Annotated in this window: 42 protein-coding genes; 19 read left to right on the forward strand and 23 right to left on the reverse strand. The window is 71.7% G+C overall.

Features of this window, described 5'->3' with window-relative positions:
• Positions 1 to 123: 123 nt before the first annotated feature.
• Positions 124 to 1269 (reverse strand): acetyl-CoA C-acetyltransferase, encoded by a 1146-nt coding sequence (locus QWU11_RS45480; protein ID WP_290120834.1) that lies wholly within the window; start codon positions 1267 to 1269, stop codon positions 124 to 126.
• A 168-nt stretch (positions 1270 to 1437) separates the two neighbouring features.
• Here QWU11_RS45480 and soxR point away from each other — a divergent pair, with 168 nt between their 5' ends.
• Positions 1438 to 1908, forward strand: a complete 471-nt coding sequence (gene soxR, locus QWU11_RS45485) for a redox-sensitive transcriptional activator SoxR (RefSeq protein WP_290120835.1) — start codon at positions 1438 to 1440, stop codon at positions 1906 to 1908.
• A gap of 1 nt (position 1909) precedes the next feature.
• Here the strand turns inward: soxR and QWU11_RS45490 are convergent, their stop codons facing one another.
• Together QWU11_RS45490 and QWU11_RS45495 are read right to left on the reverse strand one after the other, a co-directional pair.
• Positions 1910 to 2305: a DUF1707 domain-containing protein gene (locus QWU11_RS45490; RefSeq protein ID WP_290120836.1), complete on the reverse strand. Its 396-nt coding sequence runs from the start codon at positions 2303 to 2305 to the stop codon at positions 1910 to 1912.
• A gap of 79 nt (positions 2306 to 2384) precedes the next feature.
• Positions 2385 to 2921: a DUF4142 domain-containing protein gene (locus QWU11_RS45495; RefSeq protein ID WP_290120837.1), complete on the reverse strand. Its 537-nt coding sequence runs from the start codon at positions 2919 to 2921 to the stop codon at positions 2385 to 2387.
• Positions 2922 to 3119: 198 nt separating this feature from the next.
• On the opposite strand from QWU11_RS45495, the gene QWU11_RS45500 reads away from it, so the two are divergent.
• Both QWU11_RS45500 and QWU11_RS45505 read left to right on the forward strand, forming a co-directional pair.
• On the forward strand, positions 3120 to 3284 hold the full coding sequence (locus QWU11_RS45500) for a hypothetical protein (RefSeq protein ID WP_290120838.1): 165 nt from the start codon (positions 3120 to 3122) through the stop codon (positions 3282 to 3284).
• Between the two features lie 140 nt (positions 3285 to 3424).
• Positions 3425 to 4015 (forward strand): class I SAM-dependent methyltransferase, encoded by a 591-nt coding sequence (locus tag QWU11_RS45505; RefSeq protein WP_290120839.1) that lies wholly within the window; start codon positions 3425 to 3427, stop codon positions 4013 to 4015.
• Here QWU11_RS45505 and QWU11_RS45510 read toward each other — a convergent pair.
• The 3 genes from QWU11_RS45510 to QWU11_RS45520 form a co-directional block, all read right to left on the reverse strand.
• Complete coding sequence (locus QWU11_RS45510) at positions 3975 to 4976, reverse strand: zinc-dependent alcohol dehydrogenase family protein (protein WP_290120840.1); 1002 nt, start codon at positions 4974 to 4976, stop codon at positions 3975 to 3977. The two genes, QWU11_RS45505 and QWU11_RS45510, sit on opposite strands and share 41 nt — an antisense overlap.
• Positions 4977 to 4991: 15 nt before the next feature.
• Positions 4992 to 7244: a SpoIIE family protein phosphatase gene (locus QWU11_RS45515; protein WP_290120841.1), complete on the reverse strand. Its 2253-nt coding sequence runs from the start codon at positions 7242 to 7244 to the stop codon at positions 4992 to 4994.
• 123 nt (positions 7245 to 7367) lie between these two features.
• Positions 7368 to 8072, reverse strand: coding sequence for a metal-dependent transcriptional regulator (locus tag QWU11_RS45520; protein ID WP_290120842.1), 705 nt, complete (start codon positions 8070 to 8072; stop codon positions 7368 to 7370).
• 163 nt (positions 8073 to 8235) lie between these two features.
• Between QWU11_RS45520 and QWU11_RS45525 the strand changes: the two genes are divergently transcribed.
• Entirely contained in the window at positions 8236 to 8883 is a 648-nt protein-coding gene (locus tag QWU11_RS45525) for a UdgX family uracil-DNA binding protein (protein ID WP_290120843.1), read from the forward strand.
• 42 nt (positions 8884 to 8925) lie between these two features.
• Here the strand turns inward: QWU11_RS45525 and QWU11_RS45530 are convergent, their stop codons facing one another.
• A complete protein-coding gene (locus tag QWU11_RS45530; RefSeq protein ID WP_290120844.1) occupies positions 8926 to 10293 on the reverse strand; it encodes an MFS transporter in 1368 nt (455 codons plus the stop codon).
• Entirely contained in the window at positions 10290 to 10943 is a 654-nt protein-coding gene (gene pdxH, locus QWU11_RS45535; protein WP_290120845.1) for a pyridoxamine 5'-phosphate oxidase, read from the reverse strand. The genes QWU11_RS45530 and pdxH overlap by 4 nt, the downstream gene beginning before the upstream one ends.
• Positions 10944 to 11119: 176 nt before the next feature.
• Between pdxH and QWU11_RS45540 the strand changes: the two genes are divergently transcribed.
• The 3 genes from QWU11_RS45540 (at position 11120) to serC (ending at position 13739) form a co-directional block, all read left to right on the forward strand.
• Positions 11120 to 12226: a citrate synthase 2 gene (locus tag QWU11_RS45540; protein ID WP_290120846.1), complete on the forward strand. Its 1107-nt coding sequence runs from the start codon at positions 11120 to 11122 to the stop codon at positions 12224 to 12226.
• A gap of 70 nt (positions 12227 to 12296) precedes the next feature.
• On the forward strand, positions 12297 to 12599 hold the full coding sequence (locus QWU11_RS45545; protein ID WP_290120847.1) for a hypothetical protein: 303 nt from the start codon (positions 12297 to 12299) through the stop codon (positions 12597 to 12599).
• Between the two features lie 33 nt (positions 12600 to 12632).
• Positions 12633 to 13739: a phosphoserine transaminase gene (gene serC / locus QWU11_RS45550; RefSeq protein ID WP_290120848.1), complete on the forward strand. Its 1107-nt coding sequence runs from the start codon at positions 12633 to 12635 to the stop codon at positions 13737 to 13739.
• A gap of 219 nt (positions 13740 to 13958) precedes the next feature.
• Here the strand turns inward: serC and QWU11_RS45555 are convergent, their stop codons facing one another.
• Both QWU11_RS45555 and QWU11_RS45560 read right to left on the reverse strand, forming a co-directional pair.
• A complete protein-coding gene (locus tag QWU11_RS45555; RefSeq protein WP_290120849.1) occupies positions 13959 to 15884 on the reverse strand; it encodes a hypothetical protein in 1926 nt (641 codons plus the stop codon).
• A gap of 34 nt (positions 15885 to 15918) precedes the next feature.
• Entirely contained in the window at positions 15919 to 16893 is a 975-nt protein-coding gene (locus QWU11_RS45560; protein ID WP_290120850.1) for a hypothetical protein, read from the reverse strand.
• Between the two features lie 241 nt (positions 16894 to 17134).
• Here QWU11_RS45560 and QWU11_RS45565 point away from each other — a divergent pair, with 241 nt between their 5' ends.
• Positions 17135 to 18001 (forward strand): hypothetical protein, encoded by an 867-nt coding sequence (locus QWU11_RS45565; RefSeq protein ID WP_290120851.1) that lies wholly within the window; start codon positions 17135 to 17137, stop codon positions 17999 to 18001.
• Between the two features lie 178 nt (positions 18002 to 18179).
• Here QWU11_RS45565 and QWU11_RS45570 read toward each other — a convergent pair whose 3' ends face one another.
• Together QWU11_RS45570 and QWU11_RS45575 are read right to left on the reverse strand one after the other, a co-directional pair.
• Complete coding sequence (locus QWU11_RS45570) at positions 18180 to 19367, reverse strand: alpha/beta hydrolase (protein ID WP_290120852.1); 1188 nt, start codon at positions 19365 to 19367, stop codon at positions 18180 to 18182.
• The gene (locus QWU11_RS45575; protein ID WP_290120853.1) at positions 19364 to 19645 is read right to left on the reverse strand and encodes a hypothetical protein; all 282 of its coding nucleotides are present in this window, start codon (positions 19643 to 19645) and stop codon (positions 19364 to 19366) included. The genes QWU11_RS45570 and QWU11_RS45575 overlap by 4 nt, the downstream gene beginning before the upstream one ends.
• A 131-nt stretch (positions 19646 to 19776) precedes the next feature.
• On the opposite strand from QWU11_RS45575, the gene QWU11_RS45580 reads away from it, so the two are divergent.
• A complete protein-coding gene (locus tag QWU11_RS45580; RefSeq protein ID WP_290120854.1) occupies positions 19777 to 20529 on the forward strand; it encodes a 3-oxoacyl-ACP reductase family protein in 753 nt (250 codons plus the stop codon).
• A gap of 95 nt (positions 20530 to 20624) precedes the next feature.
• Positions 20625 to 21458 (forward strand): phosphoribosylaminoimidazolesuccinocarboxamide synthase, encoded by an 834-nt coding sequence (locus QWU11_RS45585; protein ID WP_290120855.1) that lies wholly within the window; start codon positions 20625 to 20627, stop codon positions 21456 to 21458.
• On the opposite strand, the gene thpR is transcribed toward QWU11_RS45585, so the two are convergent.
• The 4 genes from thpR to QWU11_RS45605 form a co-directional block, all read right to left on the reverse strand.
• The gene (thpR, locus tag QWU11_RS45590; RefSeq protein ID WP_290120856.1) at positions 21433 to 21987 is read right to left on the reverse strand and encodes an RNA 2',3'-cyclic phosphodiesterase; all 555 of its coding nucleotides are present in this window, start codon (positions 21985 to 21987) and stop codon (positions 21433 to 21435) included. The genes QWU11_RS45585 and thpR overlap by 26 nt on opposite strands.
• Before the next feature lie 20 nt (positions 21988 to 22007).
• Positions 22008 to 23240, reverse strand: coding sequence for an MFS transporter (locus QWU11_RS45595; RefSeq protein ID WP_290120875.1), 1233 nt, complete (start codon positions 23238 to 23240; stop codon positions 22008 to 22010).
• Positions 23237 to 23677 carry a MarR family transcriptional regulator gene (locus QWU11_RS45600; protein ID WP_290120857.1) on the reverse strand — a complete coding sequence of 147 codons (441 nt, stop codon included), beginning with the start codon at positions 23675 to 23677 and terminating at the stop codon, positions 23237 to 23239. Before QWU11_RS45600 ends, QWU11_RS45595 begins: the two co-directional genes overlap by 4 nt.
• 264 nt (positions 23678 to 23941) lie before the next feature.
• Positions 23942 to 25414 carry an NCS2 family permease gene (locus tag QWU11_RS45605; protein WP_290120858.1) on the reverse strand — a complete coding sequence of 491 codons (1473 nt, stop codon included), beginning with the start codon at positions 25412 to 25414 and terminating at the stop codon, positions 23942 to 23944.
• Positions 25415 to 25554: 140 nt separating this feature from the next.
• Here QWU11_RS45605 and QWU11_RS45610 point away from each other — a divergent pair, with 140 nt between their 5' ends.
• Positions 25555 to 25818 (forward strand): DUF2530 domain-containing protein, encoded by a 264-nt coding sequence (locus QWU11_RS45610; RefSeq protein ID WP_290120859.1) that lies wholly within the window; start codon positions 25555 to 25557, stop codon positions 25816 to 25818.
• Between the two features lie 4 nt (positions 25819 to 25822).
• Here the strand turns inward: QWU11_RS45610 and QWU11_RS45615 are convergent, their stop codons facing one another.
• Both QWU11_RS45615 and QWU11_RS45620 read right to left on the reverse strand, forming a co-directional pair.
• Positions 25823 to 28717, reverse strand: a complete 2895-nt coding sequence (locus tag QWU11_RS45615) for a hypothetical protein (protein WP_290120860.1) — start codon at positions 28715 to 28717, stop codon at positions 25823 to 25825.
• Positions 28718 to 28814: 97 nt separating this feature from the next.
• Complete coding sequence (locus QWU11_RS45620; protein ID WP_290120861.1) at positions 28815 to 29576, reverse strand: DUF3027 domain-containing protein; 762 nt, start codon at positions 29574 to 29576, stop codon at positions 28815 to 28817.
• 161 nt (positions 29577 to 29737) lie between these two features.
• On the opposite strand from QWU11_RS45620, the gene QWU11_RS45625 reads away from it, so the two are divergent.
• Positions 29738 to 31063 carry an MFS transporter gene (locus QWU11_RS45625; protein WP_290120862.1) on the forward strand — a complete coding sequence of 442 codons (1326 nt, stop codon included), beginning with the start codon at positions 29738 to 29740 and terminating at the stop codon, positions 31061 to 31063.
• A 40-nt stretch (positions 31064 to 31103) separates the two neighbouring features.
• On the opposite strand, the gene QWU11_RS45630 is transcribed toward QWU11_RS45625, so the two are convergent.
• Positions 31104 to 31490: a cold-shock protein gene (locus QWU11_RS45630; RefSeq protein WP_290120863.1), complete on the reverse strand. Its 387-nt coding sequence runs from the start codon at positions 31488 to 31490 to the stop codon at positions 31104 to 31106.
• A 45-nt stretch (positions 31491 to 31535) separates the two neighbouring features.
• Positions 31536 to 32159: an HAD hydrolase-like protein gene (locus QWU11_RS45635; RefSeq protein WP_290120864.1), complete on the reverse strand. Its 624-nt coding sequence runs from the start codon at positions 32157 to 32159 to the stop codon at positions 31536 to 31538.
• A gap of 241 nt (positions 32160 to 32400) precedes the next feature.
• Between QWU11_RS45635 and QWU11_RS45640 the strand changes: the two genes are divergently transcribed.
• Positions 32401 to 32826, forward strand: coding sequence for a hypothetical protein (locus QWU11_RS45640; RefSeq protein ID WP_290120865.1), 426 nt, complete (start codon positions 32401 to 32403; stop codon positions 32824 to 32826).
• 10 nt (positions 32827 to 32836) lie between these two features.
• On the opposite strand, the gene QWU11_RS45645 is transcribed toward QWU11_RS45640, so the two are convergent.
• On the reverse strand, positions 32837 to 34480 hold the full coding sequence (locus QWU11_RS45645; protein ID WP_290120866.1) for an AMP-binding protein: 1644 nt from the start codon (positions 34478 to 34480) through the stop codon (positions 32837 to 32839).
• A 125-nt stretch (positions 34481 to 34605) separates the two neighbouring features.
• On the opposite strand from QWU11_RS45645, the gene QWU11_RS45650 reads away from it, so the two are divergent.
• The 3 genes from QWU11_RS45650 to QWU11_RS45660 all read left to right on the forward strand — a co-directional run bounded on the left by QWU11_RS45650 (position 34606) and on the right by QWU11_RS45660 (position 38213).
• On the forward strand, positions 34606 to 35220 hold the full coding sequence (locus tag QWU11_RS45650) for a TetR/AcrR family transcriptional regulator (RefSeq protein WP_290120867.1): 615 nt from the start codon (positions 34606 to 34608) through the stop codon (positions 35218 to 35220).
• 61 nt (positions 35221 to 35281) lie between these two features.
• Positions 35282 to 37618, forward strand: a complete 2337-nt coding sequence (locus tag QWU11_RS45655) for a helicase-associated domain-containing protein (RefSeq protein ID WP_290120868.1) — start codon at positions 35282 to 35284, stop codon at positions 37616 to 37618.
• A 118-nt stretch (positions 37619 to 37736) separates the two neighbouring features.
• On the forward strand, positions 37737 to 38213 hold the full coding sequence (locus tag QWU11_RS45660; protein ID WP_290120869.1) for a hypothetical protein: 477 nt from the start codon (positions 37737 to 37739) through the stop codon (positions 38211 to 38213).
• 6 nt (positions 38214 to 38219) lie between these two features.
• Here QWU11_RS45660 and QWU11_RS45665 read toward each other — a convergent pair whose 3' ends face one another.
• Positions 38220 to 39641, reverse strand: a complete 1422-nt coding sequence (locus tag QWU11_RS45665) for an MFS transporter (RefSeq protein WP_290120870.1) — start codon at positions 39639 to 39641, stop codon at positions 38220 to 38222.
• A 129-nt stretch (positions 39642 to 39770) separates the two neighbouring features.
• Here QWU11_RS45665 and QWU11_RS45670 point away from each other — a divergent pair, with 129 nt between their 5' ends.
• From QWU11_RS45670 to QWU11_RS45680, 3 genes are all read left to right on the forward strand, one after another.
• Positions 39771 to 40454, forward strand: a complete 684-nt coding sequence (locus tag QWU11_RS45670; protein ID WP_290120871.1) for a TetR/AcrR family transcriptional regulator — start codon at positions 39771 to 39773, stop codon at positions 40452 to 40454.
• Between the two features lie 72 nt (positions 40455 to 40526).
• Positions 40527 to 42179, forward strand: coding sequence for a DNA repair helicase XPB (locus QWU11_RS45675; protein WP_290120872.1), 1653 nt, complete (start codon positions 40527 to 40529; stop codon positions 42177 to 42179).
• Positions 42180 to 42259: 80 nt separating this feature from the next.
• Positions 42260 to 43039, forward strand: coding sequence for an SRPBCC domain-containing protein (locus tag QWU11_RS45680; RefSeq protein WP_290120873.1), 780 nt, complete (start codon positions 42260 to 42262; stop codon positions 43037 to 43039).
• A 4-nt stretch (positions 43040 to 43043) separates the two neighbouring features.
• On the opposite strand, the gene QWU11_RS45685 is transcribed toward QWU11_RS45680, so the two are convergent.
• Positions 43044 to 43646, reverse strand: a complete 603-nt coding sequence (locus tag QWU11_RS45685) for a hypothetical protein (protein ID WP_290120874.1) — start codon at positions 43644 to 43646, stop codon at positions 43044 to 43046.
• Between the last annotated feature and the right edge of the window lie 245 nt (positions 43647 to 43891).

Genomic DNA, 43891 nt, shown 5'->3' on the forward strand with positions numbered 1-43891 from the left:
ACATCCTCGCCGCCCAACGACGCGAACGCGCCCGCATCCGCAGCGAACGACAACAACGCTGGGGAGACCCACGGCGCCCCAAAGCCGCGTGATCAGACCCGGCCAACGTTCATGGACAGAGCACTAGACGCGCTCGATGATCGTGGCGTTGGCCTGGCCGCCGCCCTCGCACATCGTCTGCAGGCCGTACCGCCCGCCCGTGCGCTCCAGCTCGTGCAGCAGCTTGGTCATCAGGATCGAGCCGGTGGCGCCCAGCGGGTGCCCCAGCGCGATCGCGCCGCCGTTCGGGTTGGTCTTCTCCAGCGACGCGCCGGTCTCCTTGGACCAGGCCAGCGGCACCGGGGCGAACGCCTCGTTGACCTCGAACACGTCGATGTCGTCGATGGACAGGCCGCCGCGCTTCAGCGCCTTCTCCGTCGCCGGGATCGGGCCGGTCAGCATGTAGACCGGGTCTGAGCCCTCCACGACGAGGGTGCGGATGCGCGCCCGCGGCGTCAGGTCGTGCTGTTTGACGGCCTCCTCGGAGGCGATCAGCAGGGCGCCGGCGCCGACGGAGATCTGCGACGCGACCGCCGCGGTCAGCTCCCAGCCGTCGCGCAGGGGCTTCAGGCCCGCCATCTTCTCCAGCGTGGTGTCCTTGCGGGCGCCCTCGTCCTTGGTCACGCCCGCGATCGGGGCGATCTCCCGGTCGAAGTGGCCGCTCTCGATCGCGTTCACCGCGCGCCGGTGGCTCTCCAGCGCGAACTGCTCCAGGTCACCGCGCTTGTAGCCCCACTTCTCGCACATGAGCTGCGCGCCGCGGAACTGGGAGATCTCCTGGTCGCCGTACCTCTGGGTCCAGCCCTCGCCGTACGGGAAGGGCATGCCCTTCTCCAGGGCCATGGCCACGCTGGAGCCCATCGGCACCATGCCCATGTTCTCCACGCCGGAGGCCACGACGAGGTCCTGGGTGCCCGACAGCACGCCCTGGGCGGCGAAGTGGACGGCCTGCTGGGACGAGCCGCACTGCCGGTCGATCGTCACGCCGGGGACGCGGTCGGGCAGCCCGGCCGACAGCCACGCGGTGCGCGCGATGTCGAGGGACTGCGGGCCGACCTGCATGACACAGCCCATGATGACGTCGTCGACGGCCTCGGGGTCGACTCCCGTGCGCTCGACCAGCTCCTTCAGCACATGCGCGCCCAGATCGGCCGGATGCACCGCCGCCAGCGCACCCTTCTTCGTGCCCACCGGGGTACGGACCGCCCCGACGATGTACGCCTCGGCCACGACGCCTCCAAAGTCTCTTGTTGAGGGTTCCGTCCCTAAGAACCGAACACTATTCGGTCAGTACGACATTACCTCGCCTGGCCGTCACGTCCATGTGACCCTGCTCTCCCGCCGAGGGCAACCCCGGGGACGAACCTCGACCAATGGTGAGCTTTAGGCTCTCGTGGCATGGAGCAACCTCCCCCGGACGCCCACGAGCTGACCGTCGGCCAGGTGGCGGCGCGCAGCGGCGTCGCCGTCTCGGCCCTGCACTTCTACGAGAAGAAGGGCCTGATCCGCAGCCGGCGTACGACGGGCAACCAGCGCCGGTACACCCGCGACGTCCTCCGCCGCGTGGCGTTCATCCGGGTGTCGCAGCGCGTCGGCATCCCGCTGACCGACATCCGCGCGGCGCTCGCCGAACTCCCCGAGGAGCGCACCCCCACGCCCCGCGACTGGGCCCGCCTGTCATCGGCCTGGCGCGGCGAGCTCGACGCGCGGATCGACCAGCTCCGCAAGCTGCGCGACGACCTGACCGGCTGCATCGGCTGCGGCTGCCTGTCGCTGTACCACTGCCGGCTCTCCAACCCCGGTGACCGGCTCGGCGCCCAGGGCCCGGGCCCGCGCCGTCTCCTCGCCGGCGAACCGCCCCGCGACTGAGTCAGCCCCGGCCCGTACGAGGGCCTCTCGCCTGTGGGAAGCGCCGGCCGCCGTGGGCGTGACGGACGATGATCAAGACGACCAGCCAGGTCGGGAAGGCCAGCAGGAAGTGGCCGGCGAACGCCGCGCCGACCAGCAGGGCCACGGTCGCGAGCACGCCGGCCACCGCGATCCACCGCATCCGGCCGCGCGACCACGCGGGCGCGCCGGAGGGCTCGGGGGTCGCGGGCAGGTCGGCGGTCAGCACGCGCAGGTCGCCCATCGTCTTGGCCGAGGCCGCGGCGGTGCTGCGCTCGTCGTACTCCTCCATGGTCAGCCGCCCCTGGGCGTACTGCTCCCGAAGGATCGCCGCGACGTCGTCGCGGTCCCGGTCGGCGGCACGAAGCGCATCGTCCATGCCCTCGATTAGACCTCGGTTCGCGCCCCAAGTCATCGGCGCGCGGGATGGCCTCGCTCCACCTCCGGGTGGAGGCGGGTCAGCCCACGGGGTTCGCCCGGCGGAGCATGGTCAGGTGTTCTCGCAGGTCGGGAAGGGCGATACGGGCCAGCGCGGTCACCTCCGGCGAGGATCCGCTCCGTACCTCCTTCGCGGTGCCGTCGACCGTCTTCTCGTGCTCCTGCGCCATCGCGGCCACGAAGACGCGGTCGAACCGGCTCCCCGACTCCTTCTGCAGGCGCTGCGCCAGGACGAGCTGGGAGATCCGCTCGTTGGCGGGCAGGCCGACGCCCAGGGTGTCGGCCACGTGGATCACCTTCTCGTCGAGCGCGGCATGGCCGGCGGCGAGCGTGCTTCCCGCGTGGCGTACGGCCGTGGTCGCGCCCTTGCGCTCGGCCAGCCTGCCGTACTGGACGCCGGCCAGGTCGGCCTGGTGGATCGTCGTCAGCCAGGCCTCGTCGGCGGCGGACACTGAGGCGCCGGAGGAGACCGTCGTGACGCCCGCCTGCCGGCCGCCGCCCGTGCCGCAGGCGCCGGACGCGAGCAGAAACGGCACCACGACGAGAAGGCGTCTCATGGAATCCCCCGATTCCCCCGGGCTCCCCAACGGGTGAGGTCCTTGTCACGGCGGCACGCTCCCCGGCGGCTGCCGCGCTGGTACCGCCCTACCCGCTCCGCCGGGCGCCCACGCCGACGCCGCGATTCGGCGTGGAGCGCCCAGAACGCGGGGCTTTTGGAAGTACTCTGGTGCGGGTCGGACCGGAGGAGAAAGTCGTTGAGTGGTCTCGTCGTCCTCGCGCTGCTGGCCATCCTGGCGGCGTTCATCGTCACCCGGGTCATGCGACGCATCGGCATGAGCATGTCCCGCAACAGCACCTTCGGCCTGATGTTCGTCTTCGTCGTCGTCGTGCTGATGCTCTGGGGCCAGTCCTTCAAATAGTCCGAACTCCCGGCGCTCCGGGCGCGTCTTACCAGATGCGAAGCCCCGGTTCGATGCCCTTGGGAGGCGACCCCGTGCCACAAGCAAGCCCGCAGGCCAAAGGTCAGGCGGCCGGTACAGCCTGTGACCTGCGTCGACTTGTGGACTTCGCCGAGCCCCGCCGCGACGACACCTGCCTCGACATCGCCTCCGGCGCGTCCGGCCTGGCCGCGGCGATCCGCCCCCGCGTGCGCGAGCTGACCAGCGCCCCCTCCGGTGCGCTGCCCTCCGGGGCGTTCACGCTGGTCACCGCCTGGCTCGAGCTCGGCCGCTCCAAGGACCAGGTCGGGTTCGTACGCGACCTGCTGAAGGTCTGCGGCGGACGCCTCGTGCTCGCCGACCTGGTCCGTACGCGCGCCGGCGACGGCGGCCACATCGAGCGGCTCCGCGACCCCGCGCACACCAAGATGCGGACCATGGCCGAGCTCGTCGAGATCCTCCGGCGTGCCGGCGGCTGGGCTCGGCGCCTCGACGTCTTCACGATCGAGCGGCCCGTCGAGCCCTGGCTCGCCGAGGCGCACGATCCGGACCGCATCCGCCAGGAGCTCACCGACGAGCTGGACGGCGGCCCGCTGACCGGCGCCCGCCCGCGCCTGATCGGCAACGAGCTGTGGTTCACCCAGTCGTGGGCCTACTTCGCGGTCGAGCCGGTCAGCCGCCCGCGCCGGGGACCAGCACCGCGGCGCCGTTGACGCGATCGCCGGCCAGGTCGGCGAGCGCGCGGTCGGCCTCCTCCAGCGCGTACGGCGTGACCGTGACCTTGAGCCGCAGCCGGTCGGCCAGCCGCAGGAACTCCTCGCCGTCGGCGCGCGTGTTGGAGGTCACGCTGAGGAGCCGCCGTTCCTGGAACAGGTCGTCCTGGTAGTTCAGCGCGGGAACGTCGGTGAGGTGGATGCCGGCGACGGCGAGCGTGCCGCCGCGGTCGAGACGGCGCAGCGCGGCCGGCACCAGCTCGCCGGCGGGCGCGAACACGATCGCCGAGTCGAGCGGCTCGGGGCTGGGGTCGAAGGAGTCCTGGGCCGACGCGGCGCCGAGGTCGAGGGCGAGCTCACGTGCCGCCTTCGCGCGGGTGAAGACGTGAACCGCGGCGCCCTCGGCCAGGGCGATCTGCGCGGCCAGGTGGGCCGACCCGCCGAAGCCCCAGATGCCGAGCCGCCCGCCGGGTGGCAGCGCGGCGCGGCGCAGCGCGCGGTAGCCGATGATGCCCGCGCACAGCAGCGGCGCGACCTCGGCGCCGGAGCGGTCGCCGGGCAGCGGATAGAGGTACGCCTCCGGCGCGACGGCGTACTCGGCGTACCCGCCGTCGGCGTCCCAGCCGGTGTAGGTCGAGGAGGGGCAGAGGTTCTCCGCGCCCCGGCGGCAGTAGGCGCAGAGGCCGCACGTGCTCCGCAGCCACGCCACGCCGACCCGGTCGCCCGCGGCGAACCGGTGACCCTGGCGTACGACCTCGCCGACGATCTCGTGGCCGGGCGTGACGTGCGGCCGTCGCGGCGGCAGGTCGCCCTCGGTCACGTGCAGGTCGGTACGGCAGACACCGCAGGCGCGTACACGGATCAGGATCTCACCGGGGCCGGGCTCGGGGATCTCACGCGTGACCGCCTCGAGCGGTTCGGTCTCGATGGGCCCGGGCCTGCGGACCTCCCACGCCAGCACGCTTCCAGCGTAACGTCAGGACTTGAGCGGGATCTCGAACCACACGGCCTTGCCGTCGTTGGTGGGCCGGGACCCCCAGCGGGCCGCGAGCTGATCGACCAGGTAGAGGCCACGGCCGCCCTCGTCGGTCTCGCCCGCGCGCCGGATGCGCGGCAGCCGAAGATCCTGGTCGACCACCTCGACCCACACCGAACGCTCGCCCCGGCGGAGCCGTAGCGTGAACTCCTTGGTCGGCGGCTCCCGCCGCGTCAGCTCGGGCAGCTCCTCCCACGGGTCGTCGAAGCCGATCGGGCCGTCGAGGCCGAGCGCGCCCTCCAGGACGAGCTCGCGGCGCGGCGCGGGCGCGCTGGCCGCGTGCAGGACGACGTTGGTGACGACCTCGGAGACCAGCAGGCACGCGAGCTCGGCCTGCTCGTCGAGCATGCCCCAGCTCGCGAACGTCTCGGCGGCCATGCGGCGCGCCTCGGAGACCATGATCGGCTCGGCCTGGAACGTGCGCTGCTCGACCTGCAGGCGGACCGGGCTGGTGCGGACCACGACGATCGCTACGTCGTCGTCGATGTCGCCGGGGACGGCGTCGAAGGCGGCGCCCGCGATCGCCTCGACGTCCTTGCGGTCGGCCCGGCGTACGGACTCGCGAAGCATCTCGCGAGCCTGTTCGCGGGTGTAGTGCTCGCCGTCGTCCTTCGGCCGGCGTTCGATCAGCCCGTCGGTGTAGAGCACGAGCGTGGTGCCGGGCGGGAGCTCGCGGGTCTCCTCCTCGTAGAGGATCTCGCCGCCGACGCCGGGCTCGCGTACGCCGAGCATGGCGCCCTTGCCGACCGACTCCATGTCGATCACCTCGCCGTCGAGCAGCAGCAGCGGCGGCTCGTGCCCGGCGTTGGCGAAGGACAGGGTGCGTGACCAGGCGTCGTACACGAAGTAGGTGCAGGAGACCAGCGGCGGGCGCATCTCCAGCGTCTCGCCCGCCGGGCCGCCGCCCAGCTCGCGGTAGCGGCCGGGGCTGACCATCGTGCGGACCCACTCGTCGAGCTTGAGCAGGATGTCGGCGGGCGGCTTGTCGTCCTGGGCGAAGGCGCGCAGGGCGGCGCGGAGCTGCCCCATCACGGCCGCCGCGCGGGCGCCGCGGCCCTCGACGTCGCCGATGACGAGGCCGACGCGGCCCGCCGAGAGCGGGATCACGTCGTACCAGTCGCCGCCGACCTGCGTCTGGATGCCCTGGCCGTGGGACTCCAGCGGCCGGGCGGGCTCGTAGCGCCAGGCGATCTCCAGCCCGTCGAGGTGCGGCGGGCGGTCGCCGGGCAGGAGGTTCTTCTGGAAGGCCAGCGCCGTCTCGCGCTCCTCCTCGAAGAGCATGGCGTTGTCGATGGCGAGCGCGACCCGGCTGGCGATCGCGCCGATCAGGTCGCGGTCGAAGCCGTCGTAGTGCGGGTCCGGCCGGCGGCTGATGCCCGACAGGGCCACGCTCATCACGCCCAGGACCTCGCCGCGGGCGAGCAGCGGGGCGGAGATCAGCGACGTGATGCCGAGGTCGTCGCCGAGCTGCTTGCTGGCGGCGTTGGGCGCCGTCATGCGGTCCGCCACGACGTCCTCGATCACGACGGCGTCGCGGCGGGCCAGAGCTTTGGAGCAGGGGTGGCCGGGCGGGTAGGAGACCGTCTCGCCGACCTCGGCCCACGTGCCGGGCGGCGGCACCCAGTCGTTGCCGTGCCGGGAGGCGCGGCGCACGAGCTTTTCACCGCTGAACAGGTCGATGAAGCAGTGGTCGGCGAACTGCGGCACGATCGTGTCGGCCACCCGGCGCAGCGTCTGCTTGAGCTCCAGCGACGCGGCCAGCCGCTCGCCGATGCGCTCCAGGAGGCCGTAGCGGTCCTGGTCGCGCTGGTTGCTGCGGAGCGCCTCGCGAGCGAAGATCACGGTGCCGTTGACCGCGCCGGACGGGTGGCGCAGCGGCACCGCGTACGCGCGGGTGTAGACCGTGCTGCCGTCGGCGCGCAGGTTGCAGAAGGTGCCCTCCCAGACCGCGCCCTTCAGGACGTGCCTGGCCAGCTCCTTGGCCTGGTCGTGGTCCTCCTCGGCGATGCCGAGCGAGAGGATGGACCGGCCGATGTACTCCGAGCCGCCGAACCCCAGGAGCGTCTCGGTGAACGCGTTGCAGTAGATGACGTTGCTGTAGCGGTCACAGACGATGACCGCCATCTCCGCGTGGTCGAGCACGGTCTCCGGCGGCAGCTGCGCGTCCGCGGGTTTTTCACCCCAGCGCTTCATTGGCCTGCCACCTTGCCGTCCTTCGCGCCGTCGGACTCACCCCGTGCCTGCCGGCCCCGGATCGCCGTGCCGTCCTCACCATTGAACGACGAACGGCGGCCCCGGATACGTGAAATGGGCAACTCAGCGCTTGGATACGAACACGTGGGAGGCGATACGGCTGGGGATCTCGGTCGAGGGGCTGTCGGCTTCATCGTCACGCGTCACCCTGACACCGTCGTCGCCTGCGGCAAGCGTCACCTCACGTCCCGGTTGTATCCCAACCTGCTTGAGTCTAAGCATGAGCGCCGTATCGCTCTGTACCTGCTCGCTGATGCGCCGGACCGTGACGGGCGTGCCGGTCGCCGTCGCGACGTCGGTCATCAGCGCCAAGGGCTCGCCCTGCAGGGCCGGCGGCACGTCCGCGCCGAGTTCGGCCAGGCCGGGGATGGGGTTGCCGTGCGGGCACGTCGAAGGGTCTCCGAGCAGGGAGACCAGCCTGCGCTCGACCTCCTCGGACATCACGTGTTCCCAGCGGCATGCCTCGACGTGGACGTCCTCCCAGGGGAGACCGATGACGTTGACGAGAAGGCACTCGGCCAGCCTGTGCTTACGCATGACCCGTACCGCAAGAGATCGGCCGGTATCGGTCAGGTCGAGATGCCGATCGCCCTCGACCGTCACCAGACCGTCGCGCTCCATGCGCGCCACCGTCTGGCTCACCGTCGGGCCGCTCTGCGACAACCGCTCGGCGATTCGGGCGCGAAGCGGCACGATGCCCTCTTCTTCGAGCTCGAAGATCGTACGGAGATACATCTCCGTGGTGTCGATCAAGCCGTGTGCGGTCAAAGTTTTCCTCCAGTTCGCTCCTGATGCTACGACCGAACGAGACTCTGCGGGGAGTCCGCACCGGCAAGAGCGATCCTTGTCTGTTCATATACCCGAACGTGAGCGAGCGATGTGGTCTTCCCGCCAGGCGGAAGACCTTTCTTGACGGTAGGTTGAGCCGGCCATGTCACGTTTCGAGGGAGCGGGCCGACACGTCCCGCGGGGAGCCGGACTTGACGGCCTGCGCCGCGCCGCCGCGAGCTGCGAGGGCTGCGACCTGTACGCCGGCGCGACCCAGACCGTCTTCAGCACCGGTTCGGCGACGGCACGCGTCGTGTTCATCGGTGAGCAGCCCGGCGACCAGGAGGACCGGCAGGGCGCGCCGTTCGTCGGCCCGGCCGGAAAACTGCTCGACAAGGCCCTGGCCGAGGCCGGCATCGACCGCTCCGACGCGTACGTCACCAACGCCGTCAAGCACTTCCGGTTCACCCAGGACGGCCCGGGCAAGCGCCGCATCCACCAGACGCCGGACGCGGCCCACATGACAGCCTGCCGGCCGTGGCTCGCCGCCGAGCTGCACATCATCGACCCCGAGGTGATCGTCCTGCTCGGCGCCACGGCGGCCAAGGCCCTGCTCGGGCCCTCGTTCCGCGTCACAAGGCAGCGCGGCAAGCTCATCCCGCGCCCGCCCATCGACGACGAGACCGCCCGGCAGAACGCCTGCTATGTCGCGACCGTGCACCCGTCGGCGGTGCTGCGGGCCGACGACCGCGACGCCGCGTACGCCGGACTGGTCGCCGACCTCCAGGTCGCCGCGGGCGTGCTTTCCTAGGGCCTGTAGGACAGCGGGACTTCGAGACAGGCCCTCGGCTGATCACGGGTCCGGCCGCTCCTCCACGGGCCCGCGTGCCGCCGTGGTGTAGCGGCGGAACGACGGCACCGCGAGCCCGATGACCACGACCAGGCCCGCGCAGACGATGCCGCCGCCGGTCCAGGAGGCCGTGGCGCCGACGGCCGAGGCGGTGACGCCGGCGCGCAGGTCGCCCAGGCGCGGGCCGCCCGCCACGACGACGGTGAACACCCCCTGGAGCCGCCCGCGCATCTCGTCCGGGGCGTACGTCTGCAGGATCGTCTGCCGGAACACCGCGGAGACCAGGTCGGCGGCGCCTCCCACGGCCAGCAGCAGCACCGCCAGCCACAGTGAGCCCGCGAGCCCCGAGGCGGCCACGGCCAGGCCCCACACCACGATGACGGCGATCAGGGCGATGCCCTGCCGCTGGATCCGGCCGATCCAGCCGGAGACCAGGCCGCCGGCCACCGCGCCGATGGCGATCGCCGCCACGAGCCAGCCGACCGCCTCCTCTCCCCCGAAGCGCGTGTCGGCGACCTCGGGGAACAGCGCGCGCGGCATCGCGACGCCCATCGCGATGATGTCCACGACGAACGACATCATCAGCACCGGGCGGGTGAGCAGGAAACGCAGCCCCTCGACGACCGAGCGCACCCCGGGCTTGCGGATCTCACCGCCCACCGGCGGCAGCGCGGGCAGGCGCAGCGCGGCGTACAGGCCGACCGTGAACAGCACCGCGTCGATGCCGTACGCGACCGCGTACCCGCCGTGCCCGATCACCACGCCCGCCAGTACGGGGCCGACGAACGTGGCGACCTGGGAGGCGGTGAAGTTCAGCGTGTTGGCCGCGGGCACAAGGACCCGCGGCAGCAGTCGTGGGATCACCGCGCCGCGCGTGGGCGAGCTGACCGCGAAGCCGACCGCCTGCACCACCACGAGACAGATGATCAGCAGCACGCTGCCGACGTGCAGGAGCGCCTGGACGAGCAGGCCGAGCGTGGCCGTCCAGGTGACGAACGAGGCCATGATCAGGAGCCGGCGGCGATCCATGGTGTCGGCCACCGCGCCGCCCCACAGCCCGAAGACGATCAGCGGGATGAGGTTGGCCGGGCCGAGCAGCCCGACCCACAGTGAGGACTTGGTCAGGTCATAGACCTGGACCGAGATCGCGACCGAGGTGAGCTGGAAGCCGGTGAACGAGACGGCCTGGCCGATCCAGAGCCGGCGGAACGGGGGCTCTCGCAGGGGGGTCGTGTCGATGGCCGCCCTGCGCGCCAGCCGTCCGGCACGCTCGGACCAGGAGCCGCGTGCCTCTCCTGAGGCGCCCGCGTCGTTGGGAGAATCGCCGGGGGAAACGTCGTCCGTCGCGGATGACTGGGGGTCAGCACTCACGGACTCAGTCTCTCCACCACCCATTTGTCCAGTTCTGCCGGGTCCGGACGACGGTATCGCAGGCGGTCGTGCAGCCGGTTGGGCCGCCCCTGCCAGAACTCCACGCTCACCGGCAGCACGCGGTAGCCGCCCCAGAAGTCCGGCAGCGGAACCTCGTCCAGCCAGCGGCGCGCCAGCTCGGCGTACCGGCTCTCCAGCTCCTCGCGGCGGACCACCGCCGACTGGTGCTCGCTCGCCCACGCCCCGAGCTGTGAACCGTGGGGCCGGGTGCGGAAGTAGGCCGCGGACTCCTCACGGGACAACCGCTCGGCGATCCCCTCGACGATCACCTGCCGGCGGATCGGGTGCCAGGGGAACAGGAGGGACACGCGGGGGTCGCCGGAGATGGCGCGCGCCTTCCGGGATCCGTGGTTCGTGAAGAAGCGAAAATCTTCCGGGCCGTACCCCTTGAGCAAGACGGTCCGGGTGCTGGGCGTACCGTCTCCGTTGACCGTGGCGAGAATCATGGCGTTGGGCTCGGGCAACTCCGCTCCGACGGCGTCCGCGAACCACGCGTCGAACTGGCTCAGGGGGTCGGCGGCGAGGCCGCCTTCGTCCAGTCGGGCGTCTTCGTAGAACTTCCGGAGGTCTGCAGGATCATGTAGGGCCACGACAGGACATCCTTTCGCGCCACCCCGGGGAGGAGGCGGCAGGGTTCCCGCCTAGAGTTGCTGGAAACGAAAAAATTGCGCATATCACACCCCCCGGGGTACAGAGCATCTTGCAAGAAGAGGTTCAATTACCAGTTGGGTCTGTACACCACAGGGGACGAAAGGCAGGACAGAACATGTCCGACTTCAAACCCGGCCTCGAGGGCGTAGTCGCCTTCGAGACTGAGATCGCGGAACCGGACAAGGAGGGCGGCGCTCTCCGGTACCGGGGAGTCGACATCGAAGACCTCGTTGGCCACGTCTCCTTCGGTGACGCATGGGGCCTCCTGGTCGACAACAGCTTCGACCCCGGGCTGGCCCCCGCCGAACCTCACATCCTCCCGGTGCACTCCGGTGACGTGCGCGTCGACGTCCAGAGCGCACTGCCGATCATCGCACCCTCGTACGGCATGCGCCCGCTGCTGGACATCAGCGACGAGCAGGCCCGCGAGGACCTGGCCCGGTCGTCGGTGACCGCGCTGTCCTTCGTGGCGCAGAGCGCTCGTGGCCTCGGCCTGCCGATGGTCCCCCAGGAACGCATCAACGAAGCCCGTACGATCACCGAGCGCTTCATGGTCCGCTGGCGTGGCGAGCCCGACCCGAAGCACGTCCAGGCGATCGACGCCTACTGGGTGTCGGCCGCCGAGCACGGCATGAACGCCTCCACGTTCACCGCCCGTGTCATCGCCTCCACCGGCTCCGACGTCGCGGCCGCGATGTCGGGTGCGATCGGCGCCATGTCCGGTCCGCTGCACGGCGGCGCCCCCGCACGCGTCCTTCCGATGATCGAGAAGGTCGAGCAGATCGGCGACGCCCGCAAGGTCGTGACCGACATCCTCGACCACCACGAGCGGCTCATGGGCTTCGGGCACCGCGTCTACCGTGCCGAGGACCCGCGCGCCCGCGTGCTGCGGCGTACCGCCAAGGAGCTGGGCGCGACCCGCTACGACGCGGCCAAGGCCCTGGAGGACGCCGCGCTGGCCGAGCTGCGCGAGCGCCGTCCGGACCGCCCGATCGAGACGAACGTGGAGTTCTGGGCCGCGGTCATCCTCGACTTCGCCGAGGTCCCGCCGCACATGATGCCGGCCATGTTCACCTGCGCCCGCACCGCGGGCTGGGCCGCGCACATCCTGGAGCAGAAGCGCACCGGGCGTCTCGTACGGCCGAGCGCGCACTATGTGGGTCCGGCGCCGCGTTCGGTCGCGGAGGTCGCCGGCTCCGCCGAGCTCACGAACAAGGCCTGATCCAAGGGCACGACGGCCCGCGATGCCCCGGCATCAGCGGGCCGTACGCGTCTCTTGCCCCGGAGGCTTCATGTACACCGGTCCACGCGAAGAGGACGCCGACGACGCGCCGTTCCAGGAGGAGCGCGCGCGGGAAGAACGCGCCCGGCGACGTGACCAGATCTCCCGTACGGTCGTGGCCTGGGTGATGGCCGGCGCGCTGGCGCTGCTGGCCTACGACTCCGGCGGCGCGGCCCTGGACGCCCGCCGGGACGGCCGCCCGTGGGCCTACCCGGCGTGCATCGCGTCGGTGTGCCTCCTGGGCCTGCTGGGGCTGGCCATACGCGCCTTCCGGCGGCGAAACGGACGGGTCTCACATCGCGGACCGGGCTGAGCTCGGCGGCCTCGCTTGATTAGGCTTCGTCAGGTGACCGACATCGTGATCCCAGACAGCCTCAAGCCCGCCGACGGCCGCTTCGGCTCAGGTCCGTCGAAGGTCCGCCCGGAGCAGCTGGCCGCTCTCGCCGCCTCCGGTGACACCTACCTGGGCACCTCGCACCGGCAGAAGCCGGTCAAGTCGATCGTCGCGCGGGTCCGCGAGGGCCTGTCCGAGCTCTTCTCGCCGCCCGCGGGTTATGAGGTCGTGCTGAGCAACGGGGGTACGACCGCGTTCTGGGACGCCGCGGCGTTCGGCCTGGTGAGGGACCGGTCGCAGCACCTGGTGTTCGGGGAGTTCTCCTCCAAGTTCGCCAAGGTCGTGCAGAAGGCCCCGTGGCTGTCGGATCCGTCGGTGATCGAGACCGAGCCCGGCAGCCATCCGCTGGCGGTCGCGGACGAGGACGTGGACGTCTACGCCCTGACGCACAACGAGACCTCGACGGGCGTCGCGATGCCGATCGAACGCCCTGCCGCCGACGGCCTGGTGCTGGTCGACGCGACGAGCGGCGCCGCCGGCCTCCCGGTCGACGTCGCCCAGACGGACGTCTACTACTTCGCCCCGCAGAAGGGCTTCGCGTCGGACGGCGGCCTGTGGCTGGCGCTCGCCTCACCGGCGGCACTGGAACGGATCGAGGAGATCGCCGCGTCCGGCCGGTACGTGCCGGACTTCTATGACCTGAAGGTCGCGGTCGACAACTCGCGCAAGGACCAGACGTACAACACCCCGGCCGTCGCGACGCTGCTGATGATGTCCCAGCAGATCGACTGGTTCCTGGCCCAGGGCGGTCTGTCCTGGTCGACGGGCCGGTGCGCCGACTCGGCCCAGCGTCTCTACACGTGGGCGGAGAAGACGTCCTACACGTCCCCGTTCGTGACCGACCCGAAGCGACGCTCGCAGGTGGTGGGAACGATCGACTTCGAGGGCGTGGACGCGGCGGAGGTCGCCAAGGTCCTGCGCGCCAACGGCATCGTGGACACGGAGCCGTACCGCAAACTGGGCCGCAACCAGCTGCGCATCGCCATGTACCCGGCCATCGACCCGGCCGACGTGGAAGCCCTCACCGCCTGCGTCGACCACATCGTCGAACGCCTCTGACCGTGTGAACCGCCGCCACCGGACGACGGACGCACGCCTCCGACCTCGATCGCCTGCTGGTCGGGATGACGCATGAGGTGGTCCTTGATCCTTCGGACCGCTCGTGCTGCGACGGCGGCGTCGATCTCGCCCGGCTGGATCGAACGCTTGGTTGTCAGATTGCTCATCCCCTTTTCCGGTCGCCGCCGGTCGAGGGTGGTTCCGCCCTGGTCGGGCGGGTCAGAGTTCGGGCGGGGGGGCGGCGCCGTGGCCGGCGTCGGGTGGGCCCCAGGGGAGGCCGTGGCGTTCACAGGCGCGGCGGAGTTCGGTCAGGTCCGGAGGGAAGGACACCCGGCGCAGGACGCGGCCCGCCGGGCTCCAGACCACCAGGCGCGGGGCCTCGGCCTCGTCGATGCCGACGCCTCCCAGCGCCTGTCGTGTCACGCTCCATTCCGTGCGTCCCAGCCGTGTCACCGACGCTATGCCCGACGCCGAGACGCGCAACTGCGGGCGGTTGCGGTCGTACAGCCACGCCCCCGCCAGACCCAGCGCCAGCCCCGACGGGGCCGCCCACGCCAGGACCGTCCAGAATCCGCCCAGGTCCACGCGCAGCCACAGTGACCCCAGCACCGCCACCAGCTCGCACAGCGTCGCCGTCACCCCGTACGCGAGCGCCCGTGTACGGGGAGGCACGTCGAGCTGGGCCGCCGGCAGCGGCTTCGGCTTCTCCGGCGACGGCCCGGCGACCAGCTCCAGGTGCGTCATCGAGCCGTGAAAGGCGGCGTTGACGTACGCGTCGTACTCCGCGTCGGTGATCGGGAGCTGGACGCGCCGGGCGGCGTCCCGCAGGTCCGTACGGGAGATCCGCAGCATCGACAGCGGCGCCGCCAGGAACTCGTCGCCCTCGTCGTCGTACATGCGTAGCCACGCGTGCCCGTCGACGGTCAGGAGCTCCATCCCGCCGATGCGGTCGCGCGGCATCCGCAGGATCACGTCGCCCGCGCCGTCCGCCCAGCCGATGCCGTCGTCGTCGACGACCAGCCGCCCGCCCGGGACGCGGGAGAAGATCTCCGGCAGCCCGGCCAGGCCGTACTCCGACGGCCGCAGGGCCCCCTGGTCCGGGGTGATCACGTGGTAGCCGCGCTCGTCCAGCGCGTGGGTGAGCTGGAAGGCGTCCAGTCCGCGGGCGGGCAGGCGGGCGAGGACCTCCAGCCGGTGGCCGAACAGCGTGACGACCGTCTGGTCCGCGGCCGGCCGCCCCGACAGCGGGTCGATGGCCGTGCCCGGGCCGACGACCGCGGCGGCGACCGCGTCCGCGCGCACCCGCCACTCCCCGACCGTCGCGTGCCGTACGCGCAGCTCGGAGGGGGTGATGTTCCAGGTCAACGGCGCGCCCTTGAGACGACGGCGGCGTACGGCGAGGACGGCCACACCGCCCGCCAGCGCCCACAGCCCGCCCATCATCCGGCTGCCGAACTCCAGGCCGCCCTCCACCGCCGTACGGGCCACCATGGTCAGCGCGATCAGCGTCAGCAGGACCCCGAGCGCCGTCGTACGCCGCCACGCGGTCGCGGTCGTGGCGAGCCGTCCGGCGTCCGTGCGGACCGCGACCCGCGGCTCGTGCGCGACCGCCAGGAGCGCCGCCTCCTGGTCGCGCAGCCGCTCCTCGGCCCGGCGGCCCAGGGCGCGCGGGGCCTCGTCGTCCGGCGGGAGGTTGTCGTCCTCGAAGACCGATCGGTCGCCGTCGATCACGTGCGTGGTGATGCCGAGGCGGCGGGCGGTGATGTAGAAGGTCAGCGGGTCGAAGCCCATCTCGGGCAGGGAGCCCGCCACGGTGACGCCGAACCGGTGGAAGATCGTGAGCATGCCGTCCTCGGCGGTGACCGCGAACTCCTCGACGCGGCTCAGCTCGTACGCCTCCAGGACGGTGTCGTCCGCGGCGAGCCGCTCCAGGCCGTTCTTGGACAGCCGCCAGCGTCCCGGCCGTGACTCACGCAGTCCCAGCAGCCACGGAACGACGTTGCAGACGACGACCGCGGCCAACCACAGCCCGGGCGGCCGGATCGGCAGAAGTGCGACGACCAGTGACACAAGGGCGAATGGCCCGGCCGCCACCGGACGTAGCCGGCGCGCCGGAGCACGGAGGCCGATCAGCTCGAGGTTCACGAGAACAGATCGTGACATGTCAGCGCCCATCCCGTCATGACCCTCGTCTGCGAGCGAACAGACCGGCGACCAGAACGATCACCCCGGCGATGAGTACCAACGTAGTCGCCGAAAACTTCTTTGAACCGCTGGTAGTGCCCCCTGTGTGCCCTTTTCCCGAACCGTCCGAGGCGGCCGCGGACGAGGGCTTCGGCGGCAGCGCGCTGGCCGGAACCGGCACCTGCCACAGCGGTTGGGCGGCCCCTTCGGAGCTGACCAGCAGCGAACGGCCGTCGGCGGTGAAGGTGATGCCCTCGCCCTGCTTCTGCGACGGGATCGGGACGTCCGCGATCTTCTTGCCCGGCGCGCGGTAGATCTCCGCGTCCCAGTAGCCGCGGATCACGAACGACCGGCCGTCCGGCGCGAACGCTCCGTCGGTCGCGTAGAACGGCGCGCCCGAGACCTTGTGCATGATGTTGAAGGTGCCGGTACGGAGCTTCTTCGGCCCCTCGTACAGCGAGTCGCCGAACGCCTTGCTCGCGATGTAGAGCCGCCCGCTGCGCGGATCGATCATCATCGTCTCCGCGTTGCGCGGCCCGTCGGCGTACTTGATCCGGTACGCGGTGGCGCGCAGGGTCTGACTGCGCAGGCTTGCGGGCTCGGGGATCCGGTAGACCGTGACGTACGGCCAGGCGCCGTCCAGGTTGTCGCCGATGTCGCCGACGTAGATGCCGTCCGGCCCGAGCGCCATGGCCTCCCAGTCGCGGTTGACCGCACCCGCGAACGTCAGGGTCGCCCGGGTACGGCAGTCGGGGCCGAGGGCGTACACCTGGGGACGGCCGCCGGAGTCGTTGAAGGTGTAGACGATGCCGGGGTGGCGCCGGCTCGCGGCCAGGCCGCTCGACTCGCCGATGCGCGGGTCCTTGATCGTGCAGAGCCTTCGCCGGCCGTCGTCGGCCAGCGCCGCGCCGGGAGCCGCCACCACCGCGAGGACGGCGAAGCTGACCAGGAGCAGAGCGGCGAACGGCATGCTCCTGATCTTCACCACTCGTCGGGGCGGCGAAGCCTCGTGCGGGCGACTCAATGGAGAATCGTGCCGACGACCACGGCGGACAGAAGGACCGCCAGCACGGCCGGAAGCAACCATCGCGGAGCACGGTTCACGTGTCGAGCCTATGCGGTCCGCCGATTTGCCGAACCCCAGGAGCGGTTCAAGCGTCTTATCCGGAAACACCGGGGGACATCGGGGACCGGAGACAGGGGTGAGGGCGATGTGCGGGCTCTTCGGGCTCATGCGCGCGTCGGGGGCGGAACATCCGGAATGGGGGTCGGACGCGTTCGTCGCGCTCGGCCTGCTCGCCGAGGAGCGCGGGGTCGACTCGGCGGGTGTGGCGCTGTTCGGCCGGCCGACGGCGATCAACGTCGTGACGCCGACCATCCAGGGCGACGTGACGGACGGCGGCTGCCGGGTGGTCAAGGGCCCCGGCCGGTTCACGGACGTGTGGCGGGCGGACCTGCTGGCCACCCTGGACGCCGCGCCGGTGGTCCTCGGCCACACCCGCTGGGCCACGCAGGGCCTGCCGGACCAGCTCGTGAACGCCGGTCCCCTGCTCGTCGGCCCACTCGCCGGTACGCACAACGGTGACGTGGAGGCGGCCGAGCTGCGCGCGAGGTTCGCCCTGCCGGCCGCCACGGGCGGCACCGACAGCGAAGTGATCTACCAGGCGCTGGCCGCCGGAAACCGCCCGGAGGACGTGCTGAGCGCGCTGCACGGCCGCGCGGCGCTGGCCTGGGTGGACCGGACCCGTCCCCGCCGCCTGCACCTCGCACGAGGCGCCCTGAGCCCTCTGTGCGTGGCCGTGGACGGCGAGGAGAACATCTACTGGGCCTCGAACCCCGCGTGGTTCCGCGCGGTCGAGGAGAGCACCCGCATCCGCTTCACCTCCGCGGTCCTGATCCGCGAGGGCACCCACCTGACGATCGAGGCGGGCCGCATGCACAGCGCCGGCTTCGTCCCCACGGCCCGGCCGGGCGACCTGCTGATGCCCGAGCGCGTGTGGCTCGGCTTCGACACCACCGACCGCGAGCGCGACTTCGCCCAGCGACGCCACCGCGTCACCGAGGTCTGCGCCGCCTGACCAGGCGCCCGCGGCCGGAACGAGGGCTCCGGCCGCGGGCCCGCCGATCTGGGACGTACGGAACGGTGTCCCCCGTGACGGATACGCGGGATGGGCCAACGCCGGGGCGGGCGACCTCAACACGCACCGCCGGGACGGGCCGCCGCCACACCGCGCCGGCCCACCGGCTGCGAACTCCCTAGACGGCCGGGCAGAACGCGTCGTGCGCCGGACGCTTCCCGGTCACGAGGAAGCGGGTCACCAGGGCGTCGCCGCAGGCGTTGCCGTTCGCCAGGTACACCTCGTGCCCGCCGGAGTCCACGGTGACCATCCGTGCCCGGTCGCCGAAGGCGCGGCGCATCTCCAGGGCGCCCTTGTACGGCGTCGAGGGGTCGCGCAGGTTCTGGGCCGGCAGCACGTTCGAGGGCCCGTGCGGTGTGACCCGTACGGCCGGCTCGGCGGGCGCCGGCCAGAAGGTGCACGGCATGACGTTCACCGGCATCCCCGCGGTGAGGGGGTACCGGGCCCGGTCGGCGGCCACGTCGCGTGCGATGGCCGGGACCGAGCGCGGCCACGCCACGTCGTCGCAGATGGTTCCGACGGCGACCGCGGTGACGTTCTGCAGCGCCGCGTCCGGCGGCGACGAGGGCGCCGGAAGCGGCCGGTCCCCGCGGCCGGCGAGGATCAGCGCGGCCAGCGCGGGGAAGTCGTCGTCGGAGTACAGGCTCTCCTGGAGGGTCTCCCGCAGCACGTTGCCATCCAGCTCGGGCGGGTTCGCGCCCGGCCACGGGAGCGGCGTCCGGTCCAGGCGGGCCACCAGGCCGAGGAAGGCCGGCCGTACGCCGGCGGGTGTGGCCACGACGCGGTCCGGGTTGCCCGGCGCGGAGGCCCACTTCGCGAAGTCGGGGAAGCGGTCCTCGACCGCGATCGCGGTGTTGGCGAGCCAGCCGCGCGCCACGCGGCCGGGGTTCGGGTCGTCGTTGCTGTCGAGCACGATCCGGTCCGTACGCTGCGGGAACATCGTCGCGTAGACCGCCCCGGCGTAGGTCCCGTACGACACGCCCCAGGCGGAGATCTTCGACTCCCCCAGCGCCGCGCGGATCCGGTCGATGTCCCTGGCCTCGTTCGGGGTGCTGAGGCTGCGCAGGACGTCACCGCCGTTCGCCAGGCAGGTCTGGGCGATCCTGCGCTCGGTCGCGACGTTCCCGGCGATGCCGCCGTCCGGCGCGGGCCACGGCCGCTGCCGCGACGCCGCCAGGTCCGCGTGCCGCAGGCCGCAGCTCACCGGCGTGCTCCGGCCGACGCCGCGAGGGTCGAAGCCGACGAGGTCGTACGCGTCCCGCACCGCCGCCGGCAGCTTCGCGCCGAGGGTGGACGGCTCGTTCACGCCCGAGCCGCCGGGACCCCGGGGATCAGCAGCAGCACGCCCCGCCGGTGTCCCGTCGCCCGGACACGGGAGACCTCCAGAGCGATCTTCGGCCCGCCCGGATCCCGGTGGTTCAGCGGCACTGACAGCGTCGCGCACTCCTGCCGTGGGTCCAGGCCGCTCCCCGCGCACGTACCCCAGCGGACCGGGGCGGCTCCGGCGGCCTGCGGGGCGAGAAGAGATCCACCGACGGCCAGCGCGGCGACCGCGAAACCCGTCTTGTGACTGATCGTTGGCATGAACACCAGCCTCGTGGCCCGGCCGCGCCACGCCCACGGGGACAACCGGTCAGTACGGACTGGGGCCGGCCCCACCGCAACCGCGGGGGATCCGCCGGGGTTCCGTCACAGCCCTGACGAAAGGAACCCCAATGAACACGGACAAGGCACCCCTCGCGGGAAAGGTCGCGCTGGTCACCGGCGGGAGCCGCGGCATCGGCCGGGCGATCGTCCGCCGGCTGGCCGAGGACGGGGCCGACGTCGCCCTGACCTACGCGCGCTCGGCCGGCGAGGCGGACGCGGCGGTCAAGGAGGTCGAGGCGGCGGGCGGACGCGGCCTGGCCGTACCGGCCGACGCGGCGGATCCGCGCGCGGTCACCGAGGCGGTGGCCCGTACGGTCGCCGCCCTCGGCCGGCTCGACATTTTGGTGAACAACGCCGGCGCGGGAGGACTCGGGCCGCTGGAGTCGCTGTCACTGGAGCTGGTCGATGAGGTCCTGGCGGTGAACGTGCGCTCGGCGTTCCTGATGGCCCAGGCGGCGGCGCCGCACCTGGGCGCCGGCGGGCGGATCGTGAACATCGGCAGTTGCATGGCCGACCGCGTGCCCGGACCGGGCGGGACCCTGTACGCGCTGAGCAAGTCGGCGCTGACCGGGCTCACGAAGGCCCTGGCCCGCGAGCTGGGCGGCCGCGCCATCACCGCCAACCTGGTCAGTCCCGGGCCGATCGACACCGAGATGAACCCGGCCGGCGGCCCGATGGCCGACGGGCAGCGCGCCCTCACCGCGCTCGGCCACTTCGGCGAGGGAGCGGACGTCGCCGCGATGGTCGCCCACCTGGCCGGCGACGGGGGGCGCTTCGTCACCGGCGCGACCCTGTCCGTCGACGGCGGTCACGCGGCCTGACACGAGCCCGCGGCCCCTGGCCGAGGGGCCGCGGGTACCGGCCACCGGCCCGGCGGGTACGTTTCCGGGGTACGGGACACGACGCGGAGGGGTACATGGAGCTGGTGCATTCCGGCAAGGTGCGGGACGTCTACACCGATGACGGCGACCTGATCCTTGTCGCGTCGGACCGCGTGAGCGTCTACGACGTGGTCCTGCCGACGCCGATCCCGGACAAGGGCGCGATTCTCACCCAGCTCTCGCTGTGGTGGTTCGAGCGGCTCGCCGACATCGTGCCGAACCACGTGATCTCCGAGGACGTGCCCGCCGAGTGGGCCGGGCGCGCCATCCGCTGCCGGCGGCTGGAGATGTTCCCGGTGGAGTTCATCGCCCGCGGCCACCTGGCCGGGCTGGGCCTGAAGGAGTACGAGAAGCAGGGCACTGTGTCGGGGGTGCCGCTGCCGCCGGGGCTGGTCGAGGCCTCGCGGCTGCCCGAGCCGGTCTTCACGCCGACCACGAAGGCGACGGTCGGCCACGATGAGTTCATCACCTTCGAGGACGTGGTGCGCGAGATCGGCGCCGAGACCGCCGAGCGCCTGCGCGACCTGACCCTGGAGGTCTACCGCCGCGGCGCCGAGCTGGCCCGCGAGCGCGGGATCATCATCGCCGACACCAAGCTGGAGTTCGGGCGCGCCGCGGACGGCACGATCGTGCTCGCCGACGAGGTGCTGACCCCGGACTCCTCGCGGTTCTGGCCGGCCGACACCTGGACGCCGGGCCGTCCGCAGCACTCGCTCGACAAGCAGTTCGTCCGCGACTGGTCCTCCTCGGTGCCCGGCTGGGACCGTACGCCGCCGGGCCCGCCGATCCCCGACGACGTCGTGGCGGCCACCCGCGACCGCTACACCGAGGTCTACGAGCGGATCACCGGCTCGCCGTGGCGGTCCTGAGCGGCCAGCTCCGCAGGGTGTCGTAGCGCACCTCGGCGCCGAGGTGGCTGCGGACGAGATGGATCTCGTCCGCGCTCCACGGCGTGCCCTCCCACGTCTCCAGCCCCTCCGCCAGCGGCCGCAGGTCCAGGGGTTCGCGGGAGCGGGCGACCGTCAGATGCGGGCGGAAGCCCAGGTGCCCTCCGGTGTCGAGGCCCTCGCGGCGGGCGGCGGCCAGGCACGAGTCGGCGAGACGCCGCAGGTCGCCGCGGACGCCGGCCCAGAGCGTACGGGCGGACCGTGCCTTCGGAAAGGCCCCGGCCCCGGTGAGGGTCAGCTCCCGCCGCGGGTGCCGGCCGGCGGCGCGTTCGAGGCGGGGCAGCAGCCGCCCGGCGGTCGTGTCGTCCACCTCACCGTAGAAGGCGAGGGTCACGTGCAAGGTCTCACGCCGGGTCCAGCGCAGCCCCGGCTCCCGGTGGTACGGGGCGAAGGCCGTCTCGACCTCGTCCAGGACGTGTTCCGGAGGAATGAGGGCGACGAAGAGTCTCACGCCGCCCAGGCTCTCACCCCTCAGTCGGCCTCGCCCAGGCTCGGCCGTACGGCCTCCACCGCCGAGCGCGGCGCCATGAGGGCGACGACGCCCATGACCGCGACGAGGGACACGACCCCGCCGATGACGAGCCCGGAGCGCGGTCCGAAGACCTCGGCGAGCCAGCCGAGCAGCGGAGCGCCGATCGGCGAGCTGCCCGCGAAGACGAGCATGTAGAGCCCCATGACGCGGCCGCGCATCCAGGCCGGCACGCTGAGCTGCATGACGGCGTTGGCGGTGGTGTTGAAGGTCAGCAGCGCCAGGCCGGTGGGCACGAGCATGACGAGGAACAGCCCGTAGTTCGGCATCACGCCACTGACGATCTCCAGCACGCCGAACGCCGCCGCGGCGATGAGCGTCAGGCGCATGCGCGGCCGCTTGCGCCGCGCGGAGAGCAGGGAGCCGAAGACGGCGCCGACCGCGAGCATGGTCGAGGCGAGACCGAAGCTGGACGCGCCGCTGTGGAACACCTCGCGGCTCATCAGCGCGGTCGTCATCTGGAAGTTCATGCCGAACGCGGCGACGAAGAACACGATGATCAGCAGCATGACGAGGTCGCGGCGCTCGCGCACGAAGCGCAGCCCCTCGCGGAGCTGGCCCTTGGCCCGTGGCACGCGCGACCGTGTGTAGAGCTCGTCGTCGCGCATCATGTAGAGGCCGACCAGCACGGCGCCGAACGACGCGGCGTTGACCATGAAGACCGGCCCGGTGCCGATCGCGGCGATCAGCACGCCCGCGATGGCCGGCCCGACGATCCGTGCCGTGTTGAAGATCGCGGCGTTGAGCGCGATGGCGTTGGACAGGTCGCCCGGCCCCACCATCTCGACGGCGAACGTCTGCCGGGTCGGGTTGTCCACCACCGTCGCGACGCCGAGCATGAACGCCAGGACGTAGACGTGCCACACCTGGGCCGTGCCGGTGAGCGCGAGGATGCCGAGGATGAGTGCGAGCAGCCCCATGAAGATCTGGGTGATCATGAGGACGCGGCGCTTGGGGAACCGGTCGGCGAGCACGCCGCCGTACAGCCCGAAGAGCAGCAGCGGCAGGAACTGCAGGCCGGTGGTGATGCCCAGCGCGGTGCCGCTGCCGTGGGTGAGGCTCAGGACCAGCCAGTCCTGGGCCACCCGCTGCATCCAGGTGCCGCTGTTGGAGATCACCTGCCCGATCGAGAACAACCGGTAGTTGCGGTTGCGCAGCGACCGGAAGAGGGTCAGCCTCGGCTGAGCCTCTCCAGGATCGGCGCCGCCTGCCGCAGGATCGCCCGCTCCTCCGGAGTCAGCTCCCCCAGCCGCTGGGCCAGCCATGCCTCCTTGCGGAGACGCTCCTCCTTCAGGAGTTTGTCCCCCGCCTCCGTGGGACTCAGGACCACCTGACGCCGGTCCGTCGGATGCGGACTGCGGGTCAGCAGGCCCTTCTCCTCCAGATGCGCGATCACTCGCGTCATCGAGGGTGGCTGGACCTTTTCGTGCACGGCGAGCTCGCCAGGTGTGAGGGCGTCGTGGCGGGCCACCGCGCCGAGCGCCGCGATCTGGGTGGCGCTCAAGGAGTGACCGCCCTCCGCGCGCATGCGGCGCGACAGTCGCGAGATCGAGACGCGCAGGGCCGCCGCCAGGCCCGCACGGCTTCTGGTCTGTGACGTTTGCATGTTCATTAGCTGAAGTCATTACTCTTGCTAACGATATACGACGGCTTTGAATTCCGCCAGTTCGTTAGCGAGGCGTACGACCTCGACCCTTCCTTCTCATGGGGACGACGGACCGGACCGGCTCTCCGACCTGGCCGAACACCACCGAATCACTCACACGACCACATATGGCGACGAAGCACCATCTATCCCCCGAACGCTCCCCCAGCGTACGCCGGAGAGTCCGCCGATCGGGGCCCCCGACCGGCGAACTCTCTCGCGGGTGCGCGCTCAGTTCACACCAAGGATGTCCTTGATCGGGACGATGGCGTAGTAGGCCACGAACAGGATCGCCACCAGCCACAGCAGCGGGTGCACCTCGCGGGCCTTGCCGCGCACCGCCTTGATGACGACGTAGGAGATGAAGCCGGCGCCCATGCCGTTCGTGATGGAGTAGGTGAAGGGCATGATGACCATCGTCAGGAAGGCCGGAATGGCGATCTCGTAGTCGCTGAAGTCGATGCGCCGGATCTGGGTCATCATCAGGAAGCCGACCACGACCAGCGCGGGCGTCGCCGCCTCGAACGGCACGATCTGCACGATCGGCGCCAGGAACATCGCGAGCAGGAACAGCACGCCCGTCACGACGTTGGCCAGGCCCGTGCGCGCGCCCTCGCCGACGCCCGCCGCCGACTCCACGTAGCCCGTGGCCGACGACACCGATGCCGCGCCGCCCGCCGCGGCCGCGACGCCGTCCACGAACAGGATGGTGCCGATGTTCGGCGGCGTGCCGGTCTCGTCCAGCAGGCCGGCCTCGCTGCCGATGCCGACGACCGTGCCCATGGCGTCGAAGAAGTCCGCCAGGATCAGGGTGAAGGCGAACAGCACCGCCGCGAGGACGCCGACCCGGGCGAACGCCCCGTACAACGTGAAGTGCCCGACGAGCGACAGGTCAGGCGTACCGGCGATGTGGTGGATGCCGGGCAGCTTCGGGACGTTCAGGCTCCAGCCCTTGTCGTTGATCACGCCCGGCTTGACCACGGTCGGCCCGGCGTCGGCCAGCGCCTCCACGATGATCGCCAGGATCGTCGTGCCGATGATGCCGATGAGGATGCCGCCCTTGACCTTGCGGGCGACGAGGACCGCGGTGACCAGCAGGCCGAGCACGAACACCAGCGCCGGCCAGCTCTGCAGGTTGTTCTGGATGCCGAGCTGCACCGGCACCGTGGTGCCCGCCTCGTTCGGCACCCGGCGCACGAAGCCGCCGTCCACGAAACCGATCAGCGCGATGAACAGGCCGATCCCCACGCCGATCGCGGCCTTGAGGCCCTCGGGAACCGCCCGGAAGATCGCGGTACGGAAGCCGGTGAGGACCAGGACCGCGATGATGATGCCCTCGATCACGACGAGGCCCATCGCCTCCGGCCAGGTCATCGAGGGTGCCAGCGCGGTGGCGACGAAGGCGTTCAGGCCGAGGCCGGTGGCGATCGCCAGGGGGAACCTCCCGGCGAGGCCCATGATGATCGTCATGACGCCCGCGACGAGCGCGGTCGCCGCCGCGACCTTCGGGATGCCGAGCACGGCGCCCGTCTTGTCCGGGACGGTGCCGATGATCAACGGATTAAGCACCACGATGTAGGCCATGGTGAAGAACGTCGCCAGACCGCCGCGGATCTCACGGCCGACGGTCGAGCCGCGCTCGGAGATCCCGAAGTATCGATCCAGGCCGCCGCGCGGCTCGTTGCCGACAGTGGTCGTCGTCACGTGCGCTATCTCCTCGTCCAAGGCCCCGAGCCCGAAAATGATGTACGCAGAGTGACAGACTAGGCAGTACGGACGGAAGACCTAAACGGCGTGATCTGTGGCTCTGTCGCCGTCTCGCGCCCGGCGGATACCCTGATCGCATGGCGCAGCACCCGGAACCGGCCCCGCTGGAGACCAACGACGTCCTCATCTCCGCCGTCGGCGCGGTGGCGTTCGCGGTCGCCTTCGTCGTGCTCATGATCGTGCCGCTGGACGCCGACCATCACTGGTGGCGCTGGGTCTGCGTGACCGGCTGCGCGATGGGCCTGTTCGGCTGCTGGTACATCCCGCGCCTGCACCGGGGCCGCGCCGCCGCCGCCGAACGCCACGCCGCCGCCAAAGAGGCCGCCGAGCACACCGACTGACGCCTCAGTCGAAGGCCGCCTCCGCGAGCAACGCCGGCAGCCGGTCCGGATCGCGCAGCACCGCCTCGGCCGCCATCCTCAGGTCCCAGCGCCCGCACGCCCACGCCGCGCCGCGGGCCAGCCCGGCCGGGCCGCTCGCGTGCACGGTCCCGTTCTCGTACCACCACGGGACCTCCTCGCCGTCCACGACGAGCCGGTCGTGGTGGACGTACGCCTCCGGCGCCTCCGGCAGCACCGCGCGCAGCACCGGGGGGACCGGCCGCCGCGCGCCCGCCGACTCGACCACGCCGGGCACCTCCTCGCCGCCGAGCGCCAGCTCCAGCGCGTCCGCCACCTCCACCGGCACGAACAGCAGCGGCTGCGCGGCGAGCAGCGGAAGCAGGTCGGGCCGGTCCACGACGATCGCGTCGACGGCCGGCACCACCTCGGGCCGGCCGGACACGAAGGCCCGTACGTGCTCCGGCGTCTCCACGTCCAGGTCGGCCGCCGACAGCGCGTGCCACAGCTCGCCCAGCCGGCCGGCCGAGAGTGTGCGGGCCGGGTCGGCCATCCGGCCGAGGAGCTCGGCCGCGCCGTCCGGCTCGTCCAGCAGCGCGCGCAGCGTCGTGCGCACGCCGAGCGCGCGGACGATCTCCGGGTCCAGTCCGGCGGGCGCGGGGTCGTACAGGCCGTCGAGGTCGCCGGGCACGCACAGGTCGCCGGGCCGCCGTCCGTCCAGCACGGGATGCCGCCGCAGCCACCACGCGGTGTAGGACGGCACGGTCGCCCGGCTCCCGTCCGCGAGCATCACGGCCACCGGCCGGGTGAGCGCCTCCCGCAGCGACGGCTCCCGCAGCAGCGCGAACGCCCCGGCCCAGTCGGCCACGAACTCCAGGTCGCGTACGGCGGTGAACTCCGGCACCACGAAGCCGTCGCCCAGGTCGTCCGCCCACTCCTCCTCGTCGTCGAGGTGCAGGTCGGGGTCGGTGTAGTCCTCGGCGCGCACGAGGGCGAACGTGCGCAGGACACCCGCCGCCTCCAGCGTCTCCGCGCCGTACCGCTCGACGAGCGCGGGGTCGACGGTCCCGAACGGCGCGTCGTCGGCCACCACGCTCGCCAGCGGGGCTCCGGGCAGGAGCAGCTCGCCGGCCGGGTACGTCTCGCCGTCGTCTCCGGGCAGCGCCAGCTCGGCCAGCCACGGCTCCTCGCCGGGCCGCAGATGGGCGCGGGCGACGAGCGTCAGCACGGCGTGCCCGACGGGCTCGGGATCCTCCTCGTCGAAGGAGGCCGCGACCGCGGCGCGGGTGGCCGGGTCGGTGAGCACGGCGCGCGGACCGGCCTCCATCGCGCCGAGGCGCGGCAGCAGCGGGTGCGCGGCCTCGGGGTGGACCACCCGCAGGCCGAGGGCGTCGAGGCCGTCCGAGTCGGTGATCAGCAGCCCGCGCGGCCCCCGGACCGTACGGCCGTCGGCGAGGGGTACGGGCAGGCCGGTCAGCGCCTCGCGGTCGGCGCCCTCGATCGCGGCGTACAGACGCCGCCACCACGCCGGCTCGCTCTCCAGCCCGGCCAGGGCGTCGACCACCTCGGCGACGCTCATCCGGCGTACGCCGAGCGCGTCGAGGGCCGGGTGCCGGGCGGGCCAGTCCGCGGTCAGCAGCCCGGGCAGGACCTCGCCGAGGACGCCAGGCAGGTCCGGCGGCCCGTCCACCGCGACGGTGTCCCGGCCGCGTACCCGGACGGGCTCTTCCCCGGGCTCGACGGCCCGGTCGCCGGGGACCGGCAGGAGCGGGGTGTCGGGCAGCCGCCCGAGGATCGCCCGGCGGATCCGGGCGTCCAGCTCGCCCTTGGCCATCGGGCCGGGGACGAGGTCGAGCAGGGCGGGCGTCGAGGGCAGCAGTGCGAGGTAGGTCTCGGCCGCGCGTTCGACCAGGAAGTCGGTCAGCGGCCCGGGCGCGACGTGCCGCCGGTCGGGCGCGAGCGGGAACGAGGCGAGCAGGAGTGCGGACAGGCCGAGCGGCTCGTCGCTGGGCGTCGGGGCGTGGACGACGGCGGGGACGTCCGAGGGCTTGTCCGACATCGCCCAGCGGATCTGCCAGTGCGCCCGCTCCTCGACCGGCCGGTCGGCGAGAAGGGCGGCGTCGGCCAGCCCGTGCGCCTCCGCCGTACGCCAGGTCGTCCCGTCGATCACGACCGTGCCGAGGGACACCCCGTCCCTGTCCTCCGTACGGGCCCGGTCCGCGGTGAGCGTCCGGACCTCGCCGGTGTCGATCACGACCTCGGCCAGCGCGGGGAGGGCGAGCATGAGCGCCGGCCCCGTCTCGTCGAGCAGCCGCCGTACGAGCGTCTCGGCGTCGGCGTCACGCAGGGGCAGCCGTACGACGGTGTCGTATCCGCCGGGAACCTCGGCCGGCTCCCCCGGAAAGGGCAGGCGGAGGACGGGCACGTCGCCGCCGCGCCGGGCCAGCTCGTCGGCCAGCGCGGGTATCGCGGTCACCTCGGCGCGCGTACGCGCCGCCGACCAGGCCACGCCGTCTGCCCCGGACGTGATGGCGGGCTCGTCGCTCACCGCCACGACGGCGGCGAAACCGACGCCGAAGCGGCCGGTCGAGGCCGTCTCGTCGCGCTTGGCCGAGGCGCGCAGGGTGCTGAGGGCCTCGACGCCGGCGGCGTCGAGGGGCGCGCCGGTGTTGGCCGCGCTGAGCACGCCGTCCCGCAGAACGAGGCGGATCCGGCCCGCAACCCCGGCGCGCGCCGCCGCGTCGGCGGCGTTCTGCGCGAGCTCGACGATCACGCGGTCGCGGTAGCCGCCGCGGGCGTGATCCTCCTCGGTGTTCGCGTCCTCGCGGAACCGGGACGGCGACGCCGACCAGGCCGCCAGGACACGCTCGCGGATCGCGGCCGTGCCGTAGGAGTCCTCCATAACGCGCCTTTCGCCGTCCGGGGGCGTTCCTGTCATCGCCGGCGCACCGGCACCCGGGAACGGCCCCCCAGGGGCGACCGCGGCCCGGTCACAACCGTCAGCTGTGACCGAGGGCCTCCTCGTCGGTCAGCGTCGCGGACGGGACGACGTCGTAACCCATCTCGTCCACGATCGGCGGGGCCGACTCGACCGCCCCCGAGACGATGACCGCCTCGGAGTGGGCGCCGCACCCGTGGTCGAGCGAGACGACCTTGCCGTCGTCGGGCGCGTACTCGTTGGCGCACACGCCGAACACCTGACGGAACGATCCGGCCAGGGGCACGAAGAAGGCACACGTGGCGCAGTGCGCCGGGGCCGAGCGCGCCATCGGCGTCGCCGGCCCGGCGTCGCCGGAGTGCCAGCGCGTCGCGGCCTCGTCGCGGCCCTCGGCGGACAGCACCCGGTGGCGGCCGAGGCCCAGCTCCCAGAAGAGCTCCTCGTCGGTCTCCCCCCGCGCGTCGGTGAACCCGGGCACGAGCCGCGGGTCGTCGACCGGGGTCGGCAGCAGATCGCCGGGGCCCAGGTCGCCGGGGCGCAGCCGGTCGCTCCACGGCACCCAGGCGGGCGAGAGCATCGCGTCATCGCCGGGGAGCAGGACGCTCTCGCTCACCGTGACGTTCTTGGCACGGGAGGCGCGTACGACCGAAACGGCCCACCGCCACCCGTGGTAAGCCGGATCAAGGCAGACGAAGTAGTGGGTGACGATCCGGTCCCCCTCGGGGAGCAGACCCAGATGCTCACCGACGTAGTCAGGGGATGAGATGTCCTCGGCAGCGGCACGGGCGAGGTCGACGGCCGCGGCTGCGGCGGTGTCGGCCACGGGCGTACGGCTCCGCCTTGCGGCGGCCGGACTGCTAGAACGCACTGGACTCACATAAACGATTGTCGCCCATACAGGGGCATGGGTTTGCCCCGAAGAGGCAGACTTACGCTATGACTTTGCGGGCACGCACGGGCAGCGCCGGGCGGAAGATACACGCGGTGGCCCAGAGTGTCGGCCGTACGACGCGCCGGGCGACCCACGCTGGAGGGGCCGGACGGTCGGGTCTGGGCAACCTGATCGAGCTCGGCGCGGTGAACAGCGCGGGCGACGCGCTCATCGCGGTGGCGCTCGCGGGCACGATGTTCTTCAATCTCGACGTCAAGCAGGCACAAGGCCAGGTAGCCCTCTATCTGCTGGTCACCATGGCCCCGTTCGCCCTGGTCGCCCCGCTCATCGGACCCGCCCTGGACCACATGCGGCACGTACGCCGCATCGCCATCGCCGGCACCATGCTCGCCCGCGGGCTGCTCTGCTGGGGCATGGCCGGCGCGGTCCTGCACAAGGACCCGGTCACGCTGATGCCCGCCGCGTTCGGCGCGCTCGTGCTCTCCAAGGCCTTCGGCGTCTCCCGGAGTGCGGTCACGCCACGCGTGCTGCCCGAAGGTCTCAATCTGGTCACGGCCAACGCCCGCGCGTCGTTCGGCGGGCTCGTCGCCGCCTCGATCGTGGCACCGCTCGGCGCCGGGCTGGTCGCGGTCACGAACGCCGGGTGGGCGATGCGGATCGCCACGGTCGTCTTCATCGCCGGCGCGTTCCTCGGCCTGCGGCTGCCCGCCCACGTGGACACCCCCGAGGAGACGGCCCCGGAGGCCGCCGCCCCCGCGGCCGAGAAGGCCCGCTGGCGGACGCTGCTGCGCGTGGGCCCGGTCGTCGGCGAGGCGATGCGCGCCAACGCCGCGCTGCGGGCGCTGTCGGGGTTCCTGATCCTTTACCTGGCGTTCCTGCTGCGCACGGAGGGGTTCGTCCATCCCGTCTCGCCGAACATCGCGCTCGGCCTGCTGGCCGCCTCCGCCGGCCTCGGCGGGCTCGTCGGCACGGCCCTGGGCGCGCTGCTCAAGGCGCGCGCGCCGCTGGGCATCGTGTTCGGCACCCTCGCGGTGGCCACGGTGACGGCCGCGGTGTGCGCGCTGTTCTTCGGGCTCATCGCGGCACTCGCGGTCGCCTTCGTCGGCGCGCTCGGCCAGTCGCTGGGCAAGCTCGGCCTGGACGCGATCGTGCAGCGTGAGATCGGCGAGGAGGTCCGCTCCTCGACGTTCGCGGTGTCGGAGACGATCCACCAGCTCGTCTGGGTGATCGGCGGTCTGGCCGGCCTGGGCATGTCGATCATCGCCCCGAACGGCCACATCGCCCTGGCGATCATCGCCGCCGCCCTGGCGGTGACGCTGACCGGGCTGGTGTTCCGCCGGGCGGCACGCCGCGCCTCACGCCGCCGTGAACGCCGTCGCGACCGGGAGCACCCGAGCGTCGCCGACACCGCCGCCTGAGAAGTGTGTCGCGTGGCCCCGCTCGCCGCGGGGCACGCGCCTACTGCTGGTCGAGGTCGTCGGCGACCGCGCGCAGGACCTCGCCGATCTTCTTGGCCATCTTTCCGTCCGGGTGCTTGTCCCTGCGGTAGGTGTTGGAGACGCCCTCGAGCAGCTTGATGAGGTCCTCGACGAGGATGACCATCTCGTCGGGCTTCTTGCGCTTGGACTTGACCACCGACGGCGGCGCGTCGATCGTCCGAACGCTCAGCGCCTGTTGTCCCTTGCGTCCCTCGACGACCCCGAACTCCACGCGTTGACCGGGCTTGAGCGATTCGACCCCCGCGGGCAGCGCGGAGGAATGCACGAAGACCTCACCGCCGTCGTCACGGGTGAGAAAGCCGAACCCCTTGTCGGCGTTGTACCACTTGACCTTGCCACTGGGCACAGGTGACCTCGTTGCTAGCTCTTGTCCGGACAGGCCTTATCAAGGTTATTGCCTCGACGTGGGGCCTGGGTTGATCAGTTCGGTCAAAGTCTCCGGGAAAACCCGCAAATCGGGCAACACGATATCGGCTCCGTAGGCCGAGAGCGCCGCCGAGTCGTACGGGCCGGTGGCCACGGCCACACTTCGCGCGCCCGCCGCGCGGGCGGCGTCCACGTCGGCGACGTGGTCGCCCACGTAGACGGTCGCACCGAACCGCACCAGTGCCGTGCCCTTGGCGGTACTGAACAGTGACCCGGCCACCTCGTCCACGTCCAGGCCCAGCGCGCGGACGGTGGACTCGGCGTGACGCTGGCTCTTGGCGGTGACCACGATGACGCGGCCGCCCCGCGCGCGTACGGCCTCGACCGCCTCGACGGCGCCGGGCATGGGCACGGTGGCGGGTACCGCGATGTGGCCGTAGAAGCCTCGGTAGATCTCGGCCATCTCGGGCACGTCCTCGGCGGGGAACCAGTTGGCCAGCTCCGTCTCCAGCGGCGGTCCGAGCCGGGAGATGACCGCGGCGGTGTCGATGGCCACGCCCGTACGCTCCGAGAGCGCGGCGAACGTGGCGGCGATACCCTCGCGGGTGTCGGCGAGAGTGAGGTCCAGGTCGAAGCCAACGGCGATCACGGGCCCCAGGGTACGTACGGCCCCGGGGACCGCGTGCCCGCGCCCTCCCGGCAGTGGCGATGCGACGGGATCCGAGTGGGAGGGCGCGGAGTCTGCGCGAAATCTGGATCTGTGATTTCGTCACCGGCGGAACTCGCGTTATTGCGAGTCCGAAACAACGGTTAACGCGATGCGGATATACCCAGTGGCGATCGCCCAAACCACGACCCCAAGAGATCGCTCCCCCGAGTAGGAAATGCATATGGCGAAATGGCGGGAAGAGTCAGACAAGACCATTGAAAACCCCGAATCGGACTCCGAACCGGGCTCCCGAACGAAGGCGGAGGACCCCCCACGCACCGCCCGCCGCCGCACGCCCGGCGGCAACGGCCTGCGTACGGGGGTGCGGCGCGCCTCCGACACGGCCGCGAGCCTGGTCCGCGTCCTGGCGATGATCATTTGCGTGCTGCTCGCCCTGCACATCGCCTTCGTCGTCTTCTCGGCGAATCAGGACAACGCGATCGTCCGGACGGTTAACGACTGGGCGGACTGGTTCGCATGGCGATTCCGCGACATGTTCGTCCCCAAGGACGAACGCGTGGGCGTGCTCGTCAACTACGGAATCGCCGCGGTCGTATACCTCGTCGCCGGCCGCGCCGTGGCGGGCCTCCTCCACCGCCTCCGCTGACCAGGAGACCTCAGGCGGTCTCGGTCCCGGCGGCGTTCTCCAGGCCGAGTTCGGAGATCGAGGTCTCCCGCATCTTGAACTTCTGGATCTTGCCCGTGATCGTCATCGGGAAGTCGTCCGCGAACCGGACGTACTTGGGGATCTTGTGGTGCGCCAGCCTGCCCCGGCAGTGGTCGCGCACGCCGTCCTCGGTCAGCGACGAGCCCGGCCGCCGCCTGACCCAGGCGCACAGCTCCTCGCCGTACTTCTCGTCCGGCACCCCGATGATCTGGACGTCCTCGATGTCGGGGTGGCCGTACAGGAACTCCTCGATCTCCCGCGGATAGAGGTTCTCCCCGCCCCGGATCACCATGTCCTTGATGCGCCCGACGATGTTGACGTAGCCGTCCTCGTCCATCGTCGCGAGGTCGCCGGTGTGCATCCAGCGCGCCGCGTCGATCACCTCGGCCGTCCGTTCGGGGTCCTCCCAGTAGCCGAGCATCACCGAGTAGCCGCGGGTGCACAGCTCGCCGGGGGCGCCGCGCGGCACGGTCAGCCCGGTCACCGGATCGACGATCTTGACCTCGAGGTGCGGATGGACGCGGCCGACGGTGGAGACCCGGCGCTCCAGCTCCTCGTCGTACCTGGTCTGCGCGGACACCGGTGACGTCTCGGTCATGCCGTAACAGATCGTCACCTCGCGCATGTGCATCTCCGAGACGACGCGCTTCATCACCTCCACCGGGCACGGTGAGCCGGCCATGATGCCGGTGCGCAGCGTGCTGAGGTCGTACGTGGAGAACTCCGGCAGGCTCAGCTCGGCGATGAACATCGTCGGCACGCCGTACAGCGCGGTGCAGCGCTCGGCCTGGACGGCCTCCAGCGACGCCTTCGGGTCGAAGACCGGCGCGGGGATGACGATGCAGGCGCCATGGGTGGTGATGGCGAGGTTGCCGAGGACCATGCCGAAGCAGTGGTAGAAGGGCACCGGGACGCACACCCGGTCGATCTCGGAATAACGGCACAGCTCGCCGATGAAGAAGCCGTTGTTGAGGATGTTGTGGTGCGAGAGCGTCGCGCCCTTGGGGAAGCCCGTGGTGCCCGAGGTGTACTGGATGTTGATCGGGTCGTCCGGCGACAGCGTCGCCATGCGCTCGGTCAGCCGCGAGGGGTCCAGCGCCACGCCCGCCGTCACCAGGGCCGTCCACTCGTCCGTGCCGAGGTAGATCACCCGCTGCAGGCCGGGCAGGTCGGCGCGTACCTCCTCGACCATCCCCCGGTAGTCGCTGGTCTTGTACGAGACCGCACTGACCAGGAGTTTCACCCCTGACTGGCGGAGCGCGAAGGACAGCTCATGGGTGCGGTACGCCGGGTTGACGTTGACGAGGATCGCGCCGATCTCGGCCGTGGCGTACTGCAGCAGCACCCATTCGGCGGTGTTCGGCGACCAGATCCCGACCCGGTCGCCCTTGTCGATCCCGGCGGCGATCAGCCCGCGGGCGAGCGCGGCGACCTCCTCGTCGAACTCCCCGTACGTCCACCGGCGGCCGGTCGGCACGTCGACGAGCGCCTCGCGGTGCGGGAGGACCGAGGCCACGTGGCGAAGGTTCTCCCCGATGGTCTGGCCGAGCAGCGGAAGATCGGAGGTTCCGTGACTGTAGGACGGGCGGGACATGACCACCTCCACGTGCGTTTCCCCGCATCCTGCCTCAGCCGGCCGCAACCTGTAAGTGCTCAGGCTGATATCCGACGTCAGTGAGCGCTTTCATGGCCTACGCTTTCCGGGGAGGAGCACACACAATGCAGAGATCTACGCGCGAGCGGATCGTGTCCGAGGCGCTCCGGCTGTTCGCGGAACGAGGCTATGCCGCGACGTCCGTGGCGGAGATCGAGGCCGCCTCCGGCCTGTCTCCGGGCGCCGGCGGGCTCTACCGCCACTTCCGCTCCAAGGAGGAGGTGCTCGCCGCCGCGGTGCGCGAGCACATCACCCGCACCTCCAAGCAGATCTCCGCGACCTTCCAGCGCGCCACCGAGGTGCAGGACCAGCCGCTGATCGACCGGCTCCGGCTGACCGCGACCGTCGGCATGGGCAAGATGCGCGAGGAGGCCGACCTCATCCGCGTGCTCTTCCGCGACCTCGACAAGTTCCCCAACCTCATCGCCGAGATGCGCGAGGGGATCGTCAACCCGCTCTACGACATGATCTCCAAGTGGCTCGCCGGCCAGCCCGAGATGGCCGGACTCGACGAAGACTGGGACGCCCTCGCACTCGCGCTGGGCGGCGCCATCGTCAACTACTGGCTCGCGAGTGACGCCCTGCACGAGCCGCCCCAGCGGGTCGACGAGGCACGCTTCGTCGACGGCTGGGCCCGTCTCGCCCTGGGGCTCGCCGGCCAGACCGCGGAAGCGGTCTGAAAGCCGGCTGAAAGCCTGTCGACGGCTCGCGCGCTCCCCCACCCGGAATACCGTTGCAGGAGTGAGCACGGACACCTACGCGGATTGGCTGCGGGCGCGCGACGACGACGAGTTGCGCGCGCTCTTCGCGTGCCGGCCCGAGCTGATCACTCCGGTCCCCGCCGACATCACCGCGCTGTCCTCCCGGGCATCGGCGCCCTCGGCCCTGTCCCGGGCGCTCGACCGGCTCGACCGGCTCGCACTGAGCGTCTTCGAGGCGCTGCTCGTGCTCCCCTTCCCCACGACCTACGGCGATCTCGTGGCCGCCACCGGCGCCGACGTGCGCGGCGCGGTCGAGCGGCTGCGGGCCCTCGCCCTGGTCTGGGGGTCGGATGAGGAGCTGCGGGTCGCGCCCGGGGCGCGCCAGGCGATCCCCCACCCGGCCGGCCTCGGGCCTCCCGTACGCGAGGCGTTCGCCTCCTACCCCTCCGACCGTCTCTCCGCGCTGCTGGCCGACCTCGGCCTCGACTCCGTCGACGACATCACCGGCCGGGTCGGCGTCCTGGTCCAGGACGCGGGTCCCGAGGCGCGCGCCGCCCTCGACCGGCTCGCCTGGGGACCTCCGATCGGCAAGGTCGAGGGCGCCCGCCGCCCCGTCACGATCGCCACCGCGAACTCCCCGATCGAGCGGCTCCTCGCCCGCGGGCTGCTGGCCGCCACCGACGACCGTACGGTGACGCTCCCCCGCGAGGTCGGGCTCCACCTGCGCGGCGGCCGGGTCTTCCGCGACCTGGCGACCACCCCGCCCTCACTCGGCGGCACCGTACGCGCGCAGGCGCTCATCGACCGCACCGCGGGCGGCCAGGCGCTCACGACCGTACGCACCATCGAGGACCTGCTCGAACGCTGGGGCGTCGACCCGCCGGGCGTGCTCCGCAGCGGCGGCCTCGGCATCCGCGACCTGCGGGCGACCGCCGCCGCCCTGGACCTGCCCGACTGGACGGCGGCGCTGCTGGTCGAGGTCGCGTACGCCGCCGGGCTGCTCGCGCGCAGCGGCGACTACGACGGGTCGGGCGTCGGCGGGCGCGGCGGCGACGCGCTGTGGCTGCCGACGCAGTCCTATGACCTGTGGCGGCTGCACGACCCCGAGCGCCGCTGGGTCACGGTCGCCGGTGCCTGGCTGCGCATGGACCGCGTCCCCGGCCTCGCCGGCGACCGCGACGAGCGCGACCGGCTGATCAACGCCCTGTCCGACGAGGCGATCCGGGCCAGCGCGCCGCAGGTACGCCGCTCGGTGCTGACCGCCCTCGCGAACGCCGAGCCCGGCGTCGCGCCGACCGCCGAGGACGTCTACGCCCACCTCGGCTGGCACGAGCCGCGCCGCGGCGGCGTGCTGCGCGAGCGCCTCGTCGGCTGGACGCTCCGCGAGGCCGAGGCCCTGGGCGTGACCGGCTTCAAGGCGCTGGCGGACCACTCCCGCACGCTGCTGGACGGCGGCGACGCCGCCAAGGCCCTGCTCGCGGTGCTGCCCACGCCCGTCGACCACGTGCTCATCCAGGCCGACCTGACCGCCGTCGCGCCCGGTCCGCTCGTGGCCGACCTGGCGCGCGAGCTCGCGCTCGCCGCCGACGTGGAGTCCACCGGCGGGGCCACGGTCTACCGCTTCACCCCCGAGTCCGTACGCCGTGCGCTCGACGCCGGGCGCGGGGCCGCCGAGCTGATCGACCTGCTCTCTCGCCACTCGGCCACCGCGCTGCCCCAGCCGCTGAGCTACCTCATCGAGGACGTCGCCCGCCGCCACGGCCGGCTGCGCGTCGGCATCGCCTCGGCGTACGTCCGCAGCGACGACCCGGCCATGCTGGAGGAGATCATGGCCGACCGCCGGTCCGACCAGCTGCGGCTGCACCGGCTCGCGCCGACCGTGCTCGCCTCGCGCGTGCCACGCGCCGAGCTCCTCGACGCCCTCCGCGTGCTCGGGTACGCCCCTGTGGCCGAGTCGGCCGAGGGGTCCGTGGTGATCACCCGGCTCGACTCGCAGCGGGCGGAGTCGGCCGGCCACGGCACCTACGAGCAGGCGCGCCACGCCGTCCTCGGCGCCGGGCCCGACCCCTCGGTCATCACCGCGGCCGTACGCGCGCTGCGGGCGGGCGACGAGGCCGCGCGCGTCTCCGCCCCGTACGGCTCGCCGCCGCGCACCCCGGCCGCGGCCATGGTCCAGCAGCTCCGCGAGGCCGCCGACCGCGGCGCGCGCGTCTGGATCGGCTATCTCGACCAGCAGGGACAGGCCTCCAGCCGCATCATCGAGCCCGCGCGCATCGAGGGCGGTTTCCTCACCGCCTACGACGCGACGCGCGCCGCGATCCACCGGTTCGCCCTGCACCGCATCACCGGGGTGGCCGACGTGGACGGCGCGACGTGACATCTCGCGGACAAAACGGCGACCGAACCGGAACCGAAGGGTGTTCCCACGGGTCATAACAAGGGGTCATGCTTGACGAGGTGGCACCCACCTCCGGACACCCACCTGGGGGATCACCATGACGTGGCAGGAACCACAGGACGACGTACCGGACTGGCGTGACGCCTACGGCGACTACGGCCAGGGGGCACGCGGGCAGCAGCCCCCCTACGCCCAGGACCCGTACGCCCAGGGCGGCTGGACGCAGGACCCCTACGGCCAGCAGTACGCCCAGTACGGGCAGCAGCAGTACGGCCAGTACGACTACTCCGGTTACGGGCCGCCGGGCGCGATGCGGCCCGCCGCCACCGGCGCGACGGTGGCCGCTCTCGTGGCCAACATCGTCACCGCCGTCCTGTGCTGCATGGGCGTCGCCTGGATCCCCGGGGTGATCCTCGCCGGGATCGCGCTGAGCCGTGCCGGCACCGATCCGGAGTCCGCGCGCCGGCTGACGGTCGGCGCCTGGGTGTGCTTCGCGCTCGACATCCTGCTGGCCGTGGGCGTGGTGATCGTGTTCGGCCTCGTCGGAGCGGCCCAGGACGGCACCACTCCCTGACCGGTCCTAGCGTTCCTTCCGCGGGTGCATGGGCAGCCGGAACACCAGGGCGAAGGCGGCCGCCAGCGGTGCCAGGCACGCCCACGCGGTGACCTGGAGGGCGTACGGCGGGAGATGGTGGTCGAAGGCGGAGAAGAAGATCGTGCCAAGGACCGCGACGCCGAGCGAGGTCGAGAGCTGCTGCACGGCTTCGAGGACGCCCGAGGCGGATCCGACCTCGTCCATGCTCACGCTGCTCAGGATGAACCGGAAGAGCTGTCCGATGCTGGCACCGGCGCCCGCGCCGATGAAAAAGAGCCCGGGCACGAGGTCCCAGGTCGAGGCGGCGTGGGCACCGTTGAGGGTCAGGGCGAGCCCGGCCGCGCCGGCGGCGATGAGCAGGATGCCGATGTGGAGCAGGTGGCGTCCCAGCCGGCCGACGGTGGCGAGGGACCCGACCATGCCGAGGATCATCCCCACGACCATCGGCGTCAGCGTCAGACCGGCGTGGATCGGTGACCAGCCCTCACCGAGCTGGCCGTAGAGCGAGATGCAGAGCAGAAGCCCGGCGAAGGCGCCGAAGAGGGCCAGGGCGACGGCGACGCCGCTGAGGTAGGTGCGGTTGGCGAGCAGTGTGGGCTCGATCAGCGGGTTGTCCTTGTGCCGTCGCTCGTACCGCAGGAAGACCAGGAGCAGCACCACGCCGGCCGCGAGGAGGCCGAAGGACCAGGCGGGCCAGCCGTCGGCCCGGCCCTGGATGAGCGGATAGATGATCGCGACCAGGGCCAGGCCGACCAGCCAGACGCCGCCGACGTCGAGCCTGACGCCGGGGTGGGTGGCGCCGCGGGGCAGCGAGCGGATCGCGAGAGGCAGCGTCAGCGCGCCGATCGGGATGTTGATCAGGAACACCAGGCGCCACCCGGTGCCCCAGAGGTCGGCGTCGACGAGCGCGCCGGCGACGATCGGCGCGGCGAGCATCGCCACACCCGTCGCCGGGCCGAACAGCCCGGTCGCCCGGTCGAACTCGGCGTCGTCGTCGAAGACCTGTTTCACCAGGCCGAAGCCCTGGGGGATCATGAGCGCGCCGAAGGCGCCCTGGAGCGCGCGGAAGGCGATCAGCGCGCCGATGCCCGGCGCCACGGAGCACGCGGCCGAGAAGAGGGTGAACCCCGCCGAGCCGACGAGGAACAGGCGGCGGCGGCCGAGGATGTCTCCGAGCCGCGCGCCGGCGATCAGCAGCACGGCGAAGGCCAGCGTGTAGCCGGCGCTCAGCCACTGGATGGTGTTCGCGCCGCCGCCGAGGTCGCGATGGATGGCGGGAGCCGCGACGCCCACGATCGTGGCGTCGAGCAGGTCCATGACGTTGGCCGCCAGCACGACGGCCGCCACGACCCAGCGCAGGCGGTAGGGCCGCGTGCTCGGGGCATCGGCGATGAGGGCAGTGTCCATTGGAGTCCTTAGAGGGGTCGTACGCTCGACGTACAATGTTCGCTACGAACAACGTACGTTACGAACGGCGTACGTCAAACTCCACCGCGGAGGTCGCGGTAATGTCTCTCGCCGGGAGGTCCACCACCGATGAACCCAGCAAGCCGCCACCGCTCGACGCGCGACCGCCCCGCGAAGGCGCCGCTCAGCGAGGAGGCGGTCGTCGACGCGGCCCTGGCGATCCTGAGGTCCGAGGGGCTGGCGGCGGTCACGATGCGGCGGGTCGCGGCGGCCCTGGACACCGGAGCCGCCTCGCTCTACGTCTACGTCTCCGGCCGCGAGGGCCTGCTCCAGGCGATGCAGGACCGCATCTTCGCCACGGTCGAGCTCGAGACCCCGGACCCCACACGCTGGCGCGCCCAGCTCCACGCGCTGCTCGCCCGCATGCACCGGGCGCTGGCCGCCCATCCGGGAATCGCCGCCACGGCCATGGCCGAGCCGCCCACGACCGAGGCGGCCCTGCAACTGGTCGAGAACCTCCTGGGAATCCTGCTCGCCGGCGGGCTCGACCCCCAGGACGCCGCCTGGGCCGCCGACATCTTCGCGCTGCTGGTGAACTACGCCGCCATCGAGGCCGACGTACGGCGCGCCGACCGCCGGGAGCAGGCCGACGAGCTCTACGCGACCTTCACCGGCCTGCCGCCCGACCGGTTCCCTCTGATCACCGCCCACGCCGCGCGGCTCGTCGCGGGCGACGGCGAGGAGCGGTTCCGCGTCGCCATCGACATCGTCATCGACGGCCTGCTCGCCAGGGCCGGCGGCACGACTCGCTGACGATTCGGTACGGGAAGCACCAGAGGGGCTCTCGCTGTTGGACACTGTGACCCCCACGCTGAAAGGCATCACGTGACCGACGGCCCGCTCATCGTCCAGTCCGACAAGACCCTTCTGCTCGAGGTCGATCACGAGTCGGCTGCGGCGTGCCGTAAGGCGATCGCACCGTTCGCCGAGCTGGAGCGCGCCCCCGAGCACGTGCACACCTACCGGATCACGCCCCTGGCGCTGTGGAACGCGCGCGCGGCGGGCCACGACGCCGAACAGGTGATCGACGCGCTGATCAGTCACGCGCGCTATCCCGTGCCCCACGCCCTGCTCGTGGACATCGCCGACACGATGGGGCGCTACGGCCGGCTGCGGCTGGAGAAGCACCCGACGCACGGGCTGGTCCTCGCCTCCTCCGACCGCGCCGTGCTGGAGGAGGTCCTGCGCGCGCGGAAGCTGCAGCCGATGTTCGGCCCGCGGGTGGACGACGACACCGTGGCGGTGCACCCGAGTGACCGCGGCACGCTCAAGCAGGCGCTGCTGAAGATCGGCTGGCCCGCCGAGGACCTGGCCGGCTACGTCGACGGCGAGGCGCACGCGATCGCCCTCACAGAAGACGGCTGGAACCTCCGCGGCTACCAGCGGGACGCGGCCGAGAGCTTCTGGCACGGCGGCTCCGGCGTCGTCGTGCTGCCCTGCGGGGCGGGCAAGACGATCGTCGGCGCCGCCGCGATGGCGCACGCGTCCGCGACCACGCTCATCCTCGTCACCAACACCGTCTCCGCGCACCAGTGGAAACAGGAGTTGCTCAAGCGCACGTCGCTGACCGAGGAGGAGATCGGGGAGTACACCGGCACGAAGAAGCAGATCCGTCCCGTCACGATCGCCACCTACCAGGTCATGACCACCCGGCGGAAGGGCGTCTACACCCACCTGGAGCTCTTCGACGCCCGCGACTGGGGCCTGGTCCTGTACGACGAGGTGCACCTGCTGCCGGCGCCGATCTTCCGGATGACCGCGGACCTGCAGACCCGCCGCCGCCTGGGCCTGACCGCGACCCTCGTACGCGAGGACGGCCGTGAGGGCGACGTGTTCTCCCTCATCGGCCCCAAGCGCTACGACGCCCCGTGGAAGGAGATGGAGGCGCAGGGCTGGATCGCCCCGGCGGACTGCGTCGAGGTACGCGTGACGCTGACCGACTCCGAGCGCCTCGCGTACGCCACGGCCGAGCAGGAGGACCGCTACCGGTTCTGCGCGACGACGCCGACCAAGTCCTCGGTGGTGCAGGCCCTGGTCGAACGCCATCGCGGCGAGCAGACGCTGGTGATCGGGCAGTACATCGACCAGCTCGACGAGCTCGGCGAACGTCTCGAAGCACCGGTGATCAAGGGCGAGACCAAGATCAAGGAGCGGGAACGGCTGTTCGACGCCTTCCGGACCGGCGAGATCTCGGTGCTGATCGTCTCCAAGGTGGCCAACTTCTCCATCGACCTGCCCGAGGCGGCCGTGGCCGTCCAGGTCTCGGGCACCTTCGGGTCGCGGCAGGAGGAGGCGCAGCGGCTCGGCCGGGTGCTCCGTCCCAAGGCGTCCGGCAAGGGCGCCCGCTTCTACTCCGTGGTGGCCCGCGACACTCTCGACCAGGACTACGCCGCCCACCGGCAGCGCTTTCTCGCCGAGCAGGGCTACGCCTACCGCATCATCGACGCCGACGACGTCCTCGCCGACGAGGAGATCTAGAACACCACCCATTGACACGCAACCGCTCGGCTGCATAAGTTAAAGGCAACCAAACGGTTGCCTTTGTTCTGGGGATGACTATGGACGCGGTGTTCAAGGCGCTCGCCGACGCCACGCGCCGGAGGCTGCTCGACAGCCTGAACGGCCGGGGCGGGCAGAGCCTGCGCGAGTTGTGCGCCGACTCCGGCATGACCCGGCAGGCCGTCACCAAGCACCTGGCCGTACTCGAGGCGGCCGGGGTGGTGACGACGGTCTGGCGGGGGCGGGAGAAGCTGCACTACCTCAACGCCGCGCCCATCAACGAGATCGCCGAACGCTGGATCGACCGGTACGACCGCGAGCGGGTGCACGCACTCGCCGACCTGAAGCACGCACTGGAGGATCCTCCGATGAGCAGGCCCGACTTCGTCTACGTCAGCCACATCAAGACGACGCCCGAGCGGCTGTGGCAGGCGCTCACCGACCCGGCCTTCACCCGCCGCTACTGGGGCGTGGAGTTCACCACGGACTGGACCGAGGGCGCGCCGATGACCTGGCGCGAGAGCGGCACCGAGATCAGCGACCCCGAGCAGGTCGTGCTGGTCTCCGACCCGTACCGCCGGCTCGCCTACACCTGGCACACCTTCACCCCGGAGTGGGCCAAGGCGAACGCCAAGACCGACGAGGAGCTGGCCGCGTTCGCGGCGGAACGGCGCTCGAAGGTGACCTTCGACCTCGAACCCTCAGGGCCGGTCGTGAAGCTGACCGTCACCCACGACGGCTTCGAGCCCGGCTCGGCCCTCCTGGACGCCGTCAGCCAGGGCTGGCCGGCCCTCCTGTCCAGCCTCAAGACCCTGATGGAGTCCGGCGAGCCGCTGTAGCGGCTCAGACGCCGAGGACGCCGCCGAGGCCGCGGTTGGACGACCGGGTGGTGTCATAGGCGAGCGGGCAGGCCAGCGTCAGCGTGCGGATCGGCTCGGGAAGCTGGAAGTTGAGCTGCAGGACGTAGCGGTCGGCCCCGCTGAACATCTGGGATACGTAGCCGCCCACTCCCCCGGCTCTGTTGAAAGTCGCGATCTGGGTGTTCTGCCAGTCGGTGACCTGGGCCCGCATATGGTCGAAGTAACCGATCTGACGTTCGTAGGCGTCCAGCATCTCGTAGCCCTGCATCGCGCGCTTGCGGAGGTGGCCGATCAACTGGCCCTGCGGCGTGACCACGTCGATCTTCGGTGTACCGACATATGAATACGGCTTGTTCACCCAGAAAAAGGGCATGCCGTCGGGCCGGGTGACGAGAAGGTCGCGTTTGGCCTGGTCGTTTCGGCGCTGGTTGAGCACCCGCCAGGCCTTCTGCGCGCCGTTGACGCCCTGTTCTGCGACGTTCGCGACCGGCTGGCCGTGCGGATTCCAGATGGTGTACTTCGCCTCGACCGAGAACATCTCCGGCGGCTGGTCGTAAACGAGTACGGGGGAGTTGAAAAGGTCCACGCGCGAAGTGTACGACCCGGGCAGTATCGCGACATCCGAGACACATATTTCATGAGAAATGAAACGGACAAGCGAAAGGGGCGGTCCCAGCAGGACCGCCCCTTCCTGGTGGACCTAGAAGTCCATGCCGCCCGGGTCGGGGGCGGCCGGGGCCGCCTGCTTCTCGGGCTTTTCGGCGATGACCGCTTCGGTCGTCAGGAACAGAGCCGCGATGGAGGCGGCGTTCTGCAGTGCCGAGCGTGTCA

Source organism: Actinomadura sp. DC4, from assembly GCF_030406325.1.
GTDB lineage: Bacteria > Actinomycetota > Actinomycetes > Streptosporangiales > Streptosporangiaceae > Actinoallomurus.

What these genes read in the sequence shown, in the direction of transcription:
- QWU11_RS45575 (WP_290120853.1), bottom strand. Translation starts at nt 19,645, where the DNA reads ATGCCAACGATCAGTCACAAGACGGGTTTCGCGGTCGCCGCGCTGGCC.
- QWU11_RS45650 (WP_290120867.1), top strand. Translation starts at nt 34,606, where the DNA reads ATGCAGAGATCTACGCGCGAGCGGATCGTGTCCGAGGCGCTCCGGCTG.
- soxR (WP_290120835.1), top strand. Translation starts at nt 1,438, where the DNA reads ATGGAGCAACCTCCCCCGGACGCCCACGAGCTGACCGTCGGCCAGGTG.
- QWU11_RS45490 (WP_290120836.1), bottom strand. Translation starts at nt 2,305, where the DNA reads ATGGACGATGCGCTTCGTGCCGCCGACCGGGACCGCGACGACGTCGCG.
- QWU11_RS45585 (WP_290120855.1), top strand. Translation starts at nt 20,625, where the DNA reads ATGGAGCTGGTGCATTCCGGCAAGGTGCGGGACGTCTACACCGATGAC.
- QWU11_RS45615 (WP_290120860.1), bottom strand. Translation starts at nt 28,717, where the DNA reads ATGGAGGACTCCTACGGCACGGCCGCGATCCGCGAGCGTGTCCTGGCG.
- QWU11_RS45580 (WP_290120854.1), top strand. Translation starts at nt 19,777, where the DNA reads ATGAACACGGACAAGGCACCCCTCGCGGGAAAGGTCGCGCTGGTCACC.
- QWU11_RS45660 (WP_290120869.1), top strand. Translation starts at nt 37,737, where the DNA reads ATGACGTGGCAGGAACCACAGGACGACGTACCGGACTGGCGTGACGCC.
- QWU11_RS45495 (WP_290120837.1), bottom strand. Translation starts at nt 2,921, where the DNA reads ATGAGACGCCTTCTCGTCGTGGTGCCGTTTCTGCTCGCGTCCGGCGCC.
- QWU11_RS45665 (WP_290120870.1), bottom strand. Translation starts at nt 39,641, where the DNA reads ATGGACACTGCCCTCATCGCCGATGCCCCGAGCACGCGGCCCTACCGC.
- QWU11_RS45640 (WP_290120865.1), top strand. Translation starts at nt 32,401, where the DNA reads ATGGCGAAATGGCGGGAAGAGTCAGACAAGACCATTGAAAACCCCGAA.
- QWU11_RS45645 (WP_290120866.1), bottom strand. Translation starts at nt 34,480, where the DNA reads ATGTCCCGCCCGTCCTACAGTCACGGAACCTCCGATCTTCCGCTGCTC.
- QWU11_RS45565 (WP_290120851.1), top strand. Translation starts at nt 17,135, where the DNA reads ATGTGCGGGCTCTTCGGGCTCATGCGCGCGTCGGGGGCGGAACATCCG.
- QWU11_RS45515 (WP_290120841.1), bottom strand. Translation starts at nt 7,244, where the DNA reads ATGAAGCGCTGGGGTGAAAAACCCGCGGACGCGCAGCTGCCGCCGGAG.
- QWU11_RS45680 (WP_290120873.1), top strand. Translation starts at nt 42,260, where the DNA reads ATGGACGCGGTGTTCAAGGCGCTCGCCGACGCCACGCGCCGGAGGCTG.
- QWU11_RS45670 (WP_290120871.1), top strand. Translation starts at nt 39,771, where the DNA reads ATGAACCCAGCAAGCCGCCACCGCTCGACGCGCGACCGCCCCGCGAAG.
- QWU11_RS45525 (WP_290120843.1), top strand. Translation starts at nt 8,236, where the DNA reads ATGTCACGTTTCGAGGGAGCGGGCCGACACGTCCCGCGGGGAGCCGGA.
- QWU11_RS45560 (WP_290120850.1), bottom strand. Translation starts at nt 16,893, where the DNA reads ATGCCGTTCGCCGCTCTGCTCCTGGTCAGCTTCGCCGTCCTCGCGGTG.
- QWU11_RS45600 (WP_290120857.1), bottom strand. Translation starts at nt 23,677, where the DNA reads ATGAACATGCAAACGTCACAGACCAGAAGCCGTGCGGGCCTGGCGGCG.
- QWU11_RS45540 (WP_290120846.1), top strand. Translation starts at nt 11,120, where the DNA reads ATGTCCGACTTCAAACCCGGCCTCGAGGGCGTAGTCGCCTTCGAGACT.
- QWU11_RS45610 (WP_290120859.1), top strand. Translation starts at nt 25,555, where the DNA reads ATGGCGCAGCACCCGGAACCGGCCCCGCTGGAGACCAACGACGTCCTC.
- QWU11_RS45545 (WP_290120847.1), top strand. Translation starts at nt 12,297, where the DNA reads ATGTACACCGGTCCACGCGAAGAGGACGCCGACGACGCGCCGTTCCAG.